Source organism: Syntrophobotulus glycolicus DSM 8271, from assembly GCF_000190635.1.
GTDB lineage: Bacteria > Bacillota > Desulfitobacteriia > Desulfitobacteriales > Syntrophobotulaceae > Syntrophobotulus > Syntrophobotulus glycolicus.
Map to the genome: position 1 here is coordinate 1,208,729 of NC_015172.1, position 57,038 is coordinate 1,265,766.

A 57,038-nucleotide genomic window follows, 5' to 3' on the forward strand; every position below is an offset into this window, starting at 1 on the left:
GGCGGCAAAGGCGGCGGCACACAGGGAGATGAATAGCACATCCTGGATTCGGAAGCCGATACGGCAGATGTTGGTGCGCTTGACTTCGCCTCCCAGACCGCGGGTCAGGGCGGCCGCCGACAACTCCTCACCGATCTTCGCCGAGCAGGTCAGCAAAGGCACCAGCCGGTACTCCAGCATTTTCCCGGCGCTTCCGCCCCCCAAGCTGATTCCCCTCATCCGCATGGCGGTGTTGATGGCGCTGAATTCCTCGCCCACCGTGGGAAAGAAGCGGAACATGACGGACATCGGAATGATAATCTTCTCGCTGACGCGGAGTCTCTGCATGGCGGCGGTAAATTCACTGACGGTCGTGGTAGAGAGGACATAGACCCCCAAGAACCACGCCGGGCATGACCCGGCTGAAAATACCGGTGCAGGCCAGCAGAAAGAATTGAGGAAAGCCCGATAGCTGGGGCACCAGCAGTAATGCCGCCAGATAAGCTCCCGTAAAGACCGCCAGGTAGATCACCGCCGTCCTGATTTTTCCGGCCGTCAGGAACAAAACCAGCGGCAGGACGCACAGGGCGGGCGTGATAAAGGGCAGCTTTTCTCCGCCCAGCCCCCCCAGCACAAAGGTGGACACGGTGATCAGCAACAGCAGCTTGGTTCGGGGGTCCAGGAGCAGCCCCCGTTTCTGACCGGTGGTTTGCAGGATGCCGCAGGCCATCAGGCAATCCCCGCCTTGGCAAAGTGCTTTTTCAGCAGGGCCCGGCCAATCAGACCGCCAATCAGGCCGCAGACAAAACAGCAGACCAGCAGAACAGGGCACATCCAGGCGGGCAGCAGGGCGGTCAGCGCCGCCTCGTAATTGGCGCCGAATTCCGTACGGGTGGAAAAATAACCCTCCGGGTTCGTGAATAAAGGGATAAAGTTGCCCCACATCCAGATGTTGAAAAAGCCGCAGGCCAAAATGGAACCGCCTGCCTTGCTGTACTCCGCCCGCTTCCAGACCAGCTCGGCAAGGAGAGCGGACAGCACGGCCACGGGCAGGGCGTACAGGCCCATGCCGGTCAAAGCCATCATAATGCCCATGATGATACTCATGATGAGAATCATACCGAACTTTTTGGCCTTGGTCAGAAACAGCATAAAGGGAATACCGCCGATGATGGGGCCGATAACGCACAGCAGGGGCATCATGACCGGGATGTAGCCCAGCATGGCAAGGGCCATGATGAGGACAAAATAGATGGCCGAGTAGATTCCCACATTGATCAGATCTTTCCCTGTCAGACGTTTTGAGTTTTTTTGAACGGGATTTGCGTTCATGACGATAACCTCCATTTGTGAGAAATATGCCGGGCACCGGCCCAGGCGGAAGGATTAAGTTAGTTGTCTCTAACTTATATCTGAAAAAAATCAGGGGCTCAGCCCCAATATTTCATTCCAGCCAGCCATACCGTAGCGCTTCACGCTGTCCATCACGGCAACCGCCTGCGCGTAAGGCAAATCGTGCGAGACAATCTCGACCAAATATTGAAAGCCGGAGGCGGCCGTGATATGCAAAAAAATATCGTCCACCGGCTTACCGTCCTTGCTCAGGGCATCACAATAGATTCTGTAGGCCTGTTCCTCAATCTCAATTAACCTCTCCAGATAGGCGGACCAGCTGGTCCCCTCTGAGTGAGAGAAAATCAACCGGAAGGTGTCCATGTGCCGGTAGATATAGTCCAGCATCCAATCCGTACCGGAGCAGCCCTGTTCCTTCAAATATTCACTTGACACACCAGAAATATTTTCCGCCGTCTGCCGGTGTATTTCCTGAAACCGGGCCAGCATTTCTTCCGCAGGCTCCCGCACCAGCGTGTCGAACAGCAACGCTTTGTTGGCAAAATGGTTATAAAGCGCACCGGTAGTGACCTTTGCCGCGCGGGCGATGCTCCGCATATTGGCGTTTTGATAGCCGAGCTCCATAAATTCCCGGCGGGCGCAGTTCAAAATCCGCTCCCGGGTCAACTGTGAACTGTAACTCATATTTTCACCGCAACGCTTCGATTGTTATTTTCAGTAACGATGTTATCATTTCTGCCAGGCAGAGTCAAGAAGCAATTGAGGGGCGCGGATAGAAAGCGGCAGGCGGAACAGAAATCTTGCCCTGCTGCACACAAGCAAAGCAGGCGGTACCGTTCATGTTTAAATTCAATGTTGAGAGGAGCTGAATTGTTGGACAGAGTAGACAGCATTTCACGAAAAGACTATAATCTAACCTAAGTTAGACATTCCTAACTTGAGGAGAGGAATAGCATGCAAAGCAATATTTTTTCAGCTGACGCACAGGAGCTCAGAGACAAAAATATCTCCGTTGCGGCTTGTACTGATTGGAGCCTTTCCATGAAATTACGACAGGAACAGGGAGCCGGTTTCATGCAACTGTTCCAGCTTTTGCCGGAACTGATCCTTTGCTTTAATGACTTCCAGACAAAGTCCTGTCCTAAATTTGGTCTTGAAGCAAATCACAGCAACAGAGTGCTGATCAATTATTGTTTTACCGGAAGATGTGAAGTGGAACTGGAAAACGGGATGTTTATTTTTCTGGGACCGCAGGATTTGGTGATCAGCACTCGCTGGACGAAAAGGGAGTTTTCCTTCCCTGTCCGTGCATACACAGGGATTGAATTCATTATTGATTTGGATCAGATCAATGAAGCGTCAAAAATATTCTGGGGGCAGATCGGGTTTGACTTGCGGGAATTGAAGGATATGTTCTGCAGGGATACCGGCTATTTTATTGGACATGATCACGGGCGGCTGGAACAACTGCTTCGTTCGATGAAAAGGGATCTGCCTCGTCCCGAAAGACCGCTGCTCTTGATAAAGACGGCGGAATTTTTATTTGAATTATCTAAGGGTCATTTTACCCCGGAGAATGGTCAGAGAAAGTATTATTCAAAATCACAGGTGCGGATTGCCCGGGAGGTCGAAGATGAGATCACCGGCCAGCTGAACCGGCATCTGACAACGGAGAAGCTGGCGAGGAAATACGGAATCAGCCCTACCTCCCTGCAAAACTATTTTAAAGGGATTTATGGAGAACCGATTTCCGTATACCTGCGAAAAGCAAGAATGAATACAGCCGCAAAACTTCTGAAACATTCCAGAAAAAAGGTATCCGAAATTGCATCCTGCGTAGGTTATGAAAATCAGAGCAAGTTTGCGGCAGCGTTTAAAGAAGTCTTGTTATGCAACCCTTTGGAATATCGACAGAGAAATTTTGGGGGAGATGATTCTCGTGAAGAAGCTGAATGAACTGCAGGCGGGAAACGTTGGCAAGGTTCAGTCCATCGGCGGAGATGTTCATTTTCAAAGCCGTATCACATCCATTGGACTAACCCCGGGGAGCATAGTGGAGATTGTACAGAATAAGAGAAAACGGCCGCTATTGATTTACAGCCGTGATAGCTTGATTGCGATTAACCGAAAAGATGCGGAGCTTATCGAAATGAAGGGGAATTGAGATGGAAAAACAGCGGACAATTGCTTTTCTGGGCCAGCCGAACACAGGAAAATCCACGCTGTTTAACGGGTTGACCGGCTCAAGGCAGCATGTGGGGAATTGGCCCGGTAAAACAGTGGAACAAAAGGAAGGATATTTTTCTTGCGGCGGTGTTTCTTATACACTGGTGGACTTGCCGGGTACTTACGGCCTGTCGGCTCACTCGGAGGAAGAGATCGTTACCAGAGACTACATCGCGAGCGGAAAGGCCGACACTGTTTGTATTCTGGCAGATGCATCCCAATTGGAGCGCAGCCTTTTCATGTTAGCGGATTATGCGGGCATCCATGTCCCGGTATTTGTGGTTTTCAATATGATGGATATTGCTGCCGGGCAAAGTAAGCAGATCGACCATCCGGCGCTGGCAGATGAGCTGGGGGTCCCCATTGTCCCGTTGGTGGCTGCCGATACCAAAAAGTACGATGCTTTTTATGCAGCCTTAGAGCAGATGGAACAGGGAAATGCCTGCGAATTGAATTTACAGGGACTCATGGCCTGCTATGAAGAAGTGATCGGGGAGAATTACAGGAAAATTCTTCATTTGCTTCCTGAAAAGGGTGTCGGCGTCTATACCCGTTCCTGGCTGGCCGCCAAACTGATTGAAAAAGATCCGTTGGCGCTTGAAACCGTTCGTTCAGCGGTGCCGGCGGAAAACTGGATTCAAATTGAGAAAGCAGTTCATTCTATTGTGGACGGAAATGTACTGACAGGGGATTGCAAGTTCCAATGGATTGAAAATCTGCTGAAAGATCATGTAGTCTACCCGGAAAAACGAAAAGAAATGGGGAGGTTTGACAAACTGGCGACCTCTAAAACATGGGGGAACCCGCTTGCCATTGCTCTGATTCTGGCAGGATTAGTACTATCAATCATCATTGCTATGCCGTTTATGGGGATATTCAGCTATATTCCCATGATGTCCGGACCAATCGCCAAGGCCCTTACGGGAATCGGAATCCCGGTAATCCTCGTGTCGTTGCTGTGTGATGCGGTGTTGGCTGCCGTATCGTTTGCCCTTTTGATGTCAAGTTTCGTATTTGGAGTCAGTCTTGTATTTGGCTTCATGGAAGAAGTCGGCTATATGGCCCGCATTGCATATGTTTTTGATAACACAATGTCTAAGCTGGGTTTGCAGGGAAAGGCCGTTATGCCGTTCCTGGTCAGCTTTGGCTGCAATATCGGCGGTGTTGCCGGTACCCGTGTCATTGATTCTTGGGGGCAGCGCGTAACCACTATGGCTTTATCTTGGGTGGTGCCCTGTGCTTCCACATGGGGCGTGGTGGGCCTGATCAGCACTGTGTTTTTTAAAAGCAAAGCCATTCTGGTCATTGTTTCGATGTTCCTCATCGCTTTTCTGCATATTCTGATTACCTCGAAAATCTTTGGAAAGCAGTTAATGGGGGATTCCGGACGGACGGGATTGATTATGGAACTGCCTCCCTACCATAGGCCTCGTTATAAAAACTTATTTAAATTTGTCTTTAATCGTATGGGGGATGTCTTCAGAAGGGCGCTGAAAATCATCATTTTTGTTTCGGTTGTATTCTGGGCACTATCCTATACCCCGGATGGCAAGATTGAACACAGCCTGATTTATCAAATCGGCGTTGCGATTGAACCTGTCACAATGATATTCGGCCTCAGATGGCAGCTGTTTATGGCGTGGCTGACATCTGCGATGGGAAAGGAATCTTCTTTGGGCGTGTTGTCAGCGCTGTTTAATGCGCAGGGCATCTGGACTGCCATTGCCGATCAGAAAATAATTGCGCCGGATACGGCAGCAGTCGGGGGAAGTCTTCTTTCTACAATTTCCAAACCGGAAGCATTGGCTTTCGTGTATGCGTTCTTCTTTAATATGCCTTGCCTGATGACGTTAAGTGCGACAGTACAGGAAAGCCATTCTGTGAAGTGGGCATTACGCATTGCCGGATATTACATGTTCACATCGTTAATCCTGGCGGCGCTTGTCTATCGCATAGGATTGATCATTTTTTAAAGGAGCTTGTCTATGATCAGAGAACTTTTGCACTGTCTGCGCAGCGGAAGGGTCTACTGCGTAGATGAGCTGGCGTACCTTTTGGATACGTCGCAGGAAGCCGTCCGCAATGGCTTGGACTATCTGGAAAGGAAAAGATACATCAGAAGAGCGGAAATGGCAGCGCCCTGTTCGGAAAAGTGTAAGAGCTGCCACTTGGGTGATGCGGGCCAAGCCTTTTTGTATCCGGCGATATGGGAACTGAAAACAGGCGAGAGAGCAGAGTGCATGGATAAAATTGATGATTGAAGGAAGGGCTGCCTGCAAGTCGGAAATTGGTCATTTGACCGGAGTTACTCTAAATCTTGAATGTTCATTTTTTCAAGCTGTGCACGCAGTTTCATTTTCTCGCGACAAGCGAAGTAAATGCCAAGCAAAACGATGGTCGGAAGGTTGCCGATGAAAAACATCGATGCGATGAGCATAAAGCTCTCTCCGCCGCTGAGCCCATCATAGACAGCCAGCCCCAAAACCATCAGCAAAGAATAGAGGAAGGTGATGGCCGGGAGGATAAGTCCAAACCATTTGCTTTTTCTTTTGGATAAAAACATTTGAAGAAAGATACCCCCTATTAATAAAGCCAGGATGAAAAGTAACACCATCGTTGCCCTGATCATTCTATTTGCCTCCTCTGAGTTTTTTGTATTCTGAAATCAAAAGCTTAGCTGTGTCAAAATCTACTTTATCCTTAACCGCCAGCCGTTTAATCAGTGAAATATACGGTTCATTGGCGGTGTCTTCGCTTATCTGAATCTTCTGGATCAATTTATCCAATCGAAGTCTGACCGTCGGATAAGTAACTTCATACTGGCTGGCAATTTCTTTCAGTGAGCCTGACGCCAAAAGAAATTTTTTGATGAACGAAACATCTTCATCATCAAGACTAACCATCCATTCGGGGACGATGTCTATTGTCATAGAGAACCCTCCTTTAATTATATTTAGTATATGATTTAATTTTATTAAAGTAAATACTAAATATTACCCTAAGTAAAGCAAAACAGAGCATAGCATCAGAAATTCAAAGTTCCGCCTCTCTTGGTAGCTTGACCGGATCTCGGCCTATCCTCCCCAGGCTCTTTCACAGAAAAAGGCATCGCTTCCCCTTCCCCACGGTGTGATAGGGACATTTTTGAAACCGTGGTGAAGTGGGGTGGTATGGTTCGGCAGGCAGTGAGGTTTCGCTGCCTGCCGACTACCGTGTTATGCGAATTCTGACGGGGCACTCGGCGCTTCGAGTATTTATCCCGCTCAAAGGGCTACTGCACGGAATTATTTTTTGAATTCATAAAAAACTTCTTACGACTAATCCGGTTTCATAAATGAGTCTACAAAAACAAAATGCAGAAGTGCTGCCCATTTTTTCACGGACGGCACTTTTGCCTGATTCGGAGCATAAAAAATGGCCGGGATTCTTTTTATCGAATCATGCCCAATTCCCGGAGCAGAGAAGCACAGTCTTTCGCTCCCTGCCCTGGATCTGCTTGTAATCTTCTGTAATCGGAAGTATAATTGACTTATGGATTCTGTAGAAGCAGGTGTGTGAATGGAATATATCACAGTGAACGAAGCCGCAGAAAAATGGGGTGTTTCCGGACGGTCCATCACCTATCATTTGGTTGCCGGACGTATACCCGGCGCTTTGAAAAAGGGAAACATGTGGCTAATTCCCAGGAACGCTTCCAAGCCTGATGACAGAAGGAAACGGCGGAATAAGGAAGGAGAATAGGTTCATGAGCGATCATGATTGTTGCAGCGAACAAGCAACTCTTCCTTTTAGTGCGCCTTTGGAACAGTGGAAGTCCCTGTTCTCCGTTCTTGAGCTTTTCCCGATTCCGCTGGAGGTATTTTCGGCAGATGGTATCAGCCGATTCGTCAACCAGGCTTTTGTGGATACCCTACATATTAACGCGGAGCAGCTTGTCGGAAAGTTCAATGTTCTGGAAGACCCCTATCTCAATGGAATACTTGGTCTGGAGAAGGACCTGCGTCAGGTTTTTGCCGGTAAAGCTTTCTCCTTCCGTGACCTTAAAGCCCCTTTCGAGGAAATCGGCAGACGGTACCATTCCTTAAAAGCCAGACCGGTGGCCGACAACCTGTATCAGGAGGTCATCTGCTTTCCGCTGCGGAGTCCGGATGAATCCGTCTCCGGCGTGATCGCCATGTTTATGACAAAACAGGTTTGTCAGGCGCGTCTGGACGCCATCCGGGTCAGGGAATATATCAAAGTCCATTGGCTTGATGATTTTGATTTGGATCAGATTTCAAAAGCGGTGGGCATGAGTCAAGACCATATGGCACGGGTTTTTAAAAAATGGATTGGCATGACGCCCTACACCTATTACCAGGAGCTTAAAATCGAAAAAATTAAAGAGGCGCTGCGCAATCAGCACTTGAGTGTTGCCAGGGCGTTTGCTTCCTGCGGTGCGGATTACAGCGGCGGCCTTGCCGAAGCCTTCAAGCACAAGGTTGGGATGACGCCGACCCAATACAGGCGGATGCTGCAAGGTTTCGACTCCGCTGGTTCGCAGAATCCGGGAACACGACCCGGCGAGCGCCATGAACAAAAGGAGCCTCTTTTCGCTCCCCGTTTCACCAGCGAAAAGATAGAGCTGCTTTATCAGGTGCTGGAATACTTCCCCCTGCCCATCAAAGTGTTTGCCCCTGACGGATATGTGGCGTTCGCCAACCATGTTATTTTGGAGATGTGGAATATTTCCGACCCCTCGCAGATCGTAGGGAGATACAACCTGCTCCGGGACTCTGTTACCAATGACCGCCTGGGGCTGCGGGACTATGTTCAGCGCACCTTCCGGGGGGAAATCGTGCTCGTTCCCGATGTGAAGGTGCCTCTGGAGGACTTTGCCGTATGGTACAAGGCCCGAGACCTTGGCTATGATATAGAATCGATGTACACAGACATCCTCAGCTTCCCCGTCCAAAACAACAACGGCCAGATTACGCATATCATAAGCGTATTCCTGACGACCCGCGTTTATCAGGGTCAGACGGATATTGCGAGGGCGAAAGAATACATGGAGAATCACTGGAAGGAGCCCTTTGATATCGACAGGCTGACGGAGGCCATTGCTGTCAGTCCCTCACACTTATCCCGCCTGTTCAAAAAGCATACCGGCATCGCGCCATACAACTATTATCAGGAGCTCAAGGTAAACCACCTCAAAGCGGCACTCCGCGACTGCAACTTGAGCATTGCCGAAGCGTTTGTGTCCTGCGGTTTTGAATACCCCGGAAACTGCGCCAGGTTTTTTAAGGAAAAGACAGGTATGACTCCGTCCCAATACCGAAAGAGTGTCGAAAAATAAGAGAAGATGCAGGTCCCCGCAGTCCTTTGGATTGCGGGGATTTTTGCGTGCGTTGAAATGACGAAAACAGAGCGCCTATCCGATATTTTTGCCGCTTCATTTTTTTTACCATAAGGATGGTAAAACTCTTTAAGATTGGGGGCGGCACCACTGAAACAGGAGAAATCAAAGGAGCAGCTTTTTTCCGAACTCGCCGTGCTGCAAAAGGATATGGAAAAAAACCTTGCCGTACAGGAGCAGTTTATCAAACGGTTTCAGGGGCTTCTTCAGGCCGAGGCAGAGCCTTTGACCCTGCTGAATCTTTTGCCTTACCCTGCGGCCCTTTTCAAAAGAGGCGGCATTTTACACAGGGTAAACGACGCCCTCATGGAGAGCACCGATCTCCGGGAGGGCGACATACCGGATGGAAACATCAACTTTTTAAGCCGCGTCACGAATGAAAACTTCGCTATACTGGAAGCCGCCGAAGGGGTGTTCTACGGAAAGACGGCGCTGCTCAGCCGGCTTTCCCATCCCCTGGAGCTGTTCTGCAAAAACTGGAATTACAGGGCGCGGAACAATTATGGAAGCGCACTCTTTTTCCCTATCCCGGACGGGGACGGGAATATCCGGTATGGCGCGGTTATGTTGATGAAATGAAAAACCTGTAGAGCAAAGGGAGCTTTTGCAATGAAAAGGGATTTGCCGCGTGTGCTCAAACGACTGCCCCCGGCTTCGACAGCGAAAAGCAGAAGGAGGAGGGGTTGGTTCTGTTGATTGGAGCCTACACAGCGCTGGTCGTCTTTGGCGACACCATCTGGCTTGCGGGGAATTTCAGCGTCGCGGACGATGTGCTGACCCTGACCGGCCGGACTGCCGAGGAAAGCAAGGACGGCGGCAAGACCTGGGGGACGCCGGAAGCCCTGCCCGATGCCTCGGACTATTTTGTCCTTGGAACCGAAGATACGGGGACCTATCTGCTCCTTGGCGAGGAGGGAGCGGCGCCGCCCCTTGAGGACAAGAAAAACGCGATCAAATACAGGCCGCAGAATGAACAGAAAACATGGAAAGGAGTATGCCATGAGAAAACCAATGCTTTACCTTTGCTGCTTTGTATTTATCCTGTCCATCCTGACCGGCTGCGCAGGCAAGGATGCGGGTTCGGGTGGGGACACCACACCTGTTTCCAACACCGTCACCCTTGCCGATATGCGCAAAGCGGCTGAGGATTCCGGTTATACCGTTACCGACGACTATGTAAACTTTTTTATGAAGGATGTGAAGGACGGCTTTTCCGTGCAGATCATAGCCGACGGGCAGGATGTTATTTATTCGGTGTTGGAATGCGAAACCGAAGAAGCGGCGGAAAAGAACGCGAAGGAGATTGACGACGCGGGCTACAGCATCGCTATCGTGAACGGCAGGTATCTGACCAGCTACGGCGCGGACAACAAAGACGGAGAAGTCAAAAACATTCTTGCCGCTCTCCTGAACGGAGAGTCTGCTAAGAGCAAATGACCGTCAACAACACCAATTAAGGAGGTTTTGTCATGAGAAATAAAGCAGCCCAAAAAGCGCTTTCTCTTATTCTGGCTCTATGCCTGACGCTTACTCTGGCGCCTCTCGGCGCAAGCGCGCAGGAAATACTCCTCGGCACCAGCGGGGGAACCGTGGATTCGGGCAGTATTCCCATATCGGATGAAACGCCGGCATCCTCCACCGATCTTGCCGAAATCCTGCCGCAAGGCGGGATGATGCCGCTGTCCATTAATCTCGACCACCACTATGTCGTCGGCGGAAACAGCTACGCCACGTTGGAGGAGGCGCTGACTGCTGTATCAAGCGGTGGAACCATTGTCCTGCAAAAAGACGCAAACCCAAGTGTGGCCAATACAATTACAATTGAAAAAAACATCACCTTTGATTTGACAGATGGGAATTTATCCATCTGGAAAAGCGGCGGCCTTACTCTGGAGCTGAAAAACTGTATCGTCAGCGTCACGGGAGGCGGATATCTGGATGTTACGGGCGGGGTTGGTATAGAGGCCAATAACGCTGCTATAACCGTGCGTAATGTCACAGGGAATCAGGGCAACGGCGCATTGGCCCACAGCGGAGGCAGCATTACCGTGCTGGGCGATGCTCAGGGATATAGCGGCGCTGCCCGTGCCTATGGCGCAGGCAGCATCATCATGGTCAACGGCAATGCCCTAACCACCGGGCCCAGCAGCACCGTGGTGGAAGCGACATACGGCGGCTATGTCGAAGTGGGCGGCGATGTAACGACAAGCGGAGACAACAGCACCGGCATCAGCGCCAAAAACAGCGGCACGGTCTATATCAAAGGTAGTGTCAGCGCCATGAAAAACGGCGTCTCCGTTTACGACAATTCTGCTTCTCAGGCGACCGTAGACGGTAACGTGACGGCCAGCGGAGCCAACGCCTACGGCGTTAGCGCGAGCGGCGGCAGTATCGAGGTGGGTGGCGATGTGAAGGCGGAGGCAGCCGGCAGCTCCGGCATTTATGCCAATGCAGGTCCGATAACGGTGGCAGGGAACGTGAGTGCGGGCGCCATAGGCGTTCATGCCATCAATGCGGCTGAAGTGACAATCGGAGGAACGCTGACGGTTTCTGGCTCCGTCTATATCCAGTTCGAGAGTACAGAAGCAGGCAGCGGACAATACACAACCGATCCCGCCAAATCCGGCTACCGCAAATACACAGACGGCACAAGCATAGTGTGGGTGAAGGCAACTACAGTGCCAGCGTATGTCTGCGAAATCGGTTCTACCGGCTACCCCGCGCTGGCGGAAGCCCTTGCCGCCGTGAAAAACAACGAAACTATCACCCTTTTGCAGGATATCGACCATGTCACCGACACAGCGGCAAACGTCGTCCGCATCAACGGTAAGACGGTCATCTTCGATTTGGCGGGACACACTCTGAATGTGGGCGACGCCAGTGTCAGCAGCGCGGTTGTTGTGGAGAACGGCGGCAAGCTGGAGCTGTCCGGAAGCACCGGAGCGCTCAACGTCACCGCTTACGGCAACGCGGTGGAGGTGGAAGGAATCGGCTCGGCCGCCACCGTCACCAGTGCCACCAGTGTCAATAACATCGCTGTACTGGCGACGGGCGGCGGGCAGATTACCGTGCGGGGCGATGCTGTGGGTAACATCCATGGGGTCGGCGCAGGCGCTCCCACCGATACGGTGGGAAGCACCGTATCGGTGGGCGGCAATGTCAAAACCACCGTCAATGACCGAACGGTAATATCGGCAGGCAAAGGCTCTCATGTGACGGTGAATGGCAGCGTGCTCACCACCGGTACGGGCGGCTACGGCGTAGGCGCTTTGCACCCCAATACCGAAGTCCACATCAAGGGAAATGTGATGGGTTCCTTTTTCTTCTGCGTGGATGCAAGCGATTCCGCTTTGGTCCGTGTGGATGGCAACGTCACCTCAACCTATGCCTCGTCCTACGTCTGCGGCGTGCGGGCCCAGACCAAGGCCGAGGTGATCGTGGGCGGAAATGTCAGTGTCAATAACCAAACCGGCAGTACCGGCGTGCGTGTAAAGAGCCTGTCCAGCCAAACGCCCACCAAGGTCACGGTGGATGGCGTCATCAGCGGAGGAATCTATATCCAGCTGGACGGTACGGATATAACCGAAGCTCAGAAAACGGGCACAGAGGCGGGCTATAACACCTACACGCTGACCAATACCAACGGCACCCATACCGTCTGGATAAAGGCCACAAGCGCCCCAACACAGCTCGAAACACCCACCAATCTTGCCTGGGACACCGCAACGCCGGGCGTCATCAAGGCGAAATGGGATCAGGTGACGAGCGCGCAAGAATATACGATAATGCTTTTTAAAAATGGCTCCCCGGTGGGACCCATAGGGACCAGCGCGACCAGTGCGAATCTTACCGCATATATCCAAGCAAGCGGCACAGGAAGCTACACCTTTAGGGTAAGGGCGCTGGCCCCCATTGGGAGCGCTGACTATACAGACAGCGCGACTTCGCCCCAAGGCCCCGCTTATTCCTACACCGCGCCCGCGGCGGTCCCCGCCCAGGGCAACGCGTGGGCAACCCTTTTTACAAAAAGTATTTTTGTGAGGCTGAGTCAGGGCGGGTTCAAAGCCGTGCAGGACAAAGCTTACTGGACCCTTGGAGGAAACGGAGCATCCGGAAACTCCATTGTCGGCGTCACTTTGATTGACAGCACGGAAGTACAGATTACGCTGACGAACGATATCAACACCCCCGATGCGCTGACCATAACGGCATCTGAGGCGGCCTTTGCCGACGGAACCTCTCCCTTCTCTTCGCCGCTTTCTGTGCGGCTTGACAATCCGCAGACCTATGTCTGCACCATCGACGGGGTGGCATACTCAAGCCTGAAAAGCGCGCTTGATTTCGCGCTTGCGCCCACGGTGGACAACAAAACCATCGTGCTGGCGGCTGACATCCGGTACGAGGAGCCGGTTGTGGTCGAAGAGAAAACCCTCACCTTTTATCTAAACGGGAAGAATCTGGTCATCGACACCAGCGGAACAGTCACAGGCGATTGGCTCACCGCCTCCTCCCTCAAGGTGGATAACGGCAGCGTAAGCTATACGGGTGAGGGCAGGTTCACCGTCTGCGGCGAAAGGCGCGGCGTTGAAGCGATAAACGGCGGCAGGGCGCGGGTGAGCGATATCCTCATCAAAAATCCGGGTCAGCCCCACCCTGGTCATTATTATGTGTACGGTGCCCATGCCCGGTATCAAAACAGCGAGGGAGAAGGCAGCCAAATCACCGTCACCGGCGACATCCGAACGCTGAGCGGCAATCCCTGTGACTACGCCATCGGAGCGCTTGCGGGGCAGGATTCGACGGTTACGGTGGGCGGCGATATTCACCTTGAAGGGGAAAACGTAATCGGCCTGTCGGCCGGAAGCATGAACGACGGAAACGGAACGGCCACCGCGCAGAATGTTACGGTCACGGGAGCCTATGCCACCGGCGTCAGCGCCGCCGGGCAAAGCACCGCCACGGTTAACGGCGCTGTGACTGCGGCAGGTGCGTATGCCGTGGGTGTTTCCGCAGAGCTTGCGGAGAATGGCTCGGGCGGCACAGTGATTGTAAAAGGCGATGCCGCCGCAACCGGAGCAAACAGCACCGGCGTTGCCTGCTTTAGCAGCGCATCAGCGACGGAGAAAAGCACGGTGACCGTGGATGGGGTCGTTTCCGGCCAGGATTACCTGAATATCGACAATGCTGTGCGGGCAAAGGACGCCAAGGAAAACGTATCCGGGGGATATTGGATTTACAACGGACAATATGAAAGCATAGTCAAGGTGAAGGACCCGGATGGCGGCACACCTGGCGGAAACGTTCCGTCTGCACCGCAAACCCTTACCGCAACCCCCGGCAATGGTCGGGTTACCTTAAGCTGGACAGCTCCCGCAAGCAGCGGCGACAGCGCGGTCACCGGCTACCAGGTATCCAGCGACGGCGGGGCAAGCTGGATCAATGTGGGACTGACCACCTCCTACATGTTTATTAACCTGACAAACGGAACGGAGTATGCCTTCAAGGTGCGGGCGGTAAGCAGCGCCGGCAGCGGAGCGGAAGCAAGCCGGATGGCAACGCCGACAGCCGCCCCCTCTGTGCCAACCGTCCCAAGAAACTTCACCGCCTCGCCCGGTTTCGCGCGGGTGATCCTCAACTGGGATGCGACCATGAGCAACGGCGGCAGCAGCATCATCCGATATGAGGTGTCCAAAGACAACGGCGCGGACTGGACGAGTGCCGGGCTGTATACCTCCTACGAATTTACTGGCCTGACAAACGGAACGGAATACACCTTCAAGGTGCGGGCGGTCAACAGCGCCGGCAATGGCGCGGAGGCAAGTGCGTCGGCCATGCCGTCGGATTCCGCCCAGACCAGTTTCACCGTAAACTTTTACAGCAACGGTGCGCTGTACACAAGCAGAAGCGTGCTCAACGGCTCCGCGCTTGGCGGCAGCTGGCCGGCAAATCCAGCGCGTAGCGGCTATACGTTCGGCGGCTGGTTCGCTGGCCAAAGCGGCTCGGGAACGAGGTACACAAGCTCCAGCGTTATCTCTTCCAACGTGGATTTGTACGCCAACTGGAGCTACAGCGGCGGAGGCGGAAACGGTCATGGCGGCGGTGGTTCCTACACGCCAGGCACCCCGACAACAACACCCGAAAAGAAACCTGACCAACCTGTTACGGCGTCTGCTCCCGTCACGGCAACAGCGGGTACAGGCGGCGCAGCCAGCGCCGTAATTTCGGATAAAACCATTACTGACGCTATCGCCAAAGCGCAGGCCGACGCCAAAGCGCAGGGCAAAACCGCAAACGGAACCTCTGTTGCGCTGAATGTCACCATGCCGCAGGGAGCAACTTCCCTGACAACAACCCTGACACAAAGCTCTCTGAATAGTCTTGTGAACGCTGGAGTAACCAGCCTTGAGATAAACGGTGCGCCGGTTTCCCTCGGACTTGATCTCGCTGCACTCAAGGAAATCCAGAAGCAGAGCGGAGGCAATGTTACGATCAGCTTCACCCCGGCGACCGGGCTTTCCGACGAAGCCAGGGCTCTTATTGGAAACAGGCCGGTATATAACATTACGATCAGCTATGTCAAGGACGGCAAGACCGTGAACATCACCAACCTTGGCAGCGGCACAGCGACCCTTTCCATCCCCTACACGCCGGCGAGCGGAGAAGCCGTGGGTTATCTGTTCGGCACATATGTGGACGCAAACGGCAAACCGGTCCGCATCGACGGTTCGGCTTATGACGCAAACGCAGGAGGAATCCTAATCCCCACCAATCATTTCTCGGTGTACGGCGTAGGCTATACGGCGCCGAGTGCGAAGTTCACGGATATCGGGAAGCATTGGGCCAAGGAAGCCATTGATTATGCGGTCGGCAGAGGACTTCTCTCCGGCACCTCGGAGACTACCTTTGCACCTGACACCGCCATGACGCGCGGGATGCTGGTAACGGCTCTCGGCGGACTGGCAAATGTGGATACCAAAGCATACACCATCAACAGCTTCACCGATGTGAAAGCAGACAGCGCCTTCCGCCCCTACATTGAGTGGGCGTATAAAAAAGGCATCATTCAGGGCATTGGCAGCCAGCAGTTTGCGCCTGACCGGGCGATTACCCGTGAGGAAATCGCTGTGATCTTCGCAAACTATGCAAAAGCCACCGGCTATAAGCTCCCTATTACCCGTGAGGCGACAACTTATGCGGACGCTTCCAGCATCGGCAGCGTGTACAAAACGGCAGTAACCGCCATACAGCAGGCGGGCATCATGATGGGCGGCACAGGCAACAGGTTTAATCCCAAGTCCAGCGCCACCCGCGCGGAGTTTTCCTCCATGCTCCACCGCTACATCAAGCTGACCATCGACCCCGCCACGGCCCAGGGCTGGGCGAAAAACGACGCCGGACAGTATCTCTATTACAGGGACGGCAAAGCGGTTACTGGAACACAAACCATCGACGGCGTGAAGTATTTCTTTGAAACAAACGGAACGCTCAAGACCGGCTGGGTGCAGGATGGCGGCAACTGGTACTTCTATTCCGGCAACATCCGGATCACCGGCTGGTGGGACATCGGCGCGAACGGCAACAACAAACGCTATTACTTCGACACTTACGGCATCATGGTTGCCGGCAAGTGGCTCCAGATCGACGGCAAATGGTATTACTTCTATGCCGACGCCTCCCTTGCCAAAAGCACCAAAGTGGACGGCTATGAGATAGGGCCGGACGGTGCGAGAAAACCAAAGTAACGGTAACAAAATATCGCTAAGGGCAAACCCGCTGAAAAACGGGGATGCCAAAGCTATAGGGTCTAAGGCGCATCTAACGCTATGATAGCTTGGCTGCCAAAAAAACTGCGCAGGGGAAGCGTCGCCCCGGCTGGGAAAGGCCGGGAAGAGCTTTCATGCGGGACGGTTTACCGTCGCGGCCCGATGTTGCCCCCCTGACATCCGGGATGCGTGGTCAAATAGGATGTTTTTCAAAATAGCTACCGCTGAATTGATTGATTTGGTCTGGCGGCAGAGCTACTGCGGCGGGGCGGCCATGCACATTCATCCGTTACGCCATAAGCTGCGGAAACGTCAAGCGTCATTGCGAGCCATGCGCCGCTCCGCCGTACCACTGTGCCGCCAGACCCCTATAGGGGGAACACCTATGAATACGCCATATAAGGAGTACCCATCCTTTATGCGGACAGCACAGCGGACCGGCTGCCGGAAGCAACAGCCAAAGCTTTGGCCGAGCTGAAGGTGACACGGACCATCCTGGTTGGCGGAGCGGCGGCTGGCTGGTCCTAGCGGGTGAAGCCGGGAAGAGTGGTCTGACGGAGGAACAGGAACAACTGCTGAAATCGGTCAAAGGGAAAGTCAAAGAAGCCGGCGTTTTCGGCGGCCCGGCGGCGGTTCCCAATGCTGCGCTGGAGGCGGTTAAAGCCTTGCTGGAATTGAAAATCTGAAGAGGAATGACCAGTGATGAAGGGAGATCGAGAAAGCGAAAAGGGGCGGCTTAGCGAAATAAACGGACAGGAGAAGGGTACGGGCGAACGGACAGGCAGACGATAACCGTCCTAAACAAAGGTTTTCTTTTCCTAGCGAAAACGGTCAGCAGTTGTGTAGTGTGGAATACAGTCACCATAGAGAAAGAGCCGATAACGGTGAGCTCAATCACGGTTATCGGCTCTGCGTCTTAGTGTCTGGCTCTTTGGTAACTAATGGATTGAATTGTCGGACCTTGATTAAGGCTTCCTGTTTGCACTTCGGACAGAACAATGGGAAGTTTTCAAGTATTGTGCCCGGATGTATTATCGTTCGCCGTTCAGAGCTAAGCCAAGGTCAGTCGGCCTTCTTCATCGACTGAGTTCAGTCAGGTTTCTGTGCGTCAAAGATGTGATCAGGTTAACAAGTCATTTAAACGAATGATTTTACTGCCTTTACGTTCGTAATAACGCAGCATTTCGTCAATTTTCCTTTTATCATAGCTGGTAATGCAATCTGATAAAACATTAACGCCATAATTTGCTTTGCGTAAGTTGTAACAGGTTGATTTAACACAAGCAACAGCATCTGCTCCTGTTATGTAGAAATCACAGAGTTCATTTTTACGAATAAAGTCTGTAAATTCTTCACTGCTTAAGGCGTTTCCTTTGTATTTTGTAAAAACATTTTTTGATACGATGTTCAAGTCCGAAACGAATTCAGACCCAGAGGTCTGGGGTTTAAACGTCCTCGTACCGGCTGATAAATTTTCATGCCTTAGATAAATAACATGAAGATCATGCTTGACGGCCCAATCAATCGCTTTATTGATATTGCCAATAATATCCTTATAATTTTTTGTTATGTCATTTTGAAGATCAATGATGACTAAGGCTTTTTTTTGCATCGTGTCTCCTCCTGATCGGTAGATTGATTTGTTTGCTTTTTTATTGTACTGTGTAATTGTTGACAACAGTATGGCAACAATCAATAAGGATCAAAAGAAATTTGAAAGGGAGGCTGTCAGATGAAAGTTGACAGGCTGGTCAGCATGATTATGATACTCCTTGATCGAGAGCGGGTAGGCGCACAGGAGTTAGCAGATCTGTTTGAAGTTTCACCCCGCACAATCTACCGCGACATAGACACGATCAACATGGCGGGTATTCCTGTGCGCGGGGCATCGGGAGTAGGCGGCGGCTTTGAAATCATGCAGGAATACAAGCTTGATCGAACGGTTTTTTCGACGGCCGACCTTTCCGCGATCTTGATGGGGCTTTCCAGTCTTTCCAAGATAATACGGGGTGATGAACTGGTAAACGCCCTTGCCAAAGTCAAGAGCTTTATCCCCGCCGGCAGAGCGAAAGACGTTGCATTAAAAGCAAATCAAATAGACATAGACTTAAATCCGTGGATGGGCAACAGAAACAGACAACCCGATTTAGAAATGATCAAAACAGCTTTGCGGGAAAGCAAGCTGCTTTCCTTTGAATATGCAGACCGCTACGGAAATAAAACCGCACGGACAGCCGAGCCCTATCAGCTTGTATTGAAAAGCAGTCAGTGGTATTGGCAAGGGTATTGCCATAAAAGAAATGATTTTCGCTTATTCAAACTATCCCGCACATCAAACCTGCAAATACAAGAGGAATTTTTTACGCCGCGAGATCATCAAAAACCGCAGTTGGATTTTACGGATATTTTGGCAACCATGCAAACCAAAATCAAAATTCGTATTCATACATCTGTCAGGGACAGGGTACTTGATTATTGTACGGATGAACACTTTTCGCCAGACGGTGATGAGCATTACATGGTTCGTTTTCCTTTTATCGAGAACGAATACTACTATAATATTCTTTTCAGTTTTGGGGATAAATGCGAGTGTTTGGAGCCGTTACATATCCGCGCAGAAATGAAGCGCAGAATACATGAGATAGCTGCCTTATACGAAAACTAGAACAGGGAGTCTATGCTGATATTCACCTAAATCGTGGAATAAATCGCGAGCAGAACGCAAAAAGTCGTTTGAACTTTTGTTGTTCATTGCTCTAAGGTGGTTAGAATTTATGTACAGTGATGACCATGTAGCCGATGGCGAGGGAAGAACGGAAGGCGTGGAAGGCCAAAAAGCAGCGTAAGGCTTTGATCATACGCGGTGCTTGCCAGGCGGGCAAGACCTGGCTGATGAAGGAGTTTGGGGCCACCCATGATGACAAGGTGGTCGATAGATCTTGAAACGCCCCGCCCGACCGGAGCTCACGCTCCGTGGCCCGCCGGCATATCCTGTTAGCAGACCAATGAATGAAAGGGCGGGCAACCGGAATGAGCGATCTACCTGCCGACCGCACGCCGCTTGTGATTGCGGCTGAAATAAACATGATTACCCATCAAACCAAAAAAATCCTCCTGACCTCTGCCATCGAGATCGGCCGCCGGCTGACAGAAGCCAAGGCCCTGGTCAAACACGGGGAATGGGGGAAATGGCTGGAAAAGTCGGTGAGCTATTCCCAGAAAACCGCCGGCAGGCTGATCAAGCTCTATGAAGAGTACGGGTCTCGATTGTCTGACGGGACAGGCGGCCCAAATTGGACACCAGTGTCCAATTTGACTTATACCCAGGCCCTCCTCCTGCTGAGATTGCCGGAAGAGGAACGGGAGGAGTTCATCGCTGAAAACGATGTTCCAGGCATGAGCAAAGAGGAGCTGCAGCAGGCCCTGCGGGAGAAAAATCAGGCCCAGCAGGAAAACAAAGTCCTGAAAAAAGGGATGGAAACGATCGACAGCGCGATCACGGAATTGAAAAAGGAGCGGGTCCAGGAAGTCTCCGCTGGCGGCGCTGCCGCTTCAAACGGGGAAATTTCTGCTGCCGCCAAGGTCTCTTTGGCAGGGAATCCCCTTTCTGAACCGCCAGCCTCGTTTACCCACAACCTGCCGTCTGAACCTGACCCGGGCGCCGCCGCCAGGTATGCGGAACGCTGCGACGCCTGCCGCAAAACCATTGCCGATGCCTTCTACGCGCTGACCACGGCCCTCACCAACCTGACCTATCTCGACCCCGGGCTGAAAGAGGAAAAAAGGAAAGAGGCCCAGAAGCTGATCGATTCCCTGGCCGAGACCATTAAAGAATGGCCGCCCGCCAAAAAGCCCCTGAAAGTCATTCCCTGATCGCGGAACCTTCCGCCGGTCAAAGCCATAGTATGGTAAGAGGACAGGCCCGGCCGGGGCTGTCACAATCGGACAAAGGGAGATGATGTTGATGTCTGTTGTCATTACGCCGGCGGGCACGGCCCTGGTCATCGTTTATCAGACGGGACTCAGCGACTCCGGCGCGCCCATCACCAGGCAGCGGACCCTGAACAATATCGGCCGCAATATCTCGGAGCAGGCTGTCTATGAGGCGGCGCACGCCATCTTCAGCCTGTCGGAGCATACCCTTCTCGAAGTCTACTTCCGCAGAACCGACGAATTGACCGAGGAGGAGTAAACCATGGCCGGAGGCCAGTGTAAAGGAGGTGCTTAAATTGGCGGTGACTACGGACAGAGCCCTGAGACTATCCTTCACTACCGCGGGCGGGAAAACGTTCTCCCTGACCGTTCCCCAGCCGCGGCAGAATATCCAGGCGGCCGAGGTCCTGGACGTCGTGAACGGGCTGATTGCCGGCGGGATCTTCCTCCCCCGGCAGGGGGCCCTGACAGGGGTAAAGGATATTAAGGTCATCGAGACAATCACCGATGATCTTTACGACGAGCCCCAGGGATAAGGGGGCGGCGGTTTCATTGATGAAGAGCGGGCTGGGCTGGAGGCAAGCTGGACTTGCTCCCAGCCTTGGCCCCGCCTTTACCTGTGCCTTGTTTACTTCAGTATATGAATACTGCCCCCGGTTTGAACCTAAAAAAATCATCCCGGTACATATTCCGCGCAGCCTGACGCGGTGTCCCGATCAAACAGGAATCGACCGGCCAAACATCATCATAAGAGTTAAAGATAGTTTAAGAATTTACTCCTGCCGCCGAAACAACATCTTTTTTATTGCCGCGTTTCGGCTGCTTTGCTCACCCTTAGCTTACCCTGCATTGACCACATTAACGATACTCATTTTAGTCATTTTCTTCGTCGGGAAAATAACCGCAATAAAGGTTGTGAGGATTACGGCTGAAATGATGACGATGAAAACCGCCAGCGGTGGCTGCCAGAGTTGCCCCCAGTTGGATGTGATCAGAAGTCCGAAAAAGAAACGGTGCAGAAGCAGCCCCAAAATACCTCCCGCAATACTGCCGGTCACGGCATAGGCGGCGGCTTCAGCCGTAACCATCTTTCTAAGCTGATTACCGGACATACCCACTGCGCGCATAACGCCATAGTTGCTCATGCGACTGGAAACGCTGGCGTTTACCGTATTTAGAATGTTAATCAGGGCAACCAGTGCAATGACCAGCAAAAACCCATAAACGAATACGGCCATAGCGTAGTAGCTTGTGCGGATTTCACTGTTGCTCTGCTGTTTGTCGAGCAGCTGCATTTCCGGCGTGATAAGGCTTCTCACCTGTTCGGAAATATCCTGATCGACTTGCAGATCAAGAATCGTGTAGTCCGATATCCCGGTTAGCGTGGTAAAGGTGTGTTCAGAGCAAACGATGATCCACCCGCCATCTTCCGCGTCAAAGGGCACACTGGAGACAATACCGGCGACTTGCAGAGCATGCGGTTTCCCGGCAATATCGAGCGTAATGGTATCGCCAATCTTCCCATTAAACTCTTCTGCATGGTCATAATCAATCAATACTCCGTTGCCGTTTTGGACGTTTTCGATGCTTCCGGAAACCAGCAGTTCTTTTGCCCACTTAAATTGCGGTTCATCATATGAAATCAAGGCAGCCCTACCGGGCCCCTGTTTGTCGGTTGCCGGAAGATCAGGGTAAAACATGCGTCCAGCGATATATTTGATATGCGGAAGGGTTTTGATATCTTCGACAATAGAACGGTCAATCAAGACGCTATCTTGGGCACCCTGAACAGAGATATCGGGTGCGTAAGGTTTCAGCGGCTTTAACGCATGGCCCATAAAAGTAATCAATACCGTGAAACTCAAAAATAAGATGATGCTTAGCGCAAAGGAACCAGCGATCAACGTCATACTCTTCTTATTTGAAAAAGCGTGGCGAAGTCCCATTGCCGTATCCACATGAAACATCTTTGTGTTTGATGCTCTGTCAAGGCGTTGGTGGTTCGTATCATTGATATTTCCCGTTACGGCAGCCTGCGGAGATATCCTCGTCGCCCGTTTGGCGGGAGATCTTGAAGCAGGCATGACCACTAAAAAGCCAATTGCGGCACCGGCGGCAAGACCGGGCCAGCTGATTTGAAACATCGGCATTTCCGGGAGATACTGGGAGTTCAGCATGTTTAAGGAAAAAATCGCCGTCCATAAGATCACGCATCCGGCCAATAATCCAAGCGGGATTCCTTTCAGGCAATACTGTAAGCCCTCCAGCCGGATATACCGTTTGATTTGCTTTTTCGTCGCGCCAAGACAACGCAGAAGGCCGAAAAACTGCGTCCGTTCCAGTATGCTCATGTTAAAGCTGCTGGCGATCATAAACGTGCCGGCCGTCGTGACAAGAATAAACAAAATTCCTGCCATAAGGTAGACTCCCAGCATCGTGGAGTCTTTGCTTTGTCCCATCAAGCCCAGGAGCATCGTGTTTGGGGCAACTTGGTTCTCGCTCAAAGCATATTCCGCTTTGATCTCTGAAAGCGCCCGGTTGATATTCACGCCGCTTTTGAATTGAAGATAATAATATTCCTGAGATAAGCCTGCTGGAAGCGCACGCATACCCTCTGCCGACAGCATCAGGCCGTGGGCGTCGCTGCCCTTCAGACTGGAAAAATCGCGATATGTCCCGGTAATCGTAAATTGCCGTATTTCCCCGTTCCTGAAAGCAACCTCTATCGCACCCCCGATGGGAATCCCAAATTGCTCAAGTCCTTGCCTGTCGAGCAGCGCCTCCCGTTCAGCAGCCGGATAACGGCCCTCGGTCACGACAAGGTTCATCTGCCCGGCAAATTCCTCAGTACTGCTTTGGATCAGTAGTCTTTTCCCCTGATAGGTGGTATCTTCGATCAGCCCTAAGAAGCTTGAGGCGTTTACATCCTTGCGGCTGTTGATTTGCCCGGCGGTGCTGTCCGAGATATCCGTAATAACGGCGTGAAAGTTCCCCCGTTGACGGATATACTCCTTGATTTGAGCTTTGATGCTCATATCGGCCAGACCAAAGATTGCCGTGACCAGCATCACCGAGATGGCGATACAGACCACAGTGAGCTGATTCTTCTTTCGGTGTGCTTTGGCATACGCGGAAACAAGACCAAGATAGCTTTTCATCCGGCATATCCTCCTAAGTCGGTAAGAACACCGTCCGATACCTGCAGCACACGGTCAGCCGCAGAAGCAAGGCTTCGGTTATGCGTAATCATGATGATTGTCTGTTGATAGCGTTTGGATGCCGTTTTCAGAAGTGCGATCACCTCGCTGCTGTTTTGACTATCCAAATTTCCGGTCGGCTCGTCTGCAAGAATCAGCATGGGGCGGGTAATCAGGGCGCGGCCAATCGCTGCGCGCTGCTGCTGCCCGCCGGATAACTGGCGCGGCAGATGATGCCGTCTGTCTTGGAGAGAAAGCACGGTAAGGATTTCTTCGACATCGGACTGATTCGGCTTCTTGTAGTCGAGTAAAACAGGGAACGTAATATTCTGCTCGACATTGAGTTCCGGGATCAGGTTGAAGGCCTGAAAGACGAATCCAATGTTCCTGCGGCGGAAGATGGTCAGCTTCTCGTCCGTCATCCTGAAGATATCGTTGCCATCAATAAGCACCTTGCCGGAGGTAGGGGTATCGAGTGCCCCAATCATATTAAGCAGCGTACTTTTTCCAGAGCCGGATTCCCCGACAACTGCGATAAATTGGCCTTTGGGAATCGAAAAGCTCACATTTTCTAAGGCGGCAACCGCCGTCTCTCCGGTACCGTAAGTCTTGCAAACGGCCCTTACCTCTAATAAATTCATCCCGTATCACCTCTGTAAAGGCAGGTTAACATCTGTTTCTTACTCTCACATGAATTTTGGCTTACAGTCTTGTAAGGGAAGGAAGCTCATCACAAAGGCACTTCCTTTGCCTAAAGCGCTATCTGCCGTAATGCTGCCGCCGTGCGCCTCCACAATTGCCTTGGCAAGCGGCAGGCCAAGGCCAATACCTTGTGTATCCTTGAAAAAGCGGCTGCGATAAAACCGTTTAAAGATGTGGTGGATATCTTCGGGGTGAATCCCACTTCCATTATCCCTTACGGTTATCTGGGTGATCGCCGGGAGCCCTTTCCACTCAATAACGATCTGGCCGCCCGTATCCGTATGGTCAAGGGCGTTTTTCACGATATTGCTGATGGCTTCTGTCAACCAGACTCTGTCACAAAAAAGCCCGATATGATCTGGCCCTGACAGGATGATTGTTTTTTGCTCCCCACCCGCGCGGAATGCAAAATGCCGGCGGATGTCCTTGGCCATATCGGCGATGTTTTCAGATGATCTCTCGATGATGATCGAGCCGGCGTCCAGCCTTGTAATTTTCAAGAGGTTCTGAACAAGCGTTTCTATCCTTGCGATTTCTTTTTCCGATTTTGCGGCAAATTCCCGCATGCCGGCCATATCCTCGGTGTCGTCTTGTAAAAGCCCGTTGTAGATATTGAGCGCGGCGAGAGGGGTCTTTAGCTGGTGGGAAATATCTGAGATGGTATCCTTCAAAAACTCTTTTGTTTTCTGTTCCTTTGAGGCATGAGCGTCGAGTGCCGTAGCCAGGGTATTTACCGCGTGAAAGAGCTTATACAGGCTGCCCTCCCGGTCACACTCGATCCGGGCATCTCTGTCCCCTGAAAGATATAAACTGAGTTGAGATACGGCATCTTCCATAATTTGATTTTGCTTTCGAAAATACAGAAAGCAGACGCCCAGTAGGCCCAAAGCGGCCAGAAAGGAAAGCAGGAGAAGAATGGGGTTCAGTACGCCGTAAAAGAACCATATTGTAAATTGGTGCAGGAAGAGAAAACCGCCCAAGATGAAGGACAGGAGAAGAAAGAATGTTTTGATATCCTGATTGGTGAAAATTTTCATTGCGCCACCTCAACTTACGACAGTCCATTTATAGCCCATGCCTCTGATGGTCAAGAGCATTTGCGGATGAGCGGGATTATTTTCTATCTTCAGGCGCAGCCTGTGAATATACACGGCCAGCGTATTATCGTCAACATAGTTCCCGTCTCCGTCCCAGAGCTTATCTAAGATTTTCGCTTTGGAAAGGATCCTATTGGGGTTTTGCATGAGCAGACAAAGCAATCGGTATTCTGCTGTCGTTAAGGCCAAAGGCCGCCCGGCTTTATAGACTTGTCCCTGCAATAACAGCACCTTGATTCCATTGGAGCTGATTTCCGTATCGGTCTCTCCAAAATTTTTTGCCCGCCGGAGCAAGGCGTTCATTCTGGAGATCAGCACACCTAACCGGAAAGGCTTTGTCAGATAATCGTCCCCGCCAAGATCAAGGCCCTTGACGATGTTGATTTCTTCATCTGAGGCGGTTAAAAAGATGATGGGGACGTTAGAAACCTGACGCACTTTTTGACAGATCTCAAAACCGGAGCCATCGGGCAAGGATAAGTCCAGAATCAGCAAATCGTATTTTCCCTCCAGCCAAATGGTGCCGGCCTCTTTTATGGTTCGGGCAATATCCAATCCGAAGCCCTGCCTTTTCAGGGAATAGGAAAGCCCGTCAAGCAGGCTTAAATCATCTTCAAGCAGTAGTATCCTGTTCATTTTTCCCCTCCTTTTTCCGTCCATCTTTAGGTTTTTTCACACCAGCCGCAACGGGCGACAGACTGCCTTTTTCATCCCTCCCGGTATTCACCCGGCGAAACAGGAGGAGTGGACCGCTGGCAGGCACGCGATGCCGGGCCTCCGCGTTTGACCTGTTTGTATTATTCTATTTCCAGATACCGCAGAATGCAAGAAGGCGATGGAGCGGCGGCCTGCAGTCTTTTTACAAGCTTGCTGACCGGCAAACTTTTGAGAATAAGATAAAAAACCCCTGGGGAATCAGTTCCGACAGGGGCTTTTTGCAGAGTCTTATTTTGATAGAGCACGATTTCCTTTGCCGGGGAATCCAGTTTGGCAAGAGGGGCGGATAATTCGCCCGGCAACAAGCGTTTTGTCTATCGATACACCGGGATAGACAGCGGGGGCTTGCGGAACCCCGCCTCGATTTTACACCGTGGCCGTGATCTGCCAGCTGGCGGCCCGGCTCTGTTCCGCCCACAGCCGGGCGTACAGGCCGTTTTGACGCAGGAGCTCCTCATGCCCCCCTCTTTCCTTGACCGCGCCGTTTTCCAGGACGATGATCTGATCGGCGCTGCAGATGGAGTGCAGGCGGTGGGCGATGACGATCACGGTTTTTTCCGCCACCAGGGCGCTGATGGCCTGCTGGATCAGGACCTCATTTTCCGGGTCCAGGGAGGCTGTGGCCTCGTCCAGCAGGACGATGGGGGCGTTTTTCAGGAGGGCGCGGGCGATGGAGATCCGCTGCTTTTCCCCGCCGGAAAGGGTGGAGCCTCCTTCCCCGACAACGGTCTGATAGCCGTCCGGCAGGACGGAGATAAAGTCATGGCAGGCTGCTGTGCGGGCGGCCTCCATGATTTCCGCCATGCTCGCGTCCGGCTTGCCCATGCGGATATTGGCTTCAATGGTGTCGTGGAACAAATACACATCCTGAAAGACCATGCTGATCCGGGAGAGCAGGGTATCGGAGGTCATCTCCCTGACGGAGACCCCGCCCAGGGTGATCTCTCCGCTGTCCGCGTCCCAAAAGCGGGCGGCCAGCCGGGTGATGGTGGATTTTCCGGAGCCGGAAGGACCGACCAGGGCCGTGATGCTCTTGGCGGGGAAACGCAGGGAGATCTGGTGCAGTACCTCCTGGCTGCCGTAGGAAAAGGATACCTTTTGAAAGGCAATATCCATATTTGACCCAGCGGCATCAGGGGCGGCTGCGGCCTTAGGGTCGGGAGCCGCTCCCGCTGCCGCTTCCGAGGGGGCATCCGCCGCGGTCTTGGGCTGCGGCTCCGGCAGCGGCTGTTCGTTCCGGAGCTCCCGGATGCGCGCCGCCGAGCGGTTGGTGCGGGCAAAATCGGCGATAAAGCCGAAAAGAATCATCACCGGCTCGTAGATGTTCAGGGAAAGCAGGAGAAAGACGATAGAGGTAAACGGCGCCAGCTCTCCCCCGGTCAGAAGCCAGGCTCCCGCCAGCATCACCGCGCCGATGCCGCAGCTGAGCACAAAGCGCCCGATCATGCCCACGGGAGCCGCTGCCAGCTCCAGCCCCACCGAATGCCGGTGCTGCCTGGCAAAGGAGCTTTTCAGGGCGGCAAAGCGTTCCCCCGCCAGGTTGAAGGCCTTGAGGGTCTGGATGCCGCCCACGTATTCCAGAATTCCGGAGGCGGCGGCTTGCTGGGCGGCCAGGAGCTGGCGGCTGATCCGGCCCATTCTGCGGTAACTGAGAAAGGCGAAGGGCAGGGCCAGCGGAATCGCCAGAACCACCGCCAGCATCATCCGCCAGTCAAAGGCGGACAGGACGGCCACCGCCAGGGCCAGGCGCACCAGGATGACCGAAACCTGGGGGATGAGCGCCGAAGCCAGGTTTTCTACCTCGGTGTAGTCCCGCAGCAAGACCGTGGAGAGATCCCCCGCGTCCCGCCGCCCGAAAAAGCCCATGGGCAAGCGCCTCAAATGCTCGCCCATGGCCAGACGGGCGTTTTTGGTGGTGCCGGCAAAGCCGACACAGATGTCGATATAGGTTTTGCGGCGGATGAAATAGTAGACCACGGTCTGGGCCAGCAGTACGCCGCACAGAAGCCAAAGCCGGTTCAGGGGCGGCGCGGCGCCCGGCTCCGCCAGGGGGATCAGGAGCAGATAGACGGCCAAGAGCATCACCGCGTAGGGCAGCGATACCACAAAGCTGTCCAGAAAGTTCCAGAGAGTCAGCTTGAGAAATTTTTTGGTTTCGCCAAACGTAATGGTGTGGAACCAGGTTGCAAAATCATTCATCCCGGCAGTTCTCCTTTCCGGATCGTCCAGCGGTCCCGCCGGGCGTTGGCGGCAATCATGCCGCCGTAGGGCGGGCAGTCCCGCAGCAGCTCGGCATGGGTCCCCGCGCCCAGCAGCTTTCCGTCTGCCAGCACCAGGATCTGGTCGGCGTTTTCCACCGTCCGCAGCCGGTGGGCAATCATCAGGACGGTTTTGCGGCGGGCCAGCCGGGCGAAGGCCTGCTGGATTTTCGCCTCGTTTTCCGCGTCGGCGTAAGCCGTGGCCTCGTCCAGAAGGACAATGGGCGTGTCCCTGAGAAAAACCCGGGCGATGGCTAGCCGCTGTTTTTCCCCGCCGGAGAGGGAAGAGTTCTCCCCGCCGATCACCGTATCATAGCCCTGGGGAAGGGCCATAATGACCTCGTGGATTCCGGCGTTTTGGGCCGCTGCCACCACCGCTTCCCGCCCGGCCGCCCGGTTGCCCATGCGGATGTTGTTTTCTGCCGTATCCCGGAACAGGAAGGAGTCCTGAAAGACATAAGACACCAGATTCATCAGGCGGGAGGGCGGGATTTCCCGGATGTCCACCCCCCCTATGCGGATCAGGCCCTGCTGCGGCTCGTAAAAGCGCAGGAGCAGCTGGGCCAGCGTGGATTTTCCGCCGCCCGAGGGGCCGACAATGCCGGTGACCGTTCCCGGGGCCAGCCGGAAGGAGATGTCCCGCAGCGCCTGGGGGCCTTCTTCCGTATAAGCGAAAGATACCCCCTCAAAAGCGATGTCATAGACAGCCGGATTTCCGCTGCCCGTCGCGGCCGGCTCCGGCTGCCGGAGAATCCGGTCGATGCGTTTGACGCCCTCCGTAATGCGCCCGCTGTGCACCACCATCTGCATCATGTTTTCCAGCGGTTCCTTCAGGCCGCCCCCGACCAGAAAAAACAGCAGGAGCAGGGGCAGGAAATCCAGATAGGAGGCGGCGGTCGGGAGCAAAAGCAGGCCGGCCGGAAGCAGGAACAGGAGCTGGGCCCCGAAAAAAGCGTAATAGGCCCCCATGCCCGGCGCGAAGTGGCAGGCCGTCCGCTCCACAGCGCCCACATAGGCGGAAACATCCCGCTCGTAGCGCTGAAAGGCGCTTAAGGTCCGGTTGAATATTTTGATGACCGGCATCCCGTGGATATACTCCACAATGGTGCCTTCCATCTTTTCTTTGGTGTTGTGCATATCCACCTGGGTCTGGGCGCCCCGCGGGTTTTTCAGCCCGCCGGCCAGCAGGGAGACGGAAACGGCGATCGGCGCCAGTGTGACCAGGGCCAGCCGCCAGTCCAGGAGAAAAAGGTAAAGCAGGGTAAAGAGCGGGGTGGCGATGGCCGCCGCGATATCGGCGAGATGGTGGGCGAGGAAAACCTCGATCTGCTCCACATCATCCGTGAGCACTTTCTTGATCGCGCCCTGGGTGGTGCCGGTAAAATAACCGGAAGGAATCCGCCCCAGCTTCTCCATCAGCTGCAAGCGCAGGGCATAGAGAATGTCGTAAGCGGCCCCGTGGGCCAGGGCCGAGGAAGCAAAAGCGCAGACCCCGTAAACCAGGGCGGCGGCAAAGGTATAGCCGGCCAGTGTGTAGAGGACCGCGGGGTCGATGGCCGCGGTCAGGGTATAGTGGGCGAGCAGTTCCCGGATCACTCCGTAAATGGTGAAAAAGGGAACAAGGCGGGCCGCCGAAGAGACGACCGCCAGCAGGCAGGCGACGAGGAGCTTGGCCTTTTTGGGTCCGGCCAGCTCCAGGATCCGGGCAAGGCCTGTTTTTTCTCGGGGCATTTTGCGGGTTCTTGCCATGGTGGTTCTCCTTTCAGAAGAGAAAGTTAAAGTTAGGATATTCTAACTTTGGCGGGCAAAAAAAACGCTTCAGGCGTTTTCCGTAAAAATACAGCTGAACAAAAGGTCGTAGATGCGGTCCAGAGTCCGGGCCAGGGCGCCGGGGTGCAGGGCATCCTGGTTCAGCATGGCCAGGGCCATGATTTTGATCAGGTTGGCCGCGAGGGGAAAGTCCACATCCGGGCGGACGCCCTCCATATGGGTGAACAGGCCGCGCATGACCACGGCTTCCGCCTGCGGGTCGATCCGGAATTCCGGCGGCAGGGCGGCTTTGAGCCTGGCCTCGTCCTCGGCGGTCAGGTATTGGTAAATGCTGTTCTCGCTGAAAATGATTTTTCTGAGAAAGGCCTTCGCCTCCGGCGTTGTCATCTTTTCCCGGCCGTCCAGGGTATCCATGAAAAACTGCTTGGCCCGGTCCCGCTGGTATTGGATAATCTCGTAGACGAACATCTCCTTGGACGGGAAAAAGTTATAAAAGGTACTTTTGCCCAGCCCGACGGCTCTGGTCACCTTTTCCACGGAAGCATGGGTCATCCCGTGCTCCCTGATCAGGGCAAGCCCCGCCTCCAGCATTTTGATCCGGGCTTCCTCCCGTTCCTTTAGGGCAAAAATCTTGGGCGACATCAGCAGATCCTCCGTTAAGAAAGTATAAGATGAAAAGACGATGATGAGAAAAATAAGCGACGATTATTTTAATAATGGTCGCTTTAAATATATCGCGGATTTTTCACGTTGTCAATCAGGAGTGAGCGGGAAGAGAAAAGAGGCACCAATCAAACAAGCAACGATACAGATTTGTCCCGTTGAACCGCCTGCGCGCCGATTCTGTGACATTTAGGCCATGTTTACCTGAATTTCCTGCTCAATCCGTCTTTCCGATTCGATTCCGGACAGGCAGCCAACCAACTGGAGTAAACTTATCATTTATCATGACACGCGTGTCATGATAAATGATAATAATGACACAAGGTTCATTTTTGTTTTTAACAAGGAGGAGGGGCACATGCCAAAGGTCGATAAAGAATATTTTGCGGAAAAAGAAAAGACCATCGTTGATGCCGCCATAAGGGTTTGCAAATCCAAACCCGCTTACGCGGTTACGTTGCGCGATATCGTAAAAGAATGCGGGATCAGTCAGGGTGGAATATATCGCTATTTCTCGGACATCGACGAGATTTTTGCTGAGATAATGAACCGCGCCTACAGTGAATATCAAATCGGCGGAAGCACCGACGCGATTTTTGACAGCGATAATCCGCCGGGAAAAATAATCGCTGATTCGTTTGCTTTGATCGGCCAGTTGACAGACAACATCATAAGTCAATACGGGAATCTGATCTACGAACTGAATGCCATCTATCTGAATGAGCCGGAACGAGGCCAAAAGGTGCAAGGCAGAATTAAGGTGAACAATGACAGCGATGCATTACTTGGTAAAACAATTGCCTTTATCGAAGCACATATCTCGAACGGTTACTTCAATCCGGAGATGCCTAAAGAGCATATACTGCTTCTCATTGGTATAACCATCCAGGGCATTGCGCGAATGATAACCTTTTCTGAAAATGTTGAAGTTTTGCAGACACAATTTGGGATAACGATGGAATATACCACGGCAAAAGGTATGATGACAATTCTGGCACAGGCAATCATTAAGCTGCTTGGAAGCGGTGGCGAAAGAGAGCATTACAATGAAAACAAATGACTTAGCGGTAAAAACGGAAAAGTTGGTTAAAGCGTTTTCCGGACAGGAAATGATTAAAAGCTGCAAGATGAATGTCCGTTATGGCTGTATCTATGGTTTTTTGGGCGCAAACGGCGCAGGTAAAACAACTATGTTTAAGATGTTGACCGGATTACTGCTCCCCACGGCTGGAAAGGCCGAAGTGTTGGGAATGGATGTGGTCGGGCGACGCGACGACATACTCAAAAATATCGGTAGTATGATTGATGTTCCCATTTTTTACGACCATCTGACTGCTGTGAAAAACCTGGAAATCCACCTCGCCTATATGGGCGTACAAGGCATGGGTATTCCCGCCGCGCTTGAGCTTGTCGGATTGGAACCCTCAAACAAACAGCCCGTTTCCCGGTACTCCCTCGGTATGCGGCAGCGGTTAGGTATTGCCAGGGCGGTGGTTCACAATCCTAAGCTGCTGATTTTGGATGAACCCATCAATGGCCTTGACCCGATGGGTATCCGGGAAATGCGGGAGTTGTTTTTAAGGTTGGTACAGAAAAAGAATATGACCATTCTGCTTTCCAGCCACATGCTTAACGAAATTGAACACACGGCAGATACCGTGGGGGTAATTGTAAATGGGACTATTGTTGAGGAAACGGAATTATCAACAATTAAACAGCAGTATGCCAATGGCCTTGAGGATTATTTGATCAAAAAAATGACAGGGGGGAAACAAAATGCTTAACTTGATGAAGCTGGAACTAAAAAGAAATAAAACCCGCTCCTATATGCTTGCCGCTATCGTTGCCTTGCCTGTGGTAACGGGGCTTACATACCTGATGGCCTATGCGCCGCAAGAGAATCCGAATGACCCCAGTTTGTCGCTATTTGCGAATTACAATAATCTCGTTTCAATGTCTATCTTTATTAGCATGGCGTATTTTGCTATCCTTGCCGCGGTAATGTATGCCCGGTTTGTGATTGAGGAATACGCAGGCAAACGCGCCACGCTGATTTTTTCCTATCCTGTCAGCCGCAAGCGCGTCCTGATTGCAAAGTTTGCAGTTGTTTCGATTTTCACGTTTATAGCTATGGTGGGATGCAGTTTTTTATCGTTAGGTATATTCAGTGCGACGGAAATGATAGCCCCGATGGTGAACGATAAATTGACAACAGGTGTGCTGCTTTGGGCCGTAAAGGACATTATCGTCATGGGGGTTATCGCCGTTTCATTTGGCATATTGGCGACAGGTATTGGGTTCATCAAAAAGTCAGTTCCGACGACCATTGTTTCAGCAGTTGTTATTGTGTCGGTTTTGAGCAATCTTATATCAGGAGCGCTCACAAATGATATGTTTCTGCTTATTACAATGCTCATAGCAACAGCGGGAGCTTTGTTTGTGGCGGGGGTACTTGTGGGAAAAGTAACCCACATGGAGGTAGAATGAAATGGACGCTTTTAGATAGTTTTTTCTACAATGTATTTCGCAGTATGGGCGTCTACCTTGTGAGTATTAATGTCATTTTGGGAGTTGCGCTGATCGTCGCCGGGGCGCTAATGAATAAGTCCTTATCAAAAAACAAAAAAACGGCGGGAACTGTTTGCATTGGAATTGGTATACTTACGATCATTAGCGCAGTTGCCCAAATGATATTATAGTCACTGTATAATTGAACGTATTGCCAGACGGTATATAAAAAAAGCCGTCATTTGGCAGCCGATGCGTTGTGTCCAAAGGAACAGCATATAATCCGGCGGCGGCTTTGGGATAGGAGGTTTCCATGTATCCGAAGCCGCTTTTTCTTGTCCGTGAGGACAGGATTGACCCGCTCCGTTTTTCGCCGTTTCTGATTTGTGCTAACTATACCGAAATAGTAAAATATAAGTGTAATGTGATAAGGAAGGAGGAACATGGGGCGCAAAAGCCGCACAGTTATCGACACTGTGCAAAACGTATTCAGTACCGCCCGCAGGATTTGGCGCGTCGCAATCTCCATCAGGCTTTCCAAAGAGGACGCCAAGAGCAAAGAGCTTGCCGAAGGCAATCTCCATAATTATTGATAACGTATGAGTTCCTAATCTCGAATACACGAGATAAAGAATATATTTTTGGTTATTGGATATAAAGTATTTGAATTTTATGGCAATTTTTTCGACCGAGTGAACCTGCGAATTTTATTTATATATTTAATTTACGCATTTTTCCTTGAAGGAGTAATTTATACAGTCCAGAATAGCAAGTTCCAATAGCGCTGACAATTTAAAATGATGACTTGATTCAATGGGATAAAATAGCAGTAATTTAACATGGAGGCATATATTGAAAAAGGTTATAAAGCATATCGAGCAAATTTTTGAACAAATCCCTAAGAATAAACAAGCAGGAATTTATAAAAAAGAACTCCTGAATAGGATAGCAATGCGCTATCTAGAATTATCTGCACAAGATATAGATGATGAGAAAATTGAGGATATGCTTTTTAGCGAAGTTGGTTCATCAGAGGAAATCGTCAAAGCGATAAAAACCTATTGTTTTAAGAGATTATTCCTACCTGCTATTTTATATGTAGTTCTTTTTATTACCTCTATATTACTCATTGTCTATACCCAGCTCAGTGCATATCTGTCTATATCTTTTGTGCACTTGTATGTTGCACTAATATTCTTTTTTGGAACGCTTATCGTCATGAATATGATTAATATCATATTAAAAAATGAATTACCCATAATCTATAGCTTTCGGTTAAGAATGTTCACATTTTGCGTCAGTATTATCTTCCTCTTGATTATTTACTTTTTCCCACATGCCTTTATAATAAATAATTTTATGGGTATTTCCGTAATAGCAGGAGAGTTGTTTTTCTTTGGGACGAGAAATAGTTTTAAAAATGTCTAAAAATGTCAAGGGAACGGTTCTTTCGACATGGATACTTTTCTCACCATCTCTCGACCAATGTATATTCCCGACCGTTGGGCCTTGATGAAGTATAATCTCTCGGTACTTTTTATTGTTTTGACAGAGACTAGCGGGGTTTCTTCGGTGGGGACAATAGAGCATAGTTTTTCAATGTACCAATAAATATGCAAATGATTGGGACGAGGAAAAAAATGAATTCAATTTATTTACCTTTATATGGTGATTTAGCGACATCTAAAATTACCAAATATATTTCACCACGAATAAGTGGACTTGAGATATGTAGTATAAATGATAATCAAGCTTTAGAAGAAATAAAAGAATTTTCTATTAGATCTGACCTGATTGTAGGCATACATTATCCTTTATTTGCAAATAGGCCTAAAGGGCCGATGCTCCTGTCTTCAGATAAGACTATAACGGATAGTCATTGGCGTATTCTTGAGGATGATATTAAGGAAGCTGCACATTTAAATGCACAATATTTTCTCATTCATGTTCCAAAACCTGTTTTAGTTAATAGAAATATAGATTTGCAGTATTGGAGATTCAGTGATAAAAAGGATTGGCAATTTAGCGATCAATATATGCATTTGAAATCAACTTTATGTGCAAATATAGAAATATTTTTTTCTATGCTCTCGAAATTATCTAAAAAATATAATATTAAAATTTATTTGGAAAATGATCTTATTTCCACTAATTTAGATTTACAAAATATATTATGTAGTATGCTTGAAAAATATAATCAGATTAAGCTTTGTTTAGATATTGGACGACTACATTTACAGGCAGCATTAGATGTTGATTTTTCAATCCTTCAATTTATCCAATTATTGGGCAAATGTACTAGACATGTACATTTATGGAATTCGTCTAAAGTACATAATATTACAGGCGGGCATTATCCAGCGATCAAAAGATTAGACAATATTCCAGGATGGGCCGATGTTGCTGAAATACTAAAAGCTATCAAATGTCAATCAGATGATTTTTCAGTTTTGTTAGAACATCATCTGATGTTATTAAAACCTGCGGAAGCTTTTTTGTATTATGAATATGTACAATTTATGTTAGAGGAAAAATGAGATGAAATTCGTATTACAAGGAAAATCCAACCGTTAGGTTGGCATAATTTCCCGTTTTTCGTTTTGTAACAGTTTGCCGGTATTAGGCATCTGTTTCAATAAATAAACCAGATATTCATAAATTTTCAGCTCATTGGCCAGTGCGGGCAATACGCTTAATTTGTCGTAATTTGTATAAAAAGTTTTCTGAAATTTTGATGTGATTTTGAGGACCGAAAGTAATAGATAAGATGAAGGGAGAAATGAACAGATAATCTCAAGGCCAAATTTGATTAAAACTTATGAGATTGATGTACGCCCAAAGATTTAACGTTAAAGAGAGGCGGACAGGCCATGGCATAGAGAAGGTTTCCATCTACAATAAAAAGGCTCTCGCATCTTCTAATGATTGGCAACCTCTGAAAAGTTTGATTTAGAAGTGGTACTATCTGTATACTTCCAATCCGAATTCGAATAATGTTGTACCTAAAATGTTCCAAGGGGGATGTAGCGAAGGGTGATCACCAGTATTTTGACTTAAGTGACATACAAGTCACAGAGTTTGTGGCAAAAGGATTCAGTAAAGAGGAAATTGCAAAAAAGAATTAACTCCCGTAAGCTTACCTAAGTGAATAAAACTGATTGCGGGAGTTAATTAAATTTTTTAAAAGCTGAGGTGACGGCATGAAAAAGAAATTTTATATCTTCATTTATTTGGCTTCATTATTTTTTATCTTTGGTTGTAATCATTCTGTAGAGATCCCTTCGCAAAAGAGCAGCAGCGATTCCTTATCTTTTTTAAATTCGTCCAGCGAAGAATCAGAGTTTATAATTAACGATGAAAGAAAAGCCCAAATCGAAAATGTGTCCGTTGATTTTAAAACGAGTGAACTTAAAAATCTGAACAAGAAGAATAACGAAAAACCGATAAGCGATTTATATTTTTTAGATAATGATCATATTATTTTCTCTGCTGTGAATGGAAAAAATAATACGGATGACAGCGAGAACTGTGATTTCTATCAATATAATTTGGAGACCGATACACTTATTTTACTTTGCCCCGGCTATACTTTGTATCATGACAGTTATATCATGGTTAAGGATATCAATAATTTTTCTATTGTAACAGGTACTTCATACCTTAAGATTAAGGACAATAAGAAGGCAATTCAACGGAATGTTTTTCAGGAGGCAAAAACGAAATACCAATACGTAAATGCGGTATTTTATCATGAGGACAATGATAAAATGCTTGTTTTAGAAAATGATATGATTACCCGCAATTCTAGCGCATACGTCACTGACAGCCAGTTTTCAGCCTCGCAGAAATTACCATTTGAGGATATTTATCGTGTGCAGTGGGCGGATAAGGACCATGTTCTTGTGGCCTATAAAGAAAAGGACGGAAAAAGCGTCTTGGCAGCCTATAATATTGAGGATAAGAATATAAAAATTACAGCACTCCCGTCAAATCACTATTTTATTGATCCGGTTCCCTCTGATCACGGTATAATCAGGTTTCTTTATCTCGATGATCCCCGCACTGAAATGCCTTGGGGATTTCTCGATTTGAATAAAGGTACAATTGACCGTATTTACTTTGAAAGCTGTAATCCTGAAAGTATAATGCGAAACGGAAGAATGGCCGGTTTTTCTCAATCTAGTTCCGAAAATAACCAAAATAATCAATTGTTCTTATTCGATAACTCAACAAAAAAAATAGGAATTAGAGATAATTTGATTGAATATCCTCAAGCTGTGGCGGTATCCCCGGATGGGAATAGGATTGTGTTTGTGGCAGGAAATGCTTTGGGCCAAAGTAAATTCTTTATTAACCAAAACCTGTAAAATTTTTAGTTTGAGAGAATACGCAACAAGTGAGGAGCCAACTGAAGTTATTTCGGTCTTTCCGAGGCCGGAATTTCTAATATACGCCGTGCCCACGCTATACATCCTGTAACAGCGCTTCAAAGCGTATTCCCTGTGGGAGCGAAATTTGGAACCGGAAATTATTCCGGTACTCAGGGAGCTTGGCATAGGATTGGTGCCTTTTTGTCCCCTGGGCCGCGGCTTTTTGACCGGTGAGGTCAAACGGGCCGAAGAATATCCCATGAGCGACATCAGACACACCGATCCCCGTTATCAGGGCGGCAATTACGATGCAAACAGAAAAATTGTGCAGTCTGTGTATGAGCTTGCGGCGGATAAAAATGTCAAACCTGGACAAATCGCACTTGCGTGGCTGCTTCATAAGGGGCCAGATATCGTACCCATCCCCGGGACAAAGCATAGGGATCACTTGGAAGATAACCTTGCCGCTGTGGAAGTGGAATTGGACGAGGCTCAGATGAGAACGCCTTATGTTTGTATGTGCGCTGCCGATAGTTGTGCTCGTCCATATCAAAACGCTTCATGGCCTGTGCGATTTCATCCTCAACATCGACAAAAAAGTCAGATTTATAGTATGGGTAGTAACAGCTTTTCAAATTGATTCTTGTCATTTTTCAATCCTCCATTTTGATTTTTTGTGAGAAGCCAAAATAGAGGGCGGGGAACGGCAGCCTGTACCGCTCACAACAGACTTGTTCGATAAAACAGCCCGAAAAAGTCTACGTAAGGTCAAAAATTGACGTAAAAAAACACCTTCGAGGGGAAACCCCGAAAGGTGTCGAATAAAAAATGAGCGCAAAGCGCTCTCAGTTTTTTCAGTGCTTTTCTGGAATTTTTAGTGATTAAGACTTCTGCTACATTTGGCCGCTACGGTAAAGTGGCGGCCCCTCCGTTAGCAGACACAAATGGTTTCGGCGCATAAAAGGCCCTCCAATCGCATAACTGCCATTGGAAGGCCCTTAAAAGCGCGCATTTAATTACCTACCAGCACCTACGAAAAATAGGCGTATGGCAGTTTACTTTATAAATCTATCGGCCGAATTTGATTATTTAACTGGTTATACTATTCGTTCTCCCGCAGCCGCTGCACCACACTATCCTTTGAGATACTTTTATACACCTGGATTGGCAGTACGCAGGCTAAAAGCAGCAGTATCGGAAAGCAGATGACAAGAGGTGCAAAGCTGAACTGATAGGTATATGCGGCGCTGCCCTGAGTTACAGTATTGACGGCAAAGTAGCTGACCCCATAGCCCGCCGTTACAAAGACAAGCAGAGCCATCGCCATATAGTATATGCTTTCCAGTATAAGCATCTTTTTGCCTTGTTGGGCGGTCATGCCCACGCTCTGGAGCATGGCAAGTTCCTGCTTGCGAGAAAAAATATTGGTCATGGTGGTATTGACGAAATTCAAGATACCGATTAGTAAAATCACAACGCACAGCGTAAAGCCAATGAGCGCAAACTGCTGGTTATCGTTTTTCATCTCGGCAATATAATCGGCGCGGGAGCGAAAGTCCACCTTGGGATTATCAGCAAGCAGTAGCCCAATCTCTGTCTGGAGGCGGTCGACAGCAGATTCATCCGCTATGACTGTGGCCGACATGATATCGGGGTTTGCAAGGCTTTCAAACTCGGAGGACGGAAGATAGACGGAAAAGCCGGGCATTGAGATAAAATGCGCGCCTAAAGAGTTGAGCGCGCTATAATCCACCTTACCCATAACCTCATAGCTGCGTTTCTCTCCATTCTTATCGTCCAAGGACAATGTGACGGTGTCCCCGACCCGAACCATGCCCTCGCCGTCAAAGCCGAGCAGTACATAATTCCCGGACAAAAACTTCTCACGGTCAAATGTGCCTTCGACCATGTTTTCCTCCAGCTTATCCAGCCAATAGCTGTCAAAGCCGTAGACTTGCGCGTTTATGAAATTGCCGTAGGCGCTGAAATCCGTCTTTTCAATGATTTCCTCAACTTCCTGTTCCGTCAGAGAAGGCTTCTCTGCTAAAATCTTATTGCGCTGGAGATTGACTAAGCCGTCCTTAATATTTCCCTCTATGGGAGCAAAGCCGTTTGCATAGTAGACTTTGGCAACCTCCTGTACGCCGTCGAGCTCTTTCACATCAGACAGCAAATCCTTATTTAACGTATTGCTTGGCGTATAGGGTCTGGCAAAGCTGAAATAATCCGTGTCGGCAATCAGAAAATCGCCGTTGATATGGCCTTGCAGAAACTTATTAACATCAAAGCTGCCCACCAGTGTGTAGACGGCATTAAACAGAATCAGCCCAAGTGACAGTGACGCGATGACCAGCGATGCTTTTTTTCTACTGCGAAAGATGTTGGACCAGGCCATGCGGGATATTTTCGCCCCGCCGCTGCCGCGTTTTGTCTTTTTTGCGGAGGCGGCGGCAAGTCCCGTATATCGTACCGCCTCCACGGGACTGACCCTGCCCGCTTTTTTCGCGGGGCCGTGACAGCTTATCAGCACCGTAACCAGCGCAAGCCCCGCCCCAAGCAGGAATATCCACGGATTTGGGGGCGCCGGCATGTAGTCGATGCTGAGAAAACCGAGCAGAACGGGAATCAGCAGGGTACCCAGCAGATAACCCAAAAGCAGGCCGACAGGGATACCGACCGCGCAGAGCAGCAACGCCTGAAAGTTGACGACGCGTCCAAGCTGCCGCCCAGTCGCGCCGACGGTTTTCAGCAGGCCGTAAAACCTCACGTCGCGCATGACTGAAATGTAAAAGATATTGTAGATGAGAAGATAGCCGCTTACCAGAATAATGGCGATAATGAGTGCCATTGCCGCGATGAGACCGCCGTCCGAGCTCGTTGTGTTGTAAGCGTCGTTAAAGAGAACGCCTGCGGCCTCGGCGTCAATTCCGGTATCCCGCAAGATGGTATCCATATTTTCTTCAAGTTCAGACAGCTTTCCGTCTATATTGGCGGTCAGCTTGGTTACGCCGTAATAACCGGCGCCCAGACGTGTTTGGGCCGGATTCACACCATTAAGCAGCTTGTCCGCCAGAGTGTCGGAGATATACAAAATTCCGTAGGGCTGGAGGTTCAAGTCACTGTCCCAAAATCCGCAGACGGTAAAATCCATGCTGTAAGGCGTTCCGTCCACTTCAAAATCCAGATGTACGACTTGCCCGGGTTCCCTCGGCAGGTTCATTGCGTCCAGAATCCAGCTTGTCAGGGCAATTTCATTTTCCGCCTCGGGCAGCCGGCCTGTCGTTGGCTTGCTGAAAGTAAACTCGGCAAAATTCTCGTCAGCCGTGTGAATTTCGCCCTGCACTTGACGGAATACGCCTTCAGTCGTTATGGTAATCAACCTTGACAGGCCGTATTCCTTAATCAGCGGATGTTCGGCCACACGCTGCGCCTCGTCCTCAGTAAGATATTGAAAATCAACCTCGGTACTGCGTCCGTAGCTGTGTATCAGCATCTGCTGCATACCGTCGGAGAGGCTGATGCCGATGGTGAATACCGCCGTAATCAGAACGGTGGTAAGCACAATGGCAATCAGCGCAAAGATGTTCCGGCTTTTATTGGCCAGAAAACTTCGCTTGGAGAGATTTCTTATGACCGTTTGGTTGTTGTTTCTCATACCGTCACCGCCCTTCCACGGCGGCGATTTGTCCATCCTCAATCCGAATCACCCGGTCGGCAAGCTGGGCAATCTGTTCGTTGTGGGTAATCATCACCATAGTCTGATGGAACTTGGTAGAGGTCATTTTCAAAATGCCCAGAACGTCCTGGCTGGTTTTGCTGTCCAGATTGCCGGTAGGCTCGTCCGCAAGAAGAATGGACGGCTTTGTTGCAAGAGCGCGGGCGATGGCGACGCGCTGCTGCTGCCCGCCGGAAAGATTGTTCGGGAGATTATTTTTCTTCTCCGATAAGCCCAGGGTTTCAATAATGTTCTCCACGAAACCTTCGTCCACGGTGTTTCCGTCCAGCTCAATGGGCAGAACGATGTTTTCATAAACATTCAGAACGGGAACAAGGTTGTAATTCTGGAATACAAAGCCTACATTCCTGCGCCGGAAGATGGTGAGCTGTTCGTCCGTCATTCCCGAAATATCCTTGCCGCCGACAATCACCTTGCCGCTCGTCGGCGTGTCTAAGCCGCCCAGCATATGCAGGAGCGTACTTTTCCCCGAACCTGACGTACCGACGACGGCGACAAATTCACCTTCCTGTATTTCCAAATCAACGCCATCCAATGCTTTGACGGTGTTGGAGTCTTTCCCGTAATATTTTTTTAAGGCTTCTGTTTTTAAAACCGACATGAGATATGCCTCCTTTCATCAATGATTTCAGTATAAACGGCAGTTCTTACAAGCCTCTAACAGAATCACATTTACTTCTTACAGTTTTGTAAGAACATTGAGAATGTCGTATATTTCCCCGGCCTGGAATCCACAAGGATATAACCGCTCTGTTTTTGAAAAATCAAAGACGCCAAATAAAGCCCCAATCCGGCTCCGTCCACATCCTTAGCGTTTCGTCCCCGATAAAACCGTTTGAAAATCGAGTTCCACTCATCGGGAGCAATGCCGATACCACAATCGGTAATGTTGATTTTGGTGTAGATAGGCAGGGCTTCCACGGACAGCTTGATTTCGCCGCCTGGCGGGGAGTATTTTATGGCGTTTTCCAGAATATTTGTGATTGCCTCGCCTGTCCATTTTCGGTCATGCAGCAACAGAGTATCCTCAAAATAAGCCGTCTGAATGGAAATGTTCCTCTTGGCCGCCGCGCCGTATACAGCGCTGATGCTGTCGGTAATGGTTTGTTTGATACCTGCGGGAACAGGAGACAATTCAATGGCTCCGACCTCCAGCCTTGACATTTTTACAAGGCTGTCCATCATCCATTGCAGCTTTTCCGTGCCCGTTTTAATGCGCGACAAAAATTCCTGCCGCTCGGGTTCGGTCGTTCGCCCTTCCAGCAGCAGGTCGGTATACATGGCGACACCGGATAAAGGTGTTTTCATCTGATGGGACATATCCGAAATAAAGCTTTGGATGATTTCCTTCTCCTGCGTAGTTTGCGAGATATCCAGCGTGTTCATTTGAATGATTTTTACGGCCTTGTGCGTCAGCTTGGAAAGCCGGCTGTCCGCCGCCGCTTCAAATGGAAGCTCTGCGTTTCTGGCCAGTACGCTGTCCAAAACCGCATCCATCGAATCAAAAGCTTTTCTTACATAGCGATAGCTTAAAAGGACGGTCAGGCTGCATAAAATGACGGCAATAACAATCGTGACTGTAAGCGCCATCCCTACACCCCTCCGTTCCAAATGTAGCCGATGCCGTGAATGGTCTTAATGGTCTGAGGATTTTTCGGGTCGTCCTCCAGCTTTGCCCGTAACCGGCTGATGTTGACAGGCAGGGTGTTTTCATCCACGAAATTTCCTTCGTTGTCCCATAGGAAGGATAATATCTGTTCCTTTGAAAGCACTTGCCCGGCATTTGTCATCAAAAAAGAAAGCAGTCTGTATTCCGTAGCGCTGATGGGGATTTCTTCTTCTTCCCCACGGAAAAACTTGCAGAGCTCGGCGTCCAGTTTGTATTTGCCGGAATGGATAATATGGCGGCTTTCCGATTCCGTGCGGCGAAGCAGGGCTTCCACTCTTGCCCGGAGGACGGACAGGGAAAAGGGTTTGGTAATATAGTCATCGGCGCCGACCAAGAGGCCGGATACCTCGTCCGTTTCCAAATCACAGGCAGTCAGCATGATAATCGGGATGTTTGAATATGTCCTGATTTCTTTGCACAAGTCCATCCCACTCCCGTCCGGCAATCCCAAATCCAATATGATAAGGTCAATATTATGCTGTTCCAGCATCCGTTTCCCGTCCTGAATGCTGCCTGCTGAAACGGCGTCATAGCCATCCTTTTCAAAGGTAAACGCAATACCGCGGCTTAAATTCTCGTCATCTTCCAATATCAAAATCGTTTTCATATGGAACCTCCGTTGTTATCGTCACCTTGCTTCAAGCGCGGGTCTTTTGGCTTTGGGGCATCTTTGGGAATTGCCCAAACACGACTGAAGCGAATCGCACCAGTAATGCGGCTTTGTTCGCATAATTGCTGAACCCGTCTGTTGGAAATGCCCCACTTTTCAGCAGCTTGTTGTGTAGAAATATAGTCCATATCTATTGGTTCCTTTCCATTCTTGTATAGGAAAAATCATATAATCAATTATAATTATATGCGCTTAAACGAATAGAAACAAGCGTAAGAAATAGTAATACCACAGGCATAACAAGCAATTGCTTGTTATGCCCAAGCTTACATATTTCTCCTGATATAATTGTTTTTGTTCCAAAATATGTTATAACATTTGTAGTTTAATTCAGCTTTATATTGCGCAAAAGTGAACACTGCGAGCAAAGCGATTCAGCCAACCCCAATATATGTGATGGCAGCTATGCGAAGTGACTAAGTTAGCACCCTGCCAACGGTAGGGTGCTTTTGCAGTTGGAAACATTTTAGGGTATCACGTTATTTTCATGCTCAGTAATTGCTTCCTTATGCACCCTGCGCGTTTGATGCCGGGTTATATCATCCTGCGCAATTGGTCTGTTCTGCTGATCCGGGCGCTCTTGCTCAATCGCCTGGATGAAGTTACCCCCCTCCGGATCATCTGAAAAGCAGAAGTTAAATAGTATCGGGTTTGGGCGCTATAGCCGGAGCAAGAACGCCGGCGGAAAACAGAGGGCCGTGGAAAGACAAATTCATCAGGATCCTGGCCATCTGCTCGGGAGTTTCGCGCCGGCCTCTTTCCAGCCATTCCTGAATCATGCCGAAATGGGCGGCAGAGATGTAAGCGGTGAGATATTCACTGGGTACAAGTAAATTTTCTGTTTTAATAAATTTGGCGGATTGTTTCTCGAATAAATTTTTCCACATTACTTTTTTTATTTTGCTTTGTAAGGCGAAGTAGCCTTTGGTTTCAAAGACGACTTGCATCAAAGCGGCGTTGGCGTCAAAATAGTTAAACATTTTGATAATAATGGATGAAGGCAAGGGATTGTCTTTTAAACCTTCCGGCAGCAGCGTAATGAATTCCATCAGGATGCTTTCGACGTCGCGGGTGATTTCTTCCAAAGTCTGATCGAGCAGGTCAAACTTATCTTGATAATGCAGATAAAAGGTGCCGCGATTAAGATTGGCTTTGGTCATAAGATCTTTCACGGAGAGCGCCTCAAAGCCTTTTTCTTCAATCAACGAAATCAGAGCAGCACGGATGGCGGATTTGGTGCGCAGGATGCGCCGGTCGTCAGTTGAACTCATTCCGATCTCTCCTCCAATAGTTTAAATAAAAAATGAACATTCAACCGGGATTTGTCCGGTAACACTCATACTGAGATGTTTTGTTTATTGAAGGCCATTCCTGATTTCATTATAATTGAGAAAGAAAAATAATCAACTCACTGTTCAATAAAATTAGGGCAAGGGGTGTCGGAGTTGACAAAAGCGAATTCCAACTGCATCGTCGTCCGCAAGGTAAATAAATTTTTCGGCAAGAAGCATATCCTAAAGGACATCGACCTCGAGATTCCCTACGGTCAAATCTACGGATTACTTGGCCCTTCCGGCTGCGGCAAAACGACGATAGTCAAGATCATTGCCGGGATTCTGGAGGCAACCTCCGGGGAGGCCTATGTTTTGGAGCGGGTTATGCCCCAGCTGGAGTTGATGAATAAGGTCGGCTATATGGCGCAATCCGATGCCTTATATACTGCTTTGACCGCCGCTGAAAATCTCCGCTTTTTTGGCACAATATATGGCCTTGGCAAGGCGGAAATCAAGAGGAGAACTGAGGAAGTCATGGCGTTGGTCAATCTTACAGATGATCTGAACAAGCCTGTACAGGCTTACTCCGGCGGGATGAAACGACGGCTTTCTCTGGCTATGGCGATTCTGCACAGCCCGCCGGTACTCGTGCTTGACGAACCGACAGTAGGGATCGATCCGCTCTTGAGGAAAAATATCTGGGCCGAATTAAATAAAATGGCCGAGAACGGCATTACCATCCTGGTCACCACCCATGTCATGGATGAAGCCGATAGATGCCATAACCTCGCCATGATGAGGAATGGCAGACTGATCGCCAAGGGGACTTCTCAGGAGCTGCAGGCTCAAATCGGCGTGAACAGTATTGAAGAAGCTTTTATTTATTATGGAGGTCAGCGAGATGATGAGGGTTAGTGCTCTGGCTCTGCGCATCGTAACGCAACTCAAGAATGACCGCCGGACCCTGGCGATGATGCTGGCTGCGCCGATTCTGCTGCTGTCTCTGGTGTACCTTATTCTGGGGGACAGTGTTCCGGTGGTAAAAGTGGCTGTCGTCAACGCTCCGGTCGAGTTGGAGGAGAGCCTGGAAGATCTCAATATCATGCCCCGGCGTTATGACGAGAACGGCGCCCGGAGAGCGCTGGAACAGGGAGAAGTCATCGCCAGCATTACAATTATCAGCGGCAAATCCTATATCGAGGTGGACGGCAGTAATCCGACCAAAGCCAAAGTGGCTCTGGCGGGACTGGAGCAGGCCAAGATAGGGAGCATGTCTTCCCGGCCGGACTTAGCGTCTGAGGTCAGCTATATTTACGGCTACGAAGATTTGCCGACCTTCGATAATTTCGGGTCAACTTTGATCGGGTTTATCATCTTTTTCTTTGTGTTCCTGGTCTCTGGGATTTCTTTGCTGCAGGAGAGGACCTCGGGTACCTTGGAAAAAATGCTTTCGACTCCGATCCGGCGCTGGGAGATCGTCGTCGGTTATGTTCTGGGCTTTGGCCTGTTCACCGTTTTGCAGTCCGTCCTGATCTCCTGGTTTTGCGTCTATATCCTTAACGTCATGATGGTCGGGCAGTTTGCCCTGATCCTTCTGATTACTCTGTTCACAGCCGTGATTGCCCTGACGCTGGGGATGCTGATGTCCACCCTGGCCAACAACGAGTTTCAAATGATTCAGTTTGTCCCCTTGATCGTGATTCCCCAGGTATTCTTTTCCGGATTGTTCGATTTGCCGCCGGGCATGGAGATTTTTAAATGGATCATGCCCTTACATTATATTGCGGATGCTCTGACCGAAGTAATGATCAGAGGAAAGGGAATCGTGACAATCTCTCTGGACCTGGCCGTCATTGTGGGATGCTCGGTAATCTTTATGATTTTAAATACACTTCTTTTAAAAAAGTACCGTCGAATCTGACTATTGGCGAGGAGGTAGTTCTGATGAAAAAAATCTACATCTGTTTAGGAATAATTTTAATGATCCTGACCCTTACGGGTTGTTCTTCATCTCAATTGGTTTTGGAAGGAATAACGGAGACGACGATTTATTCCCACTACAGCGAGGTTGAGGGAAAAATCACCGGGCTGCCGGTTGAACTTGGTCAGGAGATCAAGGCCGGCGATCCGATCGCCATAATCGACGACAGCAAAGAGCGGTATGCGTTGGAACAATTGCAGGAAGCCCTGGCCGGGAAACAGGCTGCTTTGGCGCTTTTGCAGCAAGGTGCAGAACCGGAAGAGCTTAAGCAGGTGCAAAACAGTGTCGAATTGGCCGGACTGGCTGACGAGAAAGCCCAGGAAACAAAAGACCGCGCCCAGGAAGCTTATCATAACGCGCAGGCTTTATGGGAAAAGGGCGCCATTGCCCAGGCGGAGCTGGATACGGCAAAATATCAGGCGGACCTGGCGGAGAACGCCCTGAAGACGGCTTCTCTTCAACTGGATAATGCCAAGCAGGCCCTGGCCTTGATTCAGCAGGGAACTCCTCAGGAAAAGATCGACGCGGCGCAGGCCGAAGTGGCTGCCACTGAAATTCAAATTCGCCAAATTCAAGAGAATCTGGCGAAGTATAAGATTACGGCGCTCTATGACGGGACTGTAATCAGCCGGAATTATTTGATGGGAGACATCATCTCGCCAGGCTTCAGCATCGCGGATGTCGCCGCAAAGGAGGAAAGGCATCTGGTTGCCTATGTGCCGCGGGAGTATCTCTCATCGCTCAGTCACGGACAGGAAGTGGATGTCAGGTACGGGAATACAAATGATAAAGGAACCGTCAGTTTCATTGACGTCAAGGCCAGCTATACGCCGAAAGAACTGCAGACCTCCGCCAATAAAAATAAAGAAAGCATGAAAATCAAAGTAAGCCTGGCAGCGGATACTCCTTTGAAAATAGGGGAAACGGCCGAAGTAATGATTGAAGGACGAGAATAAGCTACCCAATTATACCAATAGACTTCCTCAGGATGTCAGAGGAGACGTGGGCAGAGTTGAGGATCCAATAATTTATCAACGATCATCCATGTTGAAGCGGATTAGTCAAGTTTCCCATGTAACCAGGGAGGTTGTAGGTCAGGAACAGTTTCCTTTATTTCATTCAGTAAATCAAGTAAAGAGACTTTTGATAATTCATTTTCCATAGCAGTTGCAGCGGTTATAAAATGTTTCATCAGTATGTCAGTGACACTTATACCTATTGGACAATCACAAGGGATATTTTGGTGGATGCTCAATACATTGATCGGTTCTTCAATTTCTACGGTGGCATAAATGTCGAATAAGGATATTTGTTCTGGCTTTTTAATCAACTTTATGCCACTTGTGCCCGGCGAGACCTGGATGATCTTTGCTTTTTTTAATTTACTGAATATATTTCGAATAATCACCGCATTTACCCCGGTACTGTCTGAAAGCATACTGCTTGTTATCTTATATTTATCTTGGAATGCGGCGGTTAACATTAATATGTGAACAGCTATTGCAAAACGAGTACTGGCACGCATAATCATCACCTCGCTACAACTATAACACACAGACTTTATTGAAACAATTGTAACCATTGACATTACACCTTCCCTGTAGTAATGTATAAGCATAACCTGTAATAATAAATATTACAGGTTCAAATTGTTGCAAGGAGGAATCCTTTATGATTTCAATTATTTATGCCCACCCTTTAAAAGATAGCCTGAATGCCAGTATTCTAAAGGCTGTAGGGGAGAAATTCAATAATAAAGGTCTTGAATATTCGGTGCTTGACCTTTATCAAGACGGCTTTGACCCTGTTTTTAAGCCTGAAGAACAAACAGGGTATTTTACCGGAGAAGGTACACACGATCCTTTAGTTAAAAAATATCAAGAGAGTCTAGCGGCATCAAGCCAGCTAGTGTTTATTTTTCCGATATGGTGGAATGAACAGCCGGCAATTGTTAAAGGATTTATAGAAAGAGTATGCCTACCCGGTTTTGGGTTTAAATATACCGAACAAGGCGTTGCCCCCCTGTTAACAAACATCAAAGAAGTAACGGTGCTTACTACCTCGGGAGCACCGGATCATGCTTTGAAAAACTATTGTGGCAATATTATAGAAAATCAGTTTATCAATAATATCATTAGGCCGATAACAGGCTTAAATACAGCGAAATGGATGAATTTGGGGTTGGCTTCATCTTCTCCAGAGCAAATTAAAGAACACATTGCATCAGTGTCTGATCTGTTTGAAATAGAAAGATAAATAAACTGAAAAATTTGCTCAGAAATGCCCGTGCTTATTCTTTAAAAGAAGGGATAGAGGAAATGGGAACGACAATCTTCTATTTTACAGGGACTGGTAATAGTCTGATGCTTTCACGGGATCTAGCCAAAGAGATAGGAAGTGCGAAGGTTATTTCTATTGCGAAAGCAATACAAGAACCACAATTTGAGATGAAAGACGAATGCATTGGATTCGTCTTTCCACTTCATTACCAAGGTGTTCCCGTGATTGTACAGAACTTTATTGAGAAATTACCAATGGATAAAGTTAATTATATTTTTGGTATAGTTTCTAGTGGAGCGTTTATAGGAGATGCCTTAAAACAGCTTTCAACCATTCTGTCACGACGTGGGAAAGAATTATCCGCCGGGTTTCAACTTTTATTACCATACAATTTTATCATTGACCCGTTTGGGTTAAAGGCTCCGGGCGATGAAAAGCGAGAAAGGCTATTCAAGCAAGAAAAGCTTAGAGTGAAAGAGATTGCGGGAATGATAAAAGAGCGAAAACGGATAGGAATCGAGAAAAGACCATTCCTTTTATTGAGGCATGTACATCCATATTCCCGTGCGGCAAAGGAAAAACTTGCTTCTGAGTTAATTAATGGTGCAAAAAATTTCTGGGTTGATAACCATTGTATAAGTTGCGGCCGATGCAAATCTGTGTGCCCCGTGAACAATATTGATATCCTAAATGAAAAACCGAAATGGAATGAAAAATGCAAGCAATGCCTGGCATGCATTAACTGGTGTTCCCAAAATGCGATCCAGTATAAAGATAGGACTTTGAATAAAAAACGGTATACAAACCCATTTGTGACAGTGGAAGATATGGTTGATTCCGCAGGCAAATACTAACCGGCATGGGGGTAATCCAGATTCTCAAACTGGTTTCCCGGAGAGTGCGCTACAGAATAGAATCAGGACTGATGAGGGAATAGGTCAAAAGCAATTCCAATCAGCGGCTACAAAAACCGGCAGGGCGATGTTCCTGCCGGTTTTCGCTTGAACGATCTGAGTTCCTGCTCCAGCTTGCGCTCATAACGGTCGTTGACGGTCGCTTGCGGAATACCTGAAACATTTAGGTGACCGCCGCAAAAAAAACGCGATCCTGATCATGCACAGGATAATCATTTATCGGACAAATGATCAGGGGAATACCGTTGAAAAAAGAGTAGAAAGTGAGATATACTAAAAATATATGGAAAAAGATTCCGTCAAAGGAAAAAGCGGGGGTGGTTCAGCATGGAAGATAACCCTCTTAATGAAGAGCTGGAAAGAGAAAAAGAAAAGCTCAACAAATTTGCGGAGGAAGCGCAGAGGAAGGGGATCCCCCTTACCCAGGACGAGGATTTTATGGCGCAGAATCACAAGGTTGATATATTGGTTGCCGAAATCCAAAAAAGAAAGACAGTCCGCCAGAAAAAATAACCCCGAAGCAGAACCCCGTTCCTGCCCGGGGATTGCTTGAAGGACACCTCAAATCGCCATATTTACGGAAGATTCCGCCTTGCTTAAAGGAGACGCGCTCATGAAATTGCTGCACCTGGCCGACCTGCATATCGGCAAACGCCTCAACGAATTCAGCCTGCTTGAGGATCAAAAACATATCCTGAAGGAAATTCTGGACCTGACCGAGGACATCAGACCCGCGGGCATTCTGATCGCCGGGGATGTCTACGACAAGAGCGTACCGGCGGGGGAAGCGGTGGAAATTCTGGACGATTTCCTGACCGAGCTTGTCGCCCTGCGGGCGCCGGTCTTTCTGGTCAGCGGCAACCACGATTCACCCGAACGCCTGAATTTCGGCAGCCGTATCCTGGCCCCAAACGGTGTCCATATCGCCGGGACCTTCGAAGGCGCGCTGAAGCAGGTCACCCTGCGGGACGAATACGGCCCGGCCCATATTTATCTCTTGCCGTTTATTAAGCCGGCCATGGCCCGGCCGCATTTTCCGGACCGGAATATCGAGTCTTATGAGGATGCCGTCCGGGCGGTGATTGAGGCCGCTCCGATTGACAGCGGGGAACGGAACCTCCTGGTCGCCCACCAGTTCGTCACCAGCGGCACCACAGAGCCGGAACGCTCTGACTCGGAAACAATCGCCGTGGGCGGGCTGGACAATATCGACGCTTCCGTGTTTGCCCCTTTTGATTATGTCGCCCTCGGCCACCTCCACGCTCCCCAGTCCATCGGCAGGGAAACCGTGCGCTATGCCGGCTCCCCGCTCAAATATTCCTTTTCCGAAGTGCGCGGGCAGAAATCGGCAACCCTGGTCGAGCTTGCCCAAAAAGGGACAAGCCGGATTGAGACCGTAAACCTGACGCCCCGGCGCGATCTGCGGGAGATCAAGGGACCACTGGCCGAACTGCTGCGGGCGGGCGCCGCCGGAAGTCCGGCCGACACGCTCTCCGGCGGCCTTTGTCAGGATTATATCCGGGCTGTCCTCACCGACGAGGATGAGGTTCTGGACGCCATCGGCCGGCTCCGCCAGGTCTATCCCCATATCATGCGCCTAGACTTTGAAAACAGCCGCACCAAACAGGGAACAGAAGCGGCGGCAGCGGCGGCCGGTGATGCCGCCCAAAAAAGCCCCCTGGATCTTTTTGCCGAGTTTTATCTCCGGCAGAATAACCGGGAAATGACGGAAGAACAGGGCCGGATCATGCGGGAGGTCCTGGAACAGGCGGGAGGTGGCGGACAGTGAAGCCGTTAAATGTTGTGATGAGCGCGTTCGGGCCTTATGCCGGCAGGGTGGAAATCCCCCTGCGGCAGATCGGCGGGGAGGGCCTGTTTCTGATCACCGGGGATACCGGAGCCGGGAAAACCACCATCTTTGACGCCATCGCCTTTGCCCTGTTTGACGGGGCCAGCGGCTCGGTGCGGACCGTGGATACCCTGCGCAGCGATTTTGCCGCCGTGGAGACCAAAACCTATGTGGAGCTGGAATTCTCCCATCAGGGGAAAACCTACACCGTGATCCGCAATCCCAAGTACGAACGCCCGAAGAAAAGCGGGACCGGCTTTACCCAGGAAAATGCGGACGCGACCTTATTATTGCCGGGCGGCGCAGTGGTGAGCGGCAGCAATAAGGTCACGGAAAAAATCGTGGAATTGCTGGGGATCGAGTTCAGGCAATTTAAGCAAATCGCCATGATCGCCCAGGGGGAATTTCTGAAGCTTCTGCTGGCCGACAGCAATGAACGGGCCGGGATTTTCCGCAGGGTATTTAACACCGATCTTTATCTGAGTGTGCAGGATACACTGAAACGCCGGGAAAAAGAGTTGAAAGCCCGCTGCGAGCAAAGCGTTTTCAGTATCCTCCAATATATGGACGGCATTCAATGCCCCCCGGACCATCCCCATTGCCCCCAGATGGCCGAGCTTTTGGCCCGGCGCAGTATTCACGCCGCCGAACAAATCCTGGCCTTATTGGAGGACTTGATCGCCGGCGATCAGGGACTGCAGGAACAGGCCAAACGGCACGGCGCCGAGCTGGCGGCAGCCCTGCTGGCCCAGGCTGCCGAACGGAAGGAAGCCGAGTATGTCAATCAATCCTTTGCCGCCCTGGCAGCCGCCCAAAGAACCCTCGATACCTTGCGGCTGCGGGAGGAGGAGGTCAGGCAAAAGGAAGAGACCGCCCTGGCGGCCGAGAAGGCCCTGTACGGCGTGAAGCCGCTGGCGGAAAGTTATGAGCGGGAAAAGGCGGCCCGGGACGAACTGCGCGCCCGGACAGAGGAATTAAGTGAGGCCGTCGCCGGCCAGACCCCGCAGGTGGAAAAGCTCCTGGCCGCCTGGAACGCTGAACAGGAAAAAGAGCCGGCGCGCCTGAAGCTGGCCGAGGAGATTCCCCGCCTCCGGGAAGCCTTGCCCAAATATGACAGGGTGGAGGCCCTCAGGCAGGAAAAGAGCGGACAGGAAAAAGCCCGCAAAGACCTGGAGGAATCTCTGAGCGGCTGGCACAGGCAAAAGCAGGAGCTTGCCGCCGGCCAGGATCAGCTGACCCGGGAGGCGGAAACCCTCAGTGAGGCCGATACCGCCCTTTTGGCCTGCGGCAATGCCCTGACCCAAATCACCGCGCGGGGCAAGGCCATCCAGAGTCTCCTGACGGGCCTGTCCGCGGTCAGGACCCTGCAGGCCGCTGATGAGGACCTGCGGAAGGCTTTTCTGGCGGCGGAAAAGAGCTATAGCGCCGCCAATGAGGACTATATCCGGCAGGAACAGGCTTTCTTCCGGGAGCAGGCCGGAATCCTGGCCCAAAGCCTGACAGACGGAGATCCCTGTCCTGTCTGCGGGTCGATCAGCCATCCCCGTAAGGCCCAGCCGCCGGCTGAGGCCCCCAGTGAAGCCGAACTGCAAAACCTGAAAGCCCGGCTGGCGGAAAAACAGCGGGCCCTGCAAACGGCCGGCGAGAAAGCGGGCAGCAAAAAGACAGAGATCGAGACCACCCTGGCCAATCTCTGGGAAACGGCCGGAAGCTTGTTCGCCGCCCGGATCCCGGACAGCCTCTCCCCGGGCGGCCCGGACAGCCTGTCCCGCCTGGAGGGCCTGGCCGGGGAGGAGCTGGGGCAGGCCAGAGAAGAATACCAAAAGCAAGCCGGGCACAAGCCGGAGCTGGAAGCCCAAAGCGCCCGCCGAAAGGCCTGTCTGGAAGAGCTGGCGCAAACCGGAGAGCGGCTGAGGCAGGCCGAAGAGGCCCTCACCGGGCTGACAGAGCGCAAAAGCGGCCTGGATATTGACCTGGCCAAAACGGGAAGGGATCTGGAGAACCTCCAGGAGGGGCTGCTTTACCCTTCCCTGGAAACGGCCAGGCAGGTTCTCGGAGAAACAGCCCGGGAAGCCGAAGAATTAAAGCTTGCTTTGCAGGAGGCGGAAAACAGCTACCGTGCGGGCAGGCAGGCCCTGGACAGCCAGATCACCCTGCTGGCGGACCTGGAGCAGAGAAAAGAAGGAGTGGTCCGGGCCGCGGAGCAAGCCCTGGAGAAATTTACGGCTAAGTATCAGGCTGCCGGCTTCAGGGACGAGGAGGCTTATCGCTTTGCCCTGATGTCCGAGCAGGCTTTGACGGACCTGAAGAATGAGACCGCCGCCTACCGGGAAGCGTCCAAAGCCGCGGAAACGGACCGGAGGAGGCTGGAGCAGGAAACCCGGGATAAACAGCCCAAAGACAGCGCCGGGATCGCGGCGGAGCAAAACCGGCTGCAGCAGGAGAAAGACCGGGCCGATCAGGAGCTGCAAAAAATCGCGGCCAGGCTCCAGAACAACGCGGCCATTGCCCAAAGCCTGACCAGAGCGGAGGCCGGGCGCCACCTTCTGGAAAAAGAATATCTGGTGATCATGAGTCTGGCCAAAACGGCCAACGGGGAGCTGGCCGGCAAACAAAAGCTGGCCTTTGAACAATATGTCCAGGCTTCTTACTTTAACCGGATTATCGCGGAGGCCAACAAAAGACTGGCCGGCATGACCCAGGGGCGCTATGAACTCCTGCGCAGGGAGAACGGCGCGGACAAGCGGTCCCAGTCCGGCCTGGACCTGGATGTCCTGGACAACTACACCGGCAAAACCCGCACCGTCAAATCCCTGTCGGGAGGGGAGTCCTTCAAGGCCTCGCTGGCCCTGGCCCTGGGCCTTTCCGACGTCATCCAAAGCTATGCCGGCGGGGTGGCAATCGATACCCTGTTTATTGACGAGGGCTTCGGGGCCCTGGACGCCGAGTCGCTGGAACAGGCCATCGCGATCCTGCAGGGCCTGACAGCCGGGAACCGGCTGGTCGGGATGATTTCCCACGTCAGTGAGCTGAAAGAGCGGATCGATAAACAGATAGTGGTCCGCAAAGCTATGGCCGGCAGTACGATCCGGTTGATGAGCTGAGAGCAGGGCAGATCTCCGGCCGGACGCTGGCCGGACCCTGAACAGCTCACTTGAATTTCCGGTCATACAGCAGCGCCGCGTTCAGCACGACCAGTACGGAACCGGCATTGTGGACCAGGGCGCCGGTGATGGGGGTCAGAACGCCCGCCGCGGAAAGCAGGATGGCCAGAGCATTGATGGCCATGGACAGGGAGATATTGAACTTGATGGTGTGAAGGGTGGAGTTGGACAGCTTTTTCAGATAGGGTATCTTGGCGATGTCATCCCCGACCAGGGCGATGTCCGCGGCTTCCACCGCGATGTCGCTCCCCATGCCGCCCATGGCCACGCCGACATCGGCCATTTTAAGCGCGGGCGCGTCGTTGACCCCGTCGCCGATCATGCAAACCTTGTGCCCCTGCTTCTGGAGCTGGGCGATGCTGCCGACCTTGGCTTCGGGAAGCAGCTCCGCCTGAACGCAGCGGATACCGGCTTTCCCGGCAAAATACTCCGCGGTCTGGGCGTGGTCGCCTGTGAGCAGGACAACCCGGGTGTGCATAGCGTGCAGTTCCCGGATCATGTCCGGGGCGGTATCCCGCAGGGTGTCGGAAAGGGTAATCATCCCCAGCAAGGACCCTCCCGCGGCGGTCAGGATGATGGCCTTTCCCTGGGCGCGAAATTGACCCAAGGTGACGAGGACCCCTTCCTCAATGGGAAGATTATTTTCTTGCAGGAAGGTTAAGGTTCCGCAGAGCACAGTCTGTCCATTGACGGTGGCGGTAATTCCTTTTCCCGGCAGCATTTGAAAATCGCTCGCCGGTGTTGTCGGGATTTGCAGCTTTTTGGCGTGAGCGAGGATCGCTTTGGCCAGCGGGTGTTCGGAGTAAGCTTCCGCAGACGCGGTCAGAGCCAAAAGCCCCGCTTGATCTATTTCTTCAGCCAGGGGGTAAACATCCGCGACCACAAGATTTCCGGCGGTCAAAGTTCCGGTTTTGTCGAAAGCGAGGCAATCGACCTTCCCCATATTTTCCAAGGCTTCACCGGACTTAATGATCACCCCGTGCTTGGCGGCCTGCCCGATAGCGGCCATAATGGAGGTGGGGGTGGCCAGGGCCAGGGCGCAGGGGCAGAACACAACCAGGACCGTGACCGCGCGCACCAGCTCCCGGGAGGCCAGGAAGGTCATGACGGCGATGGCCAGAGCAACCGGCACAAGCCAGGCCGCCCATTTATCCGCGATGCGCTGCATGGGCGCTTTTTTCTTTTCGGCCTCCTGAACCAGGCGAATCAATTTTTGCAGGGAGGAATCCTCGCCAACCCTGGTCGCCACAAGATCAATCGCCCCAAAGCGATTGATTGTGCCGCAGAATACGCTGTCGCCCGCTCCTTTATCCACCGGGAGAGATTCCCCGGTCAAGATGGATTGATCCACGGAAGTGTGACCGGCGGTGATCTCCCCGTCCACCGGAATGGCCTCTCCGGGCAGAACGCGAAGAAGATCGCCCTGCCGAATCCGGTCGGCCCTGACCATTTCCTCCCGGCCGCCGGCGATGATCCTTCTTCCCTGGACAGGGGTAAGGCTGATCAGCTGCCGGATTCCTTTTTTGGCCCGCTCAACCGTTTTGTCCTCTAAGATGGCGCCGACGGC

At 50.7% G+C, this 57,038-nt stretch carries 55 protein-coding genes, 1 pseudogene and 1 riboswitch (2 of these 57 running past the window's edge); of the genes and pseudogenes, 32 read left to right on the plus strand and 24 right to left on the minus strand.

The features are described 5' to 3' along the window. The 4 genes from SGLY_RS18545 to SGLY_RS06080 form a co-directional block, all read right to left on the minus strand. Positions 1-378: the 5' portion of an energy-coupling factor transporter transmembrane component T gene (locus SGLY_RS18545; RefSeq protein ID WP_242822986.1), read on the minus strand. Its footprint begins 30 nt before the window's first position; 378 of the gene's 408 nt are visible here — the first part of the coding sequence; it begins with the start codon at positions 376-378; its stop codon lies beyond the left edge, outside the window. Beyond that, positions 341-709 carry a hypothetical protein gene (locus tag SGLY_RS18550; protein ID WP_242822987.1) on the minus strand — a complete coding sequence of 123 codons (369 nt, stop codon included), beginning with the start codon at positions 707-709 and terminating at the stop codon, positions 341-343. Before SGLY_RS18550 ends, SGLY_RS18545 begins: the two co-directional genes overlap by 38 nt. Continuing rightward, on the minus strand, positions 709-1,311 hold the full coding sequence (locus SGLY_RS06075; protein WP_013624396.1) for an MptD family putative ECF transporter S component: 603 nt from the start codon (positions 1,309-1,311) through the stop codon (positions 709-711). The genes SGLY_RS18550 and SGLY_RS06075 overlap by 1 nt, the downstream gene beginning before the upstream one ends. 90 nt (positions 1,312-1,401) lie before the next feature. Continuing rightward, positions 1,402-2,016 (minus strand): TetR/AcrR family transcriptional regulator, encoded by a 615-nt coding sequence (locus SGLY_RS06080; RefSeq protein ID WP_013624397.1) that lies wholly within the window; start codon positions 2,014-2,016, stop codon positions 1,402-1,404. Between the two features lie 270 nt (positions 2,017-2,286). Between SGLY_RS06080 and SGLY_RS06085 the strand changes: the two genes are divergently transcribed. The 4 genes from SGLY_RS06085 to SGLY_RS06100 are packed head-to-tail and all read left to right on the plus strand — an operon-like array spanning position 2,287 to position 5,819. Then, positions 2,287-3,288, plus strand: a complete 1,002-nt coding sequence (locus SGLY_RS06085) for a helix-turn-helix domain-containing protein (RefSeq protein WP_013624398.1) — start codon at positions 2,287-2,289, stop codon at positions 3,286-3,288. Then, on the plus strand, positions 3,263-3,496 hold the full coding sequence (locus SGLY_RS06090; protein WP_427916605.1) for a FeoA family protein: 234 nt from the start codon (positions 3,263-3,265) through the stop codon (positions 3,494-3,496). Before SGLY_RS06085 ends, SGLY_RS06090 begins: the two co-directional genes overlap by 26 nt. 1 nt (position 3,497) lies before the next feature. Next, positions 3,498-5,531 (plus strand): ferrous iron transport protein B, encoded by a 2,034-nt coding sequence (feoB, locus tag SGLY_RS06095; RefSeq protein WP_013624400.1) that lies wholly within the window; start codon positions 3,498-3,500, stop codon positions 5,529-5,531. A gap of 12 nt (positions 5,532-5,543) precedes the next feature. Then, complete coding sequence (locus SGLY_RS06100) at positions 5,544-5,819, plus strand: FeoC-like transcriptional regulator (RefSeq protein WP_013624401.1); 276 nt, start codon at positions 5,544-5,546, stop codon at positions 5,817-5,819. A gap of 44 nt (positions 5,820-5,863) precedes the next feature. On the opposite strand, the gene SGLY_RS06105 is transcribed toward SGLY_RS06100, so the two are convergent. Together SGLY_RS06105 and SGLY_RS06110 are read right to left on the minus strand one after the other, a co-directional pair. Beyond that, a complete protein-coding gene (locus SGLY_RS06105) occupies positions 5,864-6,187 on the minus strand; it encodes a hypothetical protein (RefSeq protein WP_013624402.1) in 324 nt (107 codons plus the stop codon). A 1-nt stretch (position 6,188) separates the two neighbouring features. Continuing rightward, complete coding sequence (locus tag SGLY_RS06110; RefSeq protein WP_013624403.1) at positions 6,189-6,488, minus strand: DUF2089 family protein; 300 nt, start codon at positions 6,486-6,488, stop codon at positions 6,189-6,191. Between the two features lie 628 nt (positions 6,489-7,116). Between SGLY_RS06110 and SGLY_RS06115 the strand changes: the two genes are divergently transcribed. The 6 genes from SGLY_RS06115 (at position 7,117) to SGLY_RS17870 (ending at position 17,197) form a co-directional block, all read left to right on the plus strand. Continuing rightward, on the plus strand, positions 7,117-7,299 hold the full coding sequence (locus SGLY_RS06115) for a helix-turn-helix domain-containing protein (protein ID WP_013624404.1): 183 nt from the start codon (positions 7,117-7,119) through the stop codon (positions 7,297-7,299). Positions 7,300-7,303: 4 nt separating this feature from the next. Continuing rightward, positions 7,304-8,896, plus strand: coding sequence for a helix-turn-helix domain-containing protein (locus SGLY_RS17050; protein WP_013624405.1), 1,593 nt, complete (start codon positions 7,304-7,306; stop codon positions 8,894-8,896). Between the two features lie 135 nt (positions 8,897-9,031). Then, entirely contained in the window at positions 9,032-9,535 is a 504-nt protein-coding gene (locus tag SGLY_RS06125; protein ID WP_013624406.1) for a hypothetical protein, read from the plus strand. 390 nt (positions 9,536-9,925) lie between these two features. After that, positions 9,926-10,393, plus strand: a complete 468-nt coding sequence (locus tag SGLY_RS06135) for a hypothetical protein (RefSeq protein ID WP_169312015.1) — start codon at positions 9,926-9,928, stop codon at positions 10,391-10,393. A gap of 32 nt (positions 10,394-10,425) precedes the next feature. Then, positions 10,426-16,698 carry an S-layer homology domain-containing protein gene (locus tag SGLY_RS17055; RefSeq protein ID WP_013624408.1) on the plus strand — a complete coding sequence of 2,091 codons (6,273 nt, stop codon included), beginning with the start codon at positions 10,426-10,428 and terminating at the stop codon, positions 16,696-16,698. 11 nt (positions 16,699-16,709) lie between these two features. Next, positions 16,710-16,799, plus strand: a riboswitch (cyclic di-GMP riboswitch). 122 nt (positions 16,800-16,921) lie between these two features. After that, positions 16,922-17,197, plus strand: coding sequence for a hypothetical protein (locus SGLY_RS17870; protein WP_148228083.1), 276 nt, complete (start codon positions 16,922-16,924; stop codon positions 17,195-17,197). 422 nt (positions 17,198-17,619) lie between these two features. Here SGLY_RS17870 and SGLY_RS17500 read toward each other — a convergent pair. Together SGLY_RS17500 and SGLY_RS06145 are read right to left on the minus strand one after the other, a co-directional pair. Continuing rightward, positions 17,620-17,781, minus strand: a pseudogene (locus SGLY_RS17500) (cysteine-rich KTR domain-containing protein); the annotation flags it as partial. A gap of 58 nt (positions 17,782-17,839) precedes the next feature. After that, the gene (locus SGLY_RS06145; RefSeq protein WP_013624409.1) at positions 17,840-18,331 is read right to left on the minus strand and encodes a cysteine hydrolase family protein; all 492 of its coding nucleotides are present in this window, start codon (positions 18,329-18,331) and stop codon (positions 17,840-17,842) included. A gap of 120 nt (positions 18,332-18,451) precedes the next feature. Between SGLY_RS06145 and SGLY_RS06150 the strand changes: the two genes are divergently transcribed. From SGLY_RS06150 to SGLY_RS06165, 5 genes are all read left to right on the plus strand, one after another. After that, a complete protein-coding gene (locus SGLY_RS06150; RefSeq protein WP_013624410.1) occupies positions 18,452-19,384 on the plus strand; it encodes a helix-turn-helix transcriptional regulator in 933 nt (310 codons plus the stop codon). Between the two features lie 134 nt (positions 19,385-19,518). Next, a complete protein-coding gene (locus SGLY_RS18100; RefSeq protein WP_174260701.1) occupies positions 19,519-19,662 on the plus strand; it encodes a hypothetical protein in 144 nt (47 codons plus the stop codon). Positions 19,663-19,749: 87 nt separating this feature from the next. Beyond that, positions 19,750-20,592: a DUF3102 domain-containing protein gene (locus SGLY_RS06155; RefSeq protein WP_013624411.1), complete on the plus strand. Its 843-nt coding sequence runs from the start codon at positions 19,750-19,752 to the stop codon at positions 20,590-20,592. Positions 20,593-20,683: 91 nt separating this feature from the next. Then, positions 20,684-20,911: a DUF1659 domain-containing protein gene (locus SGLY_RS06160; protein ID WP_013624412.1), complete on the plus strand. Its 228-nt coding sequence runs from the start codon at positions 20,684-20,686 to the stop codon at positions 20,909-20,911. A 37-nt stretch (positions 20,912-20,948) separates the two neighbouring features. Next, positions 20,949-21,188, plus strand: coding sequence for a DUF2922 domain-containing protein (locus SGLY_RS06165; RefSeq protein WP_013624413.1), 240 nt, complete (start codon positions 20,949-20,951; stop codon positions 21,186-21,188). Between the two features lie 303 nt (positions 21,189-21,491). On the opposite strand, the gene SGLY_RS06170 is transcribed toward SGLY_RS06165, so the two are convergent. The 8 genes from SGLY_RS06170 to SGLY_RS06205 all read right to left on the minus strand — a co-directional run bounded on the left by SGLY_RS06170 (position 21,492) and on the right by SGLY_RS06205 (position 31,035). Then, entirely contained in the window at positions 21,492-23,810 is a 2,319-nt protein-coding gene (locus tag SGLY_RS06170) for an ABC transporter permease (protein WP_013624414.1), read from the minus strand. Beyond that, positions 23,807-24,490, minus strand: a complete 684-nt coding sequence (locus SGLY_RS06175; RefSeq protein WP_013624415.1) for an ABC transporter ATP-binding protein — start codon at positions 24,488-24,490, stop codon at positions 23,807-23,809. The genes SGLY_RS06170 and SGLY_RS06175 overlap by 4 nt, the downstream gene beginning before the upstream one ends. Before the next feature lie 45 nt (positions 24,491-24,535). Next, positions 24,536-25,588, minus strand: coding sequence for a sensor histidine kinase (locus tag SGLY_RS06180; protein WP_013624416.1), 1,053 nt, complete (start codon positions 25,586-25,588; stop codon positions 24,536-24,538). 9 nt (positions 25,589-25,597) lie between these two features. Beyond that, the gene (locus SGLY_RS06185) at positions 25,598-26,284 is read right to left on the minus strand and encodes a response regulator transcription factor (RefSeq protein WP_013624417.1); all 687 of its coding nucleotides are present in this window, start codon (positions 26,282-26,284) and stop codon (positions 25,598-25,600) included. A 161-nt stretch (positions 26,285-26,445) separates the two neighbouring features. Beyond that, the gene (locus tag SGLY_RS06190; RefSeq protein ID WP_148228084.1) at positions 26,446-26,667 is read right to left on the minus strand and encodes a hypothetical protein; all 222 of its coding nucleotides are present in this window, start codon (positions 26,665-26,667) and stop codon (positions 26,446-26,448) included. 64 nt (positions 26,668-26,731) lie between these two features. Further along, the gene (locus SGLY_RS06195; protein WP_013624418.1) at positions 26,732-28,564 is read right to left on the minus strand and encodes an ABC transporter ATP-binding protein; all 1,833 of its coding nucleotides are present in this window, start codon (positions 28,562-28,564) and stop codon (positions 26,732-26,734) included. Then, positions 28,561-30,372: an ABC transporter ATP-binding protein gene (locus SGLY_RS06200; protein ID WP_013624419.1), complete on the minus strand. Its 1,812-nt coding sequence runs from the start codon at positions 30,370-30,372 to the stop codon at positions 28,561-28,563. The genes SGLY_RS06195 and SGLY_RS06200 overlap by 4 nt, the downstream gene beginning before the upstream one ends. Positions 30,373-30,441: 69 nt before the next feature. After that, positions 30,442-31,035, minus strand: a complete 594-nt coding sequence (locus SGLY_RS06205) for a TetR/AcrR family transcriptional regulator (RefSeq protein ID WP_013624420.1) — start codon at positions 31,033-31,035, stop codon at positions 30,442-30,444. A gap of 379 nt (positions 31,036-31,414) precedes the next feature. On the opposite strand from SGLY_RS06205, the gene SGLY_RS06210 reads away from it, so the two are divergent. From SGLY_RS06210 to SGLY_RS06245, 9 genes are all read left to right on the plus strand, one after another. After that, the gene (locus SGLY_RS06210; RefSeq protein ID WP_013624421.1) at positions 31,415-32,116 is read left to right on the plus strand and encodes a TetR/AcrR family transcriptional regulator; all 702 of its coding nucleotides are present in this window, start codon (positions 31,415-31,417) and stop codon (positions 32,114-32,116) included. Further along, positions 32,103-32,840: an ABC transporter ATP-binding protein gene (locus SGLY_RS06215; RefSeq protein WP_013624422.1), complete on the plus strand. Its 738-nt coding sequence runs from the start codon at positions 32,103-32,105 to the stop codon at positions 32,838-32,840. Before SGLY_RS06210 ends, SGLY_RS06215 begins: the two co-directional genes overlap by 14 nt. After that, a complete protein-coding gene (locus SGLY_RS06220; RefSeq protein WP_013624423.1) occupies positions 32,833-33,543 on the plus strand; it encodes an ABC transporter permease in 711 nt (236 codons plus the stop codon). Before SGLY_RS06215 ends, SGLY_RS06220 begins: the two co-directional genes overlap by 8 nt. Continuing rightward, positions 33,540-33,755 carry a hypothetical protein gene (locus SGLY_RS06225; protein ID WP_013624424.1) on the plus strand — a complete coding sequence of 72 codons (216 nt, stop codon included), beginning with the start codon at positions 33,540-33,542 and terminating at the stop codon, positions 33,753-33,755. Before SGLY_RS06220 ends, SGLY_RS06225 begins: the two co-directional genes overlap by 4 nt. Positions 33,756-34,007: 252 nt before the next feature. After that, on the plus strand, positions 34,008-34,157 hold the full coding sequence (locus tag SGLY_RS18105) for a hypothetical protein (RefSeq protein ID WP_013624425.1): 150 nt from the start codon (positions 34,008-34,010) through the stop codon (positions 34,155-34,157). A gap of 259 nt (positions 34,158-34,416) precedes the next feature. Beyond that, complete coding sequence (locus SGLY_RS06230) at positions 34,417-34,992, plus strand: hypothetical protein (RefSeq protein ID WP_013624426.1); 576 nt, start codon at positions 34,417-34,419, stop codon at positions 34,990-34,992. Positions 34,993-35,204: 212 nt separating this feature from the next. Continuing rightward, on the plus strand, positions 35,205-36,101 hold the full coding sequence (locus SGLY_RS06235) for a sugar phosphate isomerase/epimerase family protein (RefSeq protein WP_013624427.1): 897 nt from the start codon (positions 35,205-35,207) through the stop codon (positions 36,099-36,101). A gap of 663 nt (positions 36,102-36,764) precedes the next feature. Next, a complete protein-coding gene (locus SGLY_RS06240) occupies positions 36,765-37,931 on the plus strand; it encodes a hypothetical protein (RefSeq protein WP_013624428.1) in 1,167 nt (388 codons plus the stop codon). Positions 37,932-38,079: 148 nt separating this feature from the next. Beyond that, entirely contained in the window at positions 38,080-38,574 is a 495-nt protein-coding gene (locus SGLY_RS06245) for an aldo/keto reductase (RefSeq protein ID WP_052298618.1), read from the plus strand. Positions 38,575-39,036: 462 nt separating this feature from the next. Here SGLY_RS06245 and SGLY_RS06250 read toward each other — a convergent pair whose 3' ends face one another. The 6 genes from SGLY_RS06250 to SGLY_RS06275 form a co-directional block, all read right to left on the minus strand. Continuing rightward, positions 39,037-41,589, minus strand: a complete 2,553-nt coding sequence (locus tag SGLY_RS06250) for an ABC transporter permease (RefSeq protein WP_013624429.1) — start codon at positions 41,587-41,589, stop codon at positions 39,037-39,039. Between the two features lie 4 nt (positions 41,590-41,593). Beyond that, the gene (locus SGLY_RS06255) at positions 41,594-42,271 is read right to left on the minus strand and encodes an ABC transporter ATP-binding protein (protein ID WP_013624430.1); all 678 of its coding nucleotides are present in this window, start codon (positions 42,269-42,271) and stop codon (positions 41,594-41,596) included. Between the two features lie 71 nt (positions 42,272-42,342). Continuing rightward, a complete protein-coding gene (locus SGLY_RS06260; RefSeq protein WP_013624431.1) occupies positions 42,343-43,260 on the minus strand; it encodes a sensor histidine kinase in 918 nt (305 codons plus the stop codon). A 2-nt stretch (positions 43,261-43,262) separates the two neighbouring features. Next, positions 43,263-43,946: a response regulator transcription factor gene (locus tag SGLY_RS06265; protein WP_013624432.1), complete on the minus strand. Its 684-nt coding sequence runs from the start codon at positions 43,944-43,946 to the stop codon at positions 43,263-43,265. Then, complete coding sequence (locus tag SGLY_RS06270; RefSeq protein WP_013624433.1) at positions 43,943-44,137, minus strand: MerR family transcriptional regulator; 195 nt, start codon at positions 44,135-44,137, stop codon at positions 43,943-43,945. Before SGLY_RS06270 ends, SGLY_RS06265 begins: the two co-directional genes overlap by 4 nt. A 507-nt stretch (positions 44,138-44,644) precedes the next feature. After that, positions 44,645-45,280 carry a TetR/AcrR family transcriptional regulator gene (locus SGLY_RS06275; protein WP_013624434.1) on the minus strand — a complete coding sequence of 212 codons (636 nt, stop codon included), beginning with the start codon at positions 45,278-45,280 and terminating at the stop codon, positions 44,645-44,647. A 165-nt stretch (positions 45,281-45,445) separates the two neighbouring features. Here SGLY_RS06275 and SGLY_RS06280 point away from each other — a divergent pair, with 165 nt between their 5' ends. Genes SGLY_RS06280 through SGLY_RS06290 form a run of 3 tightly spaced genes read left to right on the plus strand, consistent with a single transcriptional unit; the run spans position 45,446 to position 48,220 of the window. Further along, positions 45,446-46,198 (plus strand): ABC transporter ATP-binding protein, encoded by a 753-nt coding sequence (locus SGLY_RS06280; RefSeq protein ID WP_013624435.1) that lies wholly within the window; start codon positions 45,446-45,448, stop codon positions 46,196-46,198. Continuing rightward, positions 46,188-47,204 carry an ABC transporter permease gene (locus SGLY_RS06285; protein WP_041445114.1) on the plus strand — a complete coding sequence of 339 codons (1,017 nt, stop codon included), beginning with the start codon at positions 46,188-46,190 and terminating at the stop codon, positions 47,202-47,204. The genes SGLY_RS06280 and SGLY_RS06285 overlap by 11 nt, the downstream gene beginning before the upstream one ends. Before the next feature lie 23 nt (positions 47,205-47,227). Beyond that, positions 47,228-48,220, plus strand: coding sequence for an HlyD family secretion protein (locus SGLY_RS06290; protein WP_013624437.1), 993 nt, complete (start codon positions 47,228-47,230; stop codon positions 48,218-48,220). 101 nt (positions 48,221-48,321) lie between these two features. Here SGLY_RS06290 and SGLY_RS06295 read toward each other — a convergent pair whose 3' ends face one another. Further along, complete coding sequence (locus tag SGLY_RS06295) at positions 48,322-48,789, minus strand: Rrf2 family transcriptional regulator (RefSeq protein WP_013624438.1); 468 nt, start codon at positions 48,787-48,789, stop codon at positions 48,322-48,324. A gap of 146 nt (positions 48,790-48,935) precedes the next feature. On the opposite strand from SGLY_RS06295, the gene SGLY_RS06300 reads away from it, so the two are divergent. From SGLY_RS06300 to SGLY_RS06320, 5 genes are all read left to right on the plus strand, one after another. Beyond that, the gene (locus SGLY_RS06300) at positions 48,936-49,520 is read left to right on the plus strand and encodes an NAD(P)H-dependent oxidoreductase (RefSeq protein ID WP_013624439.1); all 585 of its coding nucleotides are present in this window, start codon (positions 48,936-48,938) and stop codon (positions 49,518-49,520) included. Positions 49,521-49,582: 62 nt separating this feature from the next. After that, the gene (locus SGLY_RS06305) at positions 49,583-50,398 is read left to right on the plus strand and encodes an EFR1 family ferrodoxin (protein ID WP_013624440.1); all 816 of its coding nucleotides are present in this window, start codon (positions 49,583-49,585) and stop codon (positions 50,396-50,398) included. A gap of 387 nt (positions 50,399-50,785) precedes the next feature. Further along, entirely contained in the window at positions 50,786-50,971 is a 186-nt protein-coding gene (locus tag SGLY_RS06310; protein ID WP_013624441.1) for a hypothetical protein, read from the plus strand. A gap of 100 nt (positions 50,972-51,071) precedes the next feature. Beyond that, positions 51,072-52,247: an exonuclease SbcCD subunit D gene (locus SGLY_RS06315; protein WP_013624442.1), complete on the plus strand. Its 1,176-nt coding sequence runs from the start codon at positions 51,072-51,074 to the stop codon at positions 52,245-52,247. Then, positions 52,244-55,411 (plus strand): AAA family ATPase, encoded by a 3,168-nt coding sequence (locus tag SGLY_RS06320; protein WP_013624443.1) that lies wholly within the window; start codon positions 52,244-52,246, stop codon positions 55,409-55,411. Before SGLY_RS06315 ends, SGLY_RS06320 begins: the two co-directional genes overlap by 4 nt. Positions 55,412-55,457: 46 nt before the next feature. On the opposite strand, the gene SGLY_RS06325 is transcribed toward SGLY_RS06320, so the two are convergent. Next, positions 55,458-57,038 carry the 3' portion of a heavy metal translocating P-type ATPase gene (locus tag SGLY_RS06325; RefSeq protein ID WP_013624444.1) on the minus strand. Its footprint extends 282 nt past the window's final position, so the window shows 1,581 of its 1,863 coding nt (coding positions 283-1,863); its start codon lies beyond the right edge, outside the window; the stop codon is at positions 55,458-55,460.

Excerpts from the sequence above, each read along its gene's own strand:
- SGLY_RS18550 (WP_242822987.1), bottom strand. The coding sequence starts at position 709 with ATGGCCTGCGGCATCCTGCAAACCACCGGTCAGAAACGGGGGCTGCTC.
- SGLY_RS06075 (WP_013624396.1), bottom strand. The coding sequence starts at position 1,311 with ATGAACGCAAATCCCGTTCAAAAAAACTCAAAACGTCTGACAGGGAAA.
- SGLY_RS06080 (WP_013624397.1), bottom strand. The coding sequence starts at position 2,016 with ATGAGTTACAGTTCACAGTTGACCCGGGAGCGGATTTTGAACTGCGCC.
- SGLY_RS06085 (WP_013624398.1), top strand. The coding sequence starts at position 2,287 with ATGCAAAGCAATATTTTTTCAGCTGACGCACAGGAGCTCAGAGACAAA.
- SGLY_RS06090 (WP_427916605.1), top strand. The coding sequence starts at position 3,263 with ATGATTCTCGTGAAGAAGCTGAATGAACTGCAGGCGGGAAACGTTGGC.
- feoB (WP_013624400.1), top strand. The coding sequence starts at position 3,498 with ATGGAAAAACAGCGGACAATTGCTTTTCTGGGCCAGCCGAACACAGGA.
- SGLY_RS06100 (WP_013624401.1), top strand. The coding sequence starts at position 5,544 with ATGATCAGAGAACTTTTGCACTGTCTGCGCAGCGGAAGGGTCTACTGC.
- SGLY_RS06105 (WP_013624402.1), bottom strand. The coding sequence starts at position 6,187 with ATGATCAGGGCAACGATGGTGTTACTTTTCATCCTGGCTTTATTAATA.
- SGLY_RS06110 (WP_013624403.1), bottom strand. The coding sequence starts at position 6,488 with ATGACAATAGACATCGTCCCCGAATGGATGGTTAGTCTTGATGATGAA.
- SGLY_RS06115 (WP_013624404.1), top strand. The coding sequence starts at position 7,117 with ATGGAATATATCACAGTGAACGAAGCCGCAGAAAAATGGGGTGTTTCC.
- SGLY_RS17050 (WP_013624405.1), top strand. The coding sequence starts at position 7,304 with ATGAGCGATCATGATTGTTGCAGCGAACAAGCAACTCTTCCTTTTAGT.
- SGLY_RS06135 (WP_169312015.1), top strand. The coding sequence starts at position 9,926 with ATGAACAGAAAACATGGAAAGGAGTATGCCATGAGAAAACCAATGCTT.
- SGLY_RS17055 (WP_013624408.1), top strand. The coding sequence starts at position 10,426 with ATGAGAAATAAAGCAGCCCAAAAAGCGCTTTCTCTTATTCTGGCTCTA.
- SGLY_RS17870 (WP_148228083.1), top strand. The coding sequence starts at position 16,922 with ATGTTTTTCAAAATAGCTACCGCTGAATTGATTGATTTGGTCTGGCGG.
- SGLY_RS06145 (WP_013624409.1), bottom strand. The coding sequence starts at position 18,331 with ATGCAAAAAAAAGCCTTAGTCATCATTGATCTTCAAAATGACATAACA.
- SGLY_RS06150 (WP_013624410.1), top strand. The coding sequence starts at position 18,452 with ATGAAAGTTGACAGGCTGGTCAGCATGATTATGATACTCCTTGATCGA.
- SGLY_RS18100 (WP_174260701.1), top strand. The coding sequence starts at position 19,519 with ATGGCGAGGGAAGAACGGAAGGCGTGGAAGGCCAAAAAGCAGCGTAAG.
- SGLY_RS06155 (WP_013624411.1), top strand. The coding sequence starts at position 19,750 with ATGAGCGATCTACCTGCCGACCGCACGCCGCTTGTGATTGCGGCTGAA.
- SGLY_RS06160 (WP_013624412.1), top strand. The coding sequence starts at position 20,684 with ATGTCTGTTGTCATTACGCCGGCGGGCACGGCCCTGGTCATCGTTTAT.
- SGLY_RS06170 (WP_013624414.1), bottom strand. The coding sequence starts at position 23,810 with ATGAAAAGCTATCTTGGTCTTGTTTCCGCGTATGCCAAAGCACACCGA.
- SGLY_RS06175 (WP_013624415.1), bottom strand. The coding sequence starts at position 24,490 with ATGAATTTATTAGAGGTAAGGGCCGTTTGCAAGACTTACGGTACCGGA.
- SGLY_RS06180 (WP_013624416.1), bottom strand. The coding sequence starts at position 25,588 with ATGAAAATTTTCACCAATCAGGATATCAAAACATTCTTTCTTCTCCTG.
- SGLY_RS06185 (WP_013624417.1), bottom strand. The coding sequence starts at position 26,284 with ATGAACAGGATACTACTGCTTGAAGATGATTTAAGCCTGCTTGACGGG.
- SGLY_RS06195 (WP_013624418.1), bottom strand. The coding sequence starts at position 28,564 with ATGAATGATTTTGCAACCTGGTTCCACACCATTACGTTTGGCGAAACC.
- SGLY_RS06200 (WP_013624419.1), bottom strand. The coding sequence starts at position 30,372 with ATGGCAAGAACCCGCAAAATGCCCCGAGAAAAAACAGGCCTTGCCCGG.
- SGLY_RS06205 (WP_013624420.1), bottom strand. The coding sequence starts at position 31,035 with ATGTCGCCCAAGATTTTTGCCCTAAAGGAACGGGAGGAAGCCCGGATC.
- SGLY_RS06210 (WP_013624421.1), top strand. The coding sequence starts at position 31,415 with ATGCCAAAGGTCGATAAAGAATATTTTGCGGAAAAAGAAAAGACCATC.
- SGLY_RS06215 (WP_013624422.1), top strand. The coding sequence starts at position 32,103 with ATGAAAACAAATGACTTAGCGGTAAAAACGGAAAAGTTGGTTAAAGCG.
- SGLY_RS06220 (WP_013624423.1), top strand. The coding sequence starts at position 32,833 with ATGCTTAACTTGATGAAGCTGGAACTAAAAAGAAATAAAACCCGCTCC.
- SGLY_RS06225 (WP_013624424.1), top strand. The coding sequence starts at position 33,540 with ATGAAATGGACGCTTTTAGATAGTTTTTTCTACAATGTATTTCGCAGT.
- SGLY_RS18105 (WP_013624425.1), top strand. The coding sequence starts at position 34,008 with ATGGGGCGCAAAAGCCGCACAGTTATCGACACTGTGCAAAACGTATTC.
- SGLY_RS06235 (WP_013624427.1), top strand. The coding sequence starts at position 35,205 with ATGAATTCAATTTATTTACCTTTATATGGTGATTTAGCGACATCTAAA.
- SGLY_RS06240 (WP_013624428.1), top strand. The coding sequence starts at position 36,765 with ATGAAAAAGAAATTTTATATCTTCATTTATTTGGCTTCATTATTTTTT.
- SGLY_RS06250 (WP_013624429.1), bottom strand. The coding sequence starts at position 41,589 with ATGAGAAACAACAACCAAACGGTCATAAGAAATCTCTCCAAGCGAAGT.
- SGLY_RS06255 (WP_013624430.1), bottom strand. The coding sequence starts at position 42,271 with ATGTCGGTTTTAAAAACAGAAGCCTTAAAAAAATATTACGGGAAAGAC.
- SGLY_RS06260 (WP_013624431.1), bottom strand. The coding sequence starts at position 43,260 with ATGGCGCTTACAGTCACGATTGTTATTGCCGTCATTTTATGCAGCCTG.
- SGLY_RS06265 (WP_013624432.1), bottom strand. The coding sequence starts at position 43,946 with ATGAAAACGATTTTGATATTGGAAGATGACGAGAATTTAAGCCGCGGT.
- SGLY_RS06270 (WP_013624433.1), bottom strand. The coding sequence starts at position 44,137 with ATGGACTATATTTCTACACAACAAGCTGCTGAAAAGTGGGGCATTTCC.
- SGLY_RS06275 (WP_013624434.1), bottom strand. The coding sequence starts at position 45,280 with ATGAGTTCAACTGACGACCGGCGCATCCTGCGCACCAAATCCGCCATC.
- SGLY_RS06285 (WP_041445114.1), top strand. The coding sequence starts at position 46,188 with ATGAGGGTTAGTGCTCTGGCTCTGCGCATCGTAACGCAACTCAAGAAT.
- SGLY_RS06290 (WP_013624437.1), top strand. The coding sequence starts at position 47,228 with ATGAAAAAAATCTACATCTGTTTAGGAATAATTTTAATGATCCTGACC.
- SGLY_RS06295 (WP_013624438.1), bottom strand. The coding sequence starts at position 48,789 with ATGCGTGCCAGTACTCGTTTTGCAATAGCTGTTCACATATTAATGTTA.
- SGLY_RS06300 (WP_013624439.1), top strand. The coding sequence starts at position 48,936 with ATGATTTCAATTATTTATGCCCACCCTTTAAAAGATAGCCTGAATGCC.
- SGLY_RS06305 (WP_013624440.1), top strand. The coding sequence starts at position 49,583 with ATGGGAACGACAATCTTCTATTTTACAGGGACTGGTAATAGTCTGATG.
- SGLY_RS06310 (WP_013624441.1), top strand. The coding sequence starts at position 50,786 with ATGGAAGATAACCCTCTTAATGAAGAGCTGGAAAGAGAAAAAGAAAAG.
- SGLY_RS06315 (WP_013624442.1), top strand. The coding sequence starts at position 51,072 with ATGAAATTGCTGCACCTGGCCGACCTGCATATCGGCAAACGCCTCAAC.